Source organism: Nonomuraea sp. NPDC051941, assembly GCF_044593615.1.
The window spans coordinates 1-56,613 of record NZ_JBIUCF010000052.1; the positions used below are offsets into that span (position 1 = coordinate 1).

The window sequence follows — 56,613 nt, forward strand, 5'->3', positions numbered from 1 at the left end:
AACGGCCTCGCAGGTCCAAGCGAGTACGACGTCAGCGGGCGACGCACCCCAAGTTTCACTTATCCGAGGGCGCCACGAAGTGGCATGGGGTCTTTAGACGACACTGCCGCCCGGAAGTCATCGGTGCCCGGTCTGCTGGCTGGTTGCGCGGTCAGGTACCGGGGTGTCTTGGAGCAGTGCGCGCGTCCGCACGGGTCAGGGGCCCGCACGGGTTGCAGACTTGGTTGCAGTTCACTGCGTTGAAGGCGGAAGGCTGGGATTTCCCGAACAACCAGCCGGAGGCGGTCGCTGGCGTGGCGCCTCTGAAGCCCGGTTGCCTGCGGCATCGGGGGCACCGGGGTCTCTTGCCCGGTCGGGCTGACGTCCGGCGAGGCATGATCAGCCTGACCTGCCTCGACTGGCAGGCCATTGAGGGCGCTGCCCGACACCGACGGTGAGCGGGTACCCCCTGGTGGGTGAGGTGACGAGGCTTGATCTCAGGCTCGTCCGGGCGGTGGGCCGGGGGTGATGTCCTTCGGGGGTGTGTGGAGCTTGCCGGTGACTTGGCCGCCGCGTACGACATGAGCCCGGCGTGAACGCGCCTCAGCTCTGCATGGAGCGACTGGGAATCCTCACTACCCGACGTACGGATAGGGTTCCCGCAGCTGCCTTTTGAGGATCTCGGTCCCCGACTCCTTGGGGTCAAGGGCTTCGACGTACTCGATCTGGGGCAGCAGCATCTCGGCGTCCGCGGGGATCATGTTGTACCAGAAGCCCATCTGCTGGTTGAACTCGCGCAGGTACTGGCGGGCGCGCTCGTCGTCCTCGTTGTCCTCGCCGCCGGCCCACTCCCACAGGTCGTCAACCTCGAAATCGCCGACGGCACTGGCGCAGTTCTCCTTGTACCGCCAGTAGAGTTCGCCGAACGAGAGGAGCACGTCGCCCGTCCGGCCCGCGTCGTAGGCGAGCGTCTTCGCGGTGCCGTGCAGCTTCCTGAGTGCCTGCTGGCACAGCTCCGCCGCCTGGCTGCCCCATACCTTGGCCAGCGCCTCCGAGTGCCCCTCGATGGCGGCCGCGAAATCGGCCATCCAATCGGCGGAGTTCTGACACACCACGCCGAGGTCCAGGAGAATCCGCGGACGACTCCGCTCGAAGAATTTCCTGACGCCGGCCGCGTTGTTGGTCGAGACGTCCTCCTCGCGCCACCGCTCGATATCGGAGGGAGACCGGGAACGGCCCGGATCCTGCTGCCCGTTGACGATGTTCCGCAGCTTGCCCATTTGGCGGTTGAAGAGCCCCTCAGCCGCGTCGTAGTTCAGGGCGGCGGCGTACACGAGCTGGCCGAAGCCGGCGTAGGACCGGAAGAATGTCTCCAACTGATCTCGGAGGTTTTCAAACTTCCGATCGAGCGCCTCCTGCATCCTGTCTGCGGATGCCCATGCGCCATCCAGATCGATTTTCGCGACGGAATGGCCGCTGTAGGCACCCCAGACGACCTCCGAGACGTAGTGCCCGAAGGCCGCGCCCGGCGTGGACTCCCCGGACAACGGCGAATACATTTCGTCGCTGATGGGTGGCGTCGAGCTGAGGTCGTCCGTGACGATTCGCGCCGAGCGCTTCTTGAGCTCCGCTCTGTTGACCTCTATCCCGCTCGCAGGCGACGGCCATGACCGGTCCAGCTCAAGTCCGCTGTGCCACTGCCTCCAGGGTTCGGAGCTGAGTGGTTCCTGCATGTACGTGTCCTTCCGGCGCTACGGGCGGACCACGACGGCCGAAGGAAACGCCGCCGTTCTCGCCGCCTACATACATGTTATGCATGCCTGTGATCTGCCCGTCAAGATCGTGTAACCCCCGATTCCCCGGCTCTTCACCGTGGATCGCTCCAGATTGTGAGCCGCCACCCGCGCCGGGAGCGGGCTGACCTCCGGTGAGGCGTAGGCCTGCGGAGATGGCTGGATCCTGGGCCCACCAGCCGGCGTTCGTGGAGTTCGCCTCGGGGTCTCACATGACGGCCGGCGCACGCCTGGCTCGACCTGTTGTTCAGCGTGATCATCAGTTGGTGATCAGGTCGAAGGATTCCCAGGGGCCGATGGCGTCGCGGTTGGCGATGAGCGCTGAGGCTCCGGCGTTGTCGGCGCACACGTATTTGCCGTTGGCCTGGGCTTTGAGGCTGATCGTGCCGTCGGGGTTGTTGATCTGCTGGAAGGTCTCCCAGGGGCCGATGGCGTCCCGGTTGGCGATGAGCGGTTGCGCCCCGGCGCTTTCGGCGGTGACGTATTTGCCGTTGGCCCGTGCCTTGAGGGCGATGTTGCCGTTGCCGAGGTCGGTGCGGTCGAACTGTTCCCAGCCGCCGACGGTCGTGCGGTTGGCGATCAAGGGCTGGGCTCCGGCGTTCTGCGCGGTCACGTACATGTTGTTGGCGCGCGAGCGCAGGCTGATCGTGCCGGACGGCGTTGACCCGGTCGGGAGGCCCAGGGTGGAGGCGGTGCCGCTCAGGGACTTCACGCCCTGGTTGGCGGCGCCGGTGATCCGGGTGGTGGCGTACGAGCTGAGCGGCTTGGCAGTGCGCTCCACCACGTAGACGGACCCGGCGGCGGTGGCGAAGCCGATCTCCGCGCTCGAGCTCGTCGTGATGGTCGCGTTGTCGGAGGTACGGCGGACGCGGACCTGCTGGGTGCCCCACGGGTTGACCACGGTGGCCTGCTTGCCGTGCACGCTCTTCATGCCGACGTACTTGATCTCGCCGGCCTCCCGCTCGGAGCTGACCAGGAAACCGTCCTTGGCCAGCAGGGTGAACTTGCCGCCGAACGAGGAGTCGGCCGGAACGGCGGGGAACACCCGGATCTTGCCGTTGTAGCTCTGCATGAGTGACTCGTTGAGGGCCGTGAGGTGCACGCCGAGGTACTCGAAGACGCCGTTGGTGTTGTTCGTCATGCCGTTCGGGTAGTTCTGGTACTTCTGCAGCATGGTCTTCATGCCGTTGTACGCCTGGTCGCCGAGGCCCAGCCGGGCGGCCTGCACGGCGTCGTTGGACCACACGTTGCCGTAGGGGAAGGGCCGCTGGTTCCAGGTGTTGACCGCGGTCTGGTGGTCGGGGAAGCCGATCCCCGTCATGTCGTACGGCCAGATCAGCTCGGCGGAGACGTTCTCGTTGTTCCTGGTCTGCGAGATCGGCGGCTGGTGTGGTTGGTAGGCGCCGTTCGAGACCACGTAGGGCACCAGGTGGTCCAGCACGTTCTGCCACGTGGACCGCAGCCCCGCGTCCACCCCGAGCTGCTCGCTGACCTGGATCGTCAGGGGGAAGATGCTGCGCACGGCGGCCAGGTCGGTGATCGCGTTGCGGACGTTCCAGTACGTCTCGTGCGAGTTGGAGTTGGCCATGTAGTACGTGTTCGTGGCCGTGTCGTGGGAGAGCATGGCCGAGTAGAACTTCGCCGTCTCGCGCATGAACGGGTAGGCCACGTCGCGCAGGTAGTTCGCGTCGTTGGTGTACCGGTACCGCAGGTACATGCTGTAGGCGGCCTCGTAGCCGGTCGACAGGATGTTCTTGGTGTAGTCGCTGTTGATCGTGCCGCGCGCGTTGCCGTCCCAGCCCATGGTCTCCGGCACCCACAGGCCGTCCACGTTGTACCGCGTCTGGGTGTACGACTTCAGGGCGTTGTAGTTCCTGGCGTACAGGTTGTTGTGCCTGTCGATGAGGTCGGGATGGTTGGAGGCGAGGAAGGACAGGTAGACGTCGCGTTGGTTCCAGTACCAGTACGCGTTGCTCCACTTCGTGTTGTCCTGGGTCGCCCTGAAGACGCCGTTGATGAAGTGGGACGGGTAGTTGCCGTAGCCGCCCGCGGCGATCATGTACGTGGACAGGTAATAGACGTTCTCCATGTAGTCCGCGTCGCCGGACAGACCGGAGTACTGGACGAACGACTTGGCCCAGAAGGAGTGCCACCAGTTGCGGTAGTTGGTGATCGTGGTCGCGTACCCGGTGGACTTCACGGCGGCGAGCTGGTTGCGGGCCTGCGCCACCGAGTCGCGGTTGGGCGCGTTGAGCCGGCCGGCCGCGGTGAACCAGATGGTGTAGCTGGAGGTGGGCGTGATGGTGAGCCGTACCGTGCGGGAGTCGACGACCTGGGTGGAGTAGCTCGCGCCCTCGACCATGGCGGCCAGCGTGTAGCCGAACCCGTTGGCGTCGGTCTGCCCCCGGCTCAGGCCGGCCGCGTTCGCGTCGGCGAAGGTGGAGACGGTCTTCCAGGTGTTCAGGTCGGGTACGTCGCCGCTGTTCGGGAGGTTCGCCGTGTCCCACATGCTCAGGTTCAGGGCCACGTTGGAGACACCGGTGCGGCTGTCGTCCACGTGGATGCCCATCACCTCGGAGTTCGGCGACCCCATGACGGTGACGGTGCGGTTCGAGTCGTACCTGGTGGTGAGGGTGCCGTCGTACAGGGACAGCCGTTGCTGGAAGGTGGTGTATCCGGTGTCCATGCTCGGGCTGGTGGCCAGGTTGACCAGCCCCGCCGCGAACGCGGACTGCTGGGACAGGTCCACGCCCGAGGTCTGCATGGTCAGTCCGTTCTGACTCCAGACCATCGCTCCGGTACGGCCGTTGCCCACGGTCATGCCGTACAGCGGGTTGGTGTTGGGCCTGTTGTAGACGATGTCGTGCTTGGACAGGTAGCCCGCGTGGTCGACGTCCAGCGTTCCCGTGGACTGGTCGAACGCGGCGTCGGTCGGCGAGGCCAGCGCGGGCGTCCCGGACAGCAACGCGCCGAGGAGCGCCACCAGGGGGAGGGAGCGTAACAACCTCTTCACCATGCTCACCTTTTGGGGGGTTAGGAAGTGGCATGTCACGCGCAGTTAACATTGGGTGTTTCTTATCGTCAAGAGGCGATTAATAGATAAGAAACCTACAAAATCCATCAAGACTCATCACATATGCCCTGCTAGCAGCGCAGGTTTCGCATACGGTCTCGGGATATGTCCTGAAATATGCGACACATGGTGACGCTTATTGATCGGAGGTCTGATTCGGCGACATCGCCGACGCCCGGGGGTTGGTCGTGCTCAGCTCCTGGCCCCCGGGCCGGGCATGGCGAGGCGTCGATGTGTCACCAGTTGGCGGGCTCTGCCAAGGAGTAGGAGGAGGCGATCCTGGCGTGGTCGTGGTAGATCGACAGTACGCGCGGGCCGGCGGGCGTCCCGTTCCGCCACGCGGTGCAGTAGATGCCTGACGACCAGCGGATCGTCTGCGATGTCTTGGGCAGCACTGTGACGCCGGTCCTGCTCCACACCTTCCGCCCGTTGACCCAGACCTCGAAGGCTCCCGCGGTGCTGTGGAACTTCAGGCGGGTGACGATCCTGATCCACGTGCCACGAAGGTTTGTGATCTTGTCGAGTGTGGCCGCGAAGCCGCCCGAGCCGCCGATCCGGAGTTCGTCGTTCTGGACGAACATCAGCTCCCAGGGCCCTTCCGGGTCCTCTGGCGACCACTGCTGGAAGGTGACGTTCTGGTGGTGGAACTGCCAGTTCGGCGGGAGGTAGATGGCCTGTCCGTAGTAGCGGTCCTGGCCCACGGCCTGGGTCCGGTTCTGGACGGTCTCAGAGTGGTACCCGCCGCCCTCGTCGAGGTACGTCTGCTGCGCCTCGATGGCGGTGGTCCCCTTGTACACAGGGCTGCTGACCGTACGGATCACGCCTTGCTTCTGGGGCTCCTGTGGGTAGTTGCTCCAGCCGGTCAGCGTTCCGGTGTCCTGGAAGAACACTTCGGCGGCGGTCGCCGAGCCTGCCGGAGCCACGGCGGGGACCGCGCACAAGGCAACGATGATGACGGTGATCATTCGTCGGCGCATGTGATCCTCTTCTGTGAGGGTTGCTGAGAGGCGAGTATCACACGCGTGAATTTATTAGTAAAGGTACTTAAAATATTTGCCTTGCCTGTGGCACGTCGAGCTCCGTCGGCAGGACGTCGCAAGTGGCAGCTCGCCGGACGGTCCGACGTGCGGCCTGGCTGAGAGGAGGGGCGCGGTCCACAAGGCCGTTGGGTGCCACCGCCGACTGCCGAGTGGGAGATCCGCTTCGGTACCGGCGGGGCACAGGCGTCGCTCGCCCCGTTGGGCTGACGTCCGGCGACGCGTAGACATACGTAGGGGCCGGTCCTCGCGCGCAGAGCAAGACTGCGCGCCGCACCCTACATGGGTGTCTGGTGGAGGAGGACGACGCGCCAGCCCTCGGAGGTACGGCGGTAGACCGTCGACGCATGCCATGAGGACGTCTCATCGCCGATGGTGCTCGTCAGCCTGTAGGCCACCACGGCTCCTGCGTCGCCGAGCGGCTTGACCACGACATCATGTGCTCGGTTGTACCGTTCCGGATTGCCGCTTCCCTTGACGTACATGTCGAGAACCTGCTGCCTGGACACGATTCCGTAATGTCCCATGGCTACGAAGTCGTCGGCGCAGTGCTCCTCGAAAAATGTCTCGTCATAGGCAGCGTCAGCGTCCAGCATCCGCTGCTCGAGTTCTACCAGGGTCTTCTCGATGCCGCTCATCCAGCCAACTCCTTTTCGCGAGATGTGCGGCCCATGCTGTCAGCCGTACCTGACGTCCTCTGACAGGTACAGCCGCAGCAACCGGCTGCAGGAGCTGCGCGCGGGCTCCACCAGCGTCCTGGTCTCCCACCGGCTCGGCGCCGTCCGCCGGGCCGACCGGATCGTCGTCGTGCAGGACGGCCGGATCCGTGAGAGCGGCGACCACGCCTCCCTCGCCGTGTCGGGCGGCGCGGGTGCACCGCCGTGGGTTCACGGTTACCTCAAGGACGATGGCGTGAGCGCCGTCGTCGTCGATGAGGTGCTCCTCCACGGTGGGACCGGTGACCTCCAGGCGGTGGCGGTGCAGCCAGCCGAAGAGGTCCTGCCCGGCGCGGACCACCCCTGCCGAGGGCGGAACGACTGCTCGTACGACGGTGCGGGCAGGCAGGAAGAGCTGCTCGCCGGCGCCGTCGGTGGTCACCGCGGCGGCGAACCCGCCCGTCGGCTCCCCGCGAAGCCAGGTCAGCAGGGCCGCCGGTGGCGCCGGGCAGACGGCGGCCAGTTCGCCAGGATGGTCGAGGCGCATGCGGCGGACGCGGAGTCGGCGCGAGTCCACCGCGGCCTGCTGAGGCAGGATCGACATCGGCACGGCGAGGTGGTCCTCGGCGTGAGCCGCGGTCGCGGCCAGCGTGGTGATGTCACGCCTGATGGTCGCCACGATCTCGGTCAGCGCCTGCCGCACCTGTGCCTCGGGAGCGTCCAGCAGCTCGGCGATCTGGCGCAGCGGCAGGCCGAGGCGCTGCAGCCCGCGGATGCGTTCGAGCCGGGACAGCTCGGCCACGCCGTACCAGCGGTAGCCGGTGGTGCGGTCGACCGCGGCGGGAACCAGCAGCCCGATCTTGTCGTAGTGGCGCAGGGTCCGTTCGGATACGCCGGCCATGCGCGCCAGTTGCCCGATCCGCCACATGGCGTCCCCTCTCCTGGCATGTTGACTTTGTCCCTGCGTCAGGGTTCTACCGTCACGGTCCATGACCGATCCGAACCCTCGGCGCCGGCTCACCGGTGTGCTGCTGTTGACCTCGCTGACAGCCATGATCGCCGGTACGGCCATCGTGGTGCCATCGGGGTTGACCCTGAGTCCGTCCGACCCCGGCGCCGCGCTGGACGCGGTACGCGAGCAGGTCGGGCTGCACCTGACCGAGCTGGCCTTCGACGTGCTGGGCTGGCTGGCACTGACCGCGGCCGGGCTGGTGATGGCTGCTCGCCCGGCCGAGATGTCAAGACCGTATCTGGTGACGCTCGCCGGTGGCCTGCTGGCCGCCGCCGGGCTGGCCGGCCTGCTTCATGACGCCGGAAACCTGGCACTGACCCAGTTGGCCGCCCGCCCGACCGCCCCGGCGGCCGCCACAGTGGCCTTGGCCGTCCTGCTCACCGCCAAATGGGCGGTCAATCTGGCCGGGCTGCTGTGGGTCGCGGCCACCGTCGCCGGCGCAGTGGGCATCCCGATGCCCGCCGGGCTTCGTGTCACCGGCCTGATCGCCGCACTCAGCGGCCTGGCCGCGGTCGTGCTTCCGTGGACGACCGGGACCGACGGCCCTACGGGGGCGCTGGAACAGCTCGGGTATGCGCTCCATCTGCCCGTCATGATCTGGTACGCGGTCCTGGGCCGGCGGTATCTGCGCAGGCAGCATGCGGTTGCCTGAAGTGAAGCATTACTCCGGCGGCGCCACGGGCGGGGCCTGTCCGGTGTCGATCACGATTCGAGCCGGGCCACAGTGATCATTTCCTGGGGCGGGAAGAGGCCGAGGAAGCGCTCCGCGAGGGACTGCGGTCCGGTCAGTGCGAGGTCACCGGCGGCGAGGGCGTCGGCGACGGTCAAGGCCTGGCCGAGCAGTGCGGCCAGGGTCTCCGGAACGGTTTCGATGACCAGGTCGACCGGCTCTGGCTCCGAGTCGGCCCTGGTCAGGTCGAGGTGGTCGCCGCGGACGCGTACGAGGAAATGGTGCTCGCCGAGGCGCAGGGAGACGGTGGCGTCGAGCGGCTCGACCGCGGGGGCGAACAGTGCCTTGAGCGACAGGGCGGCGGAGTCGGCGCTGAGCGGCGCGCCGCGTCGCAGTGCGGGTGAGCGGCTGCTCCAGCGGGCGAGCCGGGTGACGATGGGCTCCAGCTCGGCGCCCCAGTCGGTCAGCTCATAGATCCAGGAGCCCGCGGGCGGTGGCAGCTTGCGGCGATGGACGACGCCCGCCTCACCGAGCTCGCGCAGGCGTTGGGTCAAGATGTCCGCGCTGATCCCCGGCAACCCCGCGCGCAGGTCCGTGAAGCGTTTGGGGCCGAGGATCAGCTCCCGCACGACCAGCAGTGCCCAGCGCTCTCCCACCAGTTCGAGAGCGTGCGTGATCGCACACCCGTCGCCGTAACTACGCTTCCCCACCACACTCCCAGCCTAGCAGCGTTGGTTTGTCATCCCATCCATGTGGTTGTTTTTTCCAACTAAAGAGCTGTAGTGTCCAACCACTCACCTGACAACGAAAGAGGTTGGCATGGACAACGCGGCCAGAAAGTTGCGCACGCTCGCTGTGTTCCTGCGGGTCTACGGCGTGCTGTCGCTCCTGATCTTCGTACCGCTCTTCATCGGGTTCATGGTCCGCACGCCCTTGCTGGCGGAGAAGGGCGGCCCGCTCAACTGGACGATCTGGAACGACGTCAGCTCCGGTCAGGAACACGCCCACGTGCCGCCGATGCTGTTCCTGGTCTACATCGTGTGGGGCGTGTTCCTGCTGCTGGCGGCCCGGAAGCCGCTCGCCTACGAGTCATTCCTGGCCTTCACGATGTGGGCCAACCTGGCCCACGCGCTGCTCATGGCCGGACAGGCCGTCATGGATTTCGAGCGCTACTGGAGCAAGTTCCTGACCGACATCCCGTTCATCCTGATCCTGGCCCTCGGCATCCTCTTCCTCCGGCCCGCGGAAAGGGCCCCGGTCCAAGGGCATGGTGCTGTGCGGTAGTCGCCTCACGAGCGGCTGCGGTCAATGCTCGCCGCAAGCCTGCCCCTCGTCGTGAGCCGAACGGATGGCGGCTGACCTCGGGTCCGCCACCGCGCGTTGCGTCGAGCGGGCCTGCCGCGTCCGGTCCAGGAGGATGAACGGTACGGCGGTCGCGGCGAGGCCGGCCCCGATCAGGCAGACCGATGTGAGAGCGGCCCCTCGAGTGAGTGAGGCGGCCGCGAGCACGGGGGTGATGCTGATGCCGAGCTGGAATGCCGACACGGTGGTGGCGCCGGCGAGGGTCGGCGCGCCGGCTGCGATGGCGAAGACGCGTCCGTAGACGGCGGGGTTCAGCACGAACGCGGCGACGCCGATCAGGAAGACCGTGGGCACCACCGCCCAGACCTGCTGGATCACGACAGCCATCACGACCGACAGGATCACGATCGCGGTTGCTCCGGTGAGGAGCGCGAGGTGGGGGCGCCGGTCGGAGACGCGGCCGCCGATGGACAGGCCGACGAAGGCGCCGACCCCGAAGAGCGCGAGGATCGCCGGGATCCAGACCTCGGGGACGGCGGTGATCTCGGCGAGCATGGCGCTCAGGTAGTTGAACGTGATCATGTACGCCGCGGTGGTCAGGATCGTGATCGCGTACATGCTCCAGAGCATCGGTTTCCGCATCGTCGCGAGCTCTCGCGAGACGCTGGGCCGGCGGGTGTCCGGGGCGGTGGCGGGGAGTCCGAGGATGCAGCCGATGATCCCGGCGGCCGTCAGGACGACGACGGCCCAGAAGCCGCCGCGCCATTGGACGAAGTGGCTGAGCAGCGTGCCTGCGGGACCACCGAGAACCATTGCCGCGCTGAGCCCGCTGACCACGACTCCGGAGGCGCGGGCGTTCCGGCCCGGTGTCACCAGGCTGATCGCAGTCACCGACGCGACGGCGAAGAAGCCCGCGTAGGCGATCCCTGAAACCACCCTCGTCAGCAGCAGGACCTGGTAGTCGCCCAGCAGCCCGACGACGACGCCGGCTGCGAAGAGGCCCTGGGTTGCCACCAACGCGCTACGGCGAGGCCAATGCAGACTCAGCATGGCGAACGGTGGCCCGCCGATCACGACACCCAGCGCGAACGCAGTGATCAGGAATCCGGCCGAAGAGAGTGTGACGTCCAGATCGGCGGCCACGGCAGGCAGTACGCCGGCCAACAGGAACTCAGCGCTTCCCATCGCGAACAGGCTGAAAGCGAGCAGGTACACGCCGGCGGGCAACCTGTCGGAGGGAGTGTTCCGGGACGTCTCCGCGGACGCGGTGATGCCGCCCATCAGATCGCACCCACGGCAGCGGACAGCTCTCGTTCCAGCAGCCAGGAGGTCATGCCGATGGCGGCGGCGGAGCCCGCGCCCGCGGCGGTGACGATCGCGTCCCATGGCGTCGAATCCGTTGTCGCGTTCATGCGAAGAGGATCGGAAGGCCGACCCGGAATCGACAAACTTCATTGCCGATTCCGGGACACATTGATTGACTGCGTCCCGTGGAACAGCAACCGAGCGTCAGCGGGGTGATCGAGCAGATCGCCCCTCGGCTGCGGCGCGCCCGCGAGAAGAAGGGCGTCAGCCTGGCCGACCTCGCGCGTGCCACCGGCATCTCGACCAGCACGTTGTCCCGGCTCGAATCAGCTCAGCGTAAACCGAGCCTCGAGCTGCTCCTTCCGATCACCGCGGCGCTGGGCATCCCCCTCGACGAGATCGTCGCCGCACCCCGGATTCTCGATCCGCGCGTGCCGCAGCAGCCCACCGGGAAAGACGGCCGGGTGCTGATCCCGTTGTCGCGGCATCAGGGCGAACCACGCGCGTACAAGATGACCATTCCGGCGCACGACGAACAGCCCCACCTGCGGACCCACGCAGGCTACGAATGGCTCTACGTGCTGCGCGGACGGCTTCGCGTGAGACTGGCTGACCACGACTTCATCATGGGAGCGGGCGAAGCGGCCGAGTTCGACTGTCAGATTCCGCACTGGTTCGGCGCTGCCGGGCGTGGCAGCGTCGAAGTGCTCAGCCTCTTCGGAAAGCAGGGCGAACGCATCCACCTCCGCACCACACAGCGCTGACGCGGGAGCGCGGGGTTTCACGCCTGCGCCGTGAGCAGGGCGTCGGCGAGGCCGGTGCGGGCGTAGAGGACCGAACGGCCCGCTCGGTGGGTGCTGGTCAGGCCGGCGGCCCGCAGGGCGGTGAGGTGCTGGGAGACACCCGCCGCGGAAAGGCCCGACCGTTGGGCGAGTTCGGTGGTCGAGGCGGGGGTGTCCAGTTCGGCCAGGATCAACGCCCGGGACCGGCCGATCACGGCGGCGAGGGCTTCCATGTGCGTATGTGTCCGGCGCTCCCACAACAGGCCGATCCCGCGCGCCGGGTAGGCCAGCTGCGGTGGTTCGGGCGCGACGGAGCGGGTCAGCACCCGCGGCCAGGCGAAGACCGACGGCACCAGGAGCAGCCCGGCTCCGGTCTCGATCCTGGTGATGGCGCAGTGCCGCTCTACCAGGTGGAGGCTGCCGCCGGCCCAACGCACCGTGTGGTGCAGCTCGTCCAGCGCCTGGGCCGTACCCTGCTCGGCCACCTGGCGCCCCCGGTGGAAGATGTCCGCCTCCAGGACCGAGCGGATCCTGGCCCAGTAGGGCGCTATCGCCAGCCCCCAGTAGACCTCGATCTCCGCCACGATCCGGGGCAGGCAGCTCTGCGGGCTGCGGTGGAGGCTCCGCAGCCGGGAGGGCAGAGCGCCGTCGCGCTCTGCGGCCAGGCGATCGACGTCCTGCCGTACCTGCTCGGGGTCGGTGGCCTCGATGGCGGCCAACTCGTCGGCAAGGCCGGGAGAGGAGGTCGTCGGCGCCGGGTTGAGGAAGTCGGGGAGGTGGCCGCTGGGCGGGATCATGTCGGCCAGCCAGCCGCGATCGAGGCCCGCGGCCGCGAGCCGGGGGCGTACCTGGTCGGCCCAGTTGCGGTGCGGGCACGGCACGACCGCGGCGGCCAGCGCTCTGACGCTGGTGACGACTTCCCACATGGGCGAGACGGCGAACCGGGTCTCGGCCAGATCGTTCACCGAGAAGGCCAGCCGCGCCTTCATTCCGCCTCCATGATTCGGTCTCAGCTTAATCAGTGGATCCTCGACCCTCTGCCCAGCAGTATCCCGGAAGCAGGACAACGCGAAAGGCAGTCATGTACATCTCCTCCTCCGTCGATGCCGCGACTCAGCGGAAGGCGCGGCTGTTCCGCGCCCTGAGCGCCGAGCCCGTGCTGGTGCTGCCCAACGCCTGGGACGCCGCCAGCGCGGCCGTCATCGCCGCGGCCGGCGCCACGGCGATCGCCACGACCAGCGGTGGCGTCTCGTGGTCGCTGGGCCGCGGGGACGGGCAGCGGCTCGGCCGGGGCGAGATGGTGGAGGCCGCGCGGCGCATCGTGGACTCCGTCGACGTGCCGGTGACGGTCGACGTGGAGGGAGGGTACGGGCCGGATTCGGCGGATGTCGCCGCGACCGTGCGGGCGGTGGCCGAGGCCGGGGCGGTGGGCGTCAATCTGGAGGACTCCACGGCCGTCGGCGGTCCTCTGTTCGACGTGGCCGAGCAGAGCGCCAGGCTGCGCGCCGCCAGGGAGGCCGCGGCCGCCTCGGCCCTGCCGGAACTGTTCGTCAACGCCCGTACCGACGTCTTCCTGTTCGGGATCGGTGCACCGGACGGGCGGCTGGGCGAGGTGCTGGAGCGGACGGAGGCCTACGCGGAGGCGGGAGCCGACGGCATCTTCGTTCCTGGCCTGCTCGACCTGGACACGTTGAACACCCTCTGCGCGGCATCGCCGCTGCCGGTCAACGCGATGGCCGTCGCGGGTGGACCGAGTGTCACCGAGCTCGCGCAGGCCGGGGTGCGCAGGGTCAGCCTGGGCACCGGGTTGGCCCAGGCCGCGTACGCCGCGACCCGGCGAGCCGCCGCGGAGCTGCTCGGCACGGGAGGTCTCACGGCGCTGGACGGCTCGCTGGACTTCAGCGAACTCGACGTCCTGTTCGGCCGTTGATCGAAGCTAGGACAGGAGGGAGTCGTAGGCGACCGAGTGCCGCTGCCCCGACATGAAGGACAGGAACTGCCTGACGAAGGCGCCGCGCGAGTAGGCGTCGGCTCCGCCGGTCAGATCGCGGTGGAAGGCCGTGCGGAACAAGCTCTGGAACTCCTGCGCGTCGATCGCCTGGTCGTCGTCGCCGTCGGTGACGTCGAACAGCACGTCGGCGACCTTGATCAGCCCTGAGCCGGGCAGCGAGACGGCCGAGGCGGCGTATTCCTGTCGTGTGACGCGCCCGTCGCCGTCGGTGTCGAGATTGGTCTGCAACTCCCGCCACCAGGTGGCGTAGGCGTTGTAGAGCCGCTCCTCGTCCTGTTCGTCCAGGTCGAGCCGAGTGGCGAGCTCTCTTGCCATGGCCGCCAGGTCGGGCCAGGTGAGGTAGCCGTCGCCCGTCTGGTCCAGGACCTCGGTGAAGAACCGGTCGGCCGTGCGGGTGGTCGGGTTGACGTCGTCGGGAGCCGGGGTGATGAGTCTGACCATGGCCGCGGCCTGGCCGGCCTTGCGGCGTACGGTCTGCCATGGCCCGGAACCAGCGGCGTGGCCGGGATCCAGCAGGCTCACGAGCGAGTTGACGTCCACCCAGCCGTCCGGGAGCACGCGGGTGGCGATTCCGGCGGTGAGGTACGCCCCGTGCATGAGCGTCCGCGCCCCCGGGAGGTCGGGCAGGGCGACCCGCCGGCAGAAAGACTCCGGCAGCGACGCGATGGTGATCGCGGCGGCTACCGGGCCCGCCACGGTCCGGCCCGCGGCCCACACCGCGGGATGGTTGCGCAGCAGGGGCGGTGCGGGCACGTTGGCGAAGAGCCGGTAGACGATGACGCGCACGGCCTCGGTGCTCTCCAGGCGGTGGTCGATCATGTCGTCGAAGTAGGACCAGAACTCCCGCACCGTCGCGGGGAGCCGGTCGCTGTCGCCCTCGATCAGGGCCAGGAACGTACGGAACTCGGCATAGAGCCGTTCGAGCGCGGGTCCGTCGAGCGACTCGCCGCTCAGCCGGTACATCGTCACCGTCGATTCGAAGAGGGTCGCCACCACCCAGGCGCGGGCTTCGGCGTCCTTTCCGTCGTAGGGGCGGCCTTGCGCATCGGTGCCCGACATGCGGGCGTGCAGGCGGTTGAGGCGGGTCGCCTCCCGGGTGCGAACGTGCTCGTCGGGGTCGAGCACGCGCTGCATGCTCACCAAGGTGTTGCGCAGCCGCCGCCACGGATGCGCCACGAACGTCGAGTTTTCGATCAACGCGGCGCCGATCTGCGGGTGCGCGGCCTCCAGAACCGTGGCGCGGGTCACCGCGAGGCCCCACCGCGCGTCGTTGACGAGGCGGCGCAGCATCGAGTCCGGCCCGAAGGCGTCAGCGGTGCTCTGGCTCATCGAGATTCCTCTCCCGTGGCGGCGGTCGACTGACGGACATCGCCGAACCGGCGCTGGCGCGATCGGTAGGCGTCAAGGCATTCCCAGAGGTGGGTCGCGCGGAAGTCCGGCCACAGCACCTGCGGGAAGACCCACTCGGCGTAGGCCACTTGCCAGAGCATGAAGTTGGAGATGCGTTGCTCTCCGGAGGTGCGGATGACCAGGTCCACATCCGGCGTGTCGGAGTAGGGGAGATGCCGGGCGAAGGTGGCCTCGGTGACCTGCTCGGCCGGCACGTCGGCGCGGATCAGCGAGCGGGCGGCCTCCACGATGTCGCGGCGCCCCCCGTGATCGAAGGCGACCGTCAGCGTCATCTGCCTGTTGTCGCTGGTGAGCGTCATCAGGTCGGTGATGTCCCGGACCAGGGCCGGTGGGATGCGCGGATCGGACATGCCCAGGAACCTGCACCGGACGCCCCGCGCGTGCAACGCCGGCGCGTGCTTGCGGATGGCGCGGCGCACGAGCCTCATCAGGATGTCGACCTCGCCCGCCGGCCTCCGCCAGTTTTCGGTGGAGAAGGCGTACAGGCTCAACCACCTGATGCCGGCCGAACGTGCCTCCTCGATGATGTCCATGACGGCGGCCTCCGCCGCCTCGTGGCCCGCAGTGCGCGGCAGCGATCGCTGCGCGGCCCACCGCCCGTTTCCGTCCATCACGCAAGCCACGTGACGCGGCAATCCGCTGACAACTCCCATATCTGAACGTGACTATACCATTACTCATAGTGATAGCGACGGGCAGGCGGGTTTCATGCGGAGATCATGCGCCCCGTGATCGATCGTGGTCAGTGACGTCAGTCGCGCTACGGAGGTTACGCATGAAGCACATCCGACACGCAACCGTCCGCCTCGTGGGCCGGGTCCGCATGGGAGGCATGTACACCTACTGGAACTTCTGGAACTAAGAGGGCCGACGAGTGACGCACGCACCTGGTTCGGAGCGGCCCCCCGGGCCCCGAGGGCACTGGTTGTTCGGCAACACCGAGGAGTACGACCGGGACAGGAACGGTTTCCTGGAACGGTGTCACCGTGAATACGGGGACGTCTTCTCGTTCGACGCCCGCACCATCGTGGTGTCCTCACCGGATCAGGTGCATGCGTTGCTCACCAGGACCAACCGAGACTTCCTGGCCGAGAATTCGCCGCTGGCGGGAAACACGGACACCGAGCGGATGGCGGCCGACGCCGAGCTGTGGACGACGACCCGCCGCGCCGGCTGGCAGGGGCTGCACCGGAGGGTCGCGCAGGCGCACGCCGAACGCTTGCGAGAGATCTTCCTCAAGACCGTCGGTGACGGGGACATCGACGTGCTCGCCACGATGGCCGACTTCTTCGGCCGGGCGACCGCCGACTTCTGCCTGAGCGCGGACGCGGAAGGCGTGCCGGAGACGCTGGCCGAGAGCGTCGCGGCCATCGACCCCCTGTCGCGCGACTCGCTGCAGCTCCCGCCGTGGTGGCCGTCGCGCAAGGTGCGGCGCTTCGCCCGCTCCCGCAAGCGGCTCCTGGCGCTCATGACCGACATCGTGCGCCGCCGCCGGTCGGCCGGGGACTCCGCCGCCCAGGATCTCCTCGCCGTGCTGCTCGCCCCGGGCGATCAGCAGCTGTCCGACCTGCAGATCGAGCGGTTCCTGCGCGGGATCATGCTGGCCGCCCTGGGCGTCCCGGCCGCCGCGCTCACCTGGATCGTGTACGAGCTCAGCACGCGGCCGGACGTGCTGGCCCGGCTGGAGGCCGAGGCCGCGTCGGCCGGCGAGGTCCCGGTCATGGGGGACCTGCCGTACACCGAGGCGTTCGTCAAGGAGGTGCTCAGGCTGTGGCCGCCGACCTGGCTGATCGGCAGGACCGTACGTCACGACACCGAGCTCGACGGGTGGCGTCTCAAGACGGGGGATCAGGTGCTGTTCAGCCTGTATCGGCTGCATCGAGATCCGCGCTGGTGGTCCGACCCCGACCAGCTGGTGCCGGAACGGTGGCTGGAGCCTCGTGCCGCGCCCGTCAGGCACACCTACCTGCCGTTCGGCGCCGGGCCGAGGGTGTGCGTGGGGACCCAGCTCGGCATGATGCAGCTGACGTTGGCGACGGCCTGGCTGGTCAGCGGCATGAACCTGGCGCGGACGCAGGAGACGGCGATGGTGCCCGACTTCAGCGGTCTGCTGGTGCCGCGTGACCTGAGGGTCCGGCTGGAGCGGAAGGCGGTGCGGCAAGGCGCCTGATCTTCTCCTGGACGTTCCCGGCTTCGACCGCGCGGTGCTGCTTGTGGTAGAGATCGAGCGCTCGCTGCCAGGCGTCGCGGGCGGCGGCGGGCCGGCCCGTTTCGTGGTGGACGTCGCCGATGCGGACGAGGGTGTCGGCGCGCTGGTAGGCGTTGCCGAGTTCCTCGCGTAGTTCGAGGCATCGGCCGTAGTAATCGAGCGCCTGGTCATGTTGTCCCGCCCAGTGGGCGATGTAGCCGAGGCTGTCGAGGGTGGCGGATTCGCCGTTCAGGTCCTCGTGCTTCTGGAACAGCTCCAGAGCCTGCTCGCAGTACGACCGCGCCTGCGGGTAGTGGCCGAGCTTGGCGTGGCACCAGCCGGCGGCGCTGAGCGCGTTGGCCTCCCAGAGGGGGTCTCGGAGTTCGCGCTGGAGGCGCAGGGCGTTCTCGATGGCCGGGAGCGCGCGCTCCGGTGCGCCCCGCTCCAGCCAGGCGAACCCGAGGGTGTGGCTGGTGTGCGCCTGCCCGGCGAGGTCCTCCTCCTGCTCGAACAGCTCGAACGCGAGCAGCAGGTGCTCCAGGCCGTCGTCGGCCCGGGAGTCCTGAGCGTAGGCGTACCCGAGATACCAATGGGAGAAGGCCCGGGGGCCCGGCTGGCCCAGCCGCTCGGCGGCGGCCAGGGCCGTCTCCCAGGACCGGGTGCGCAGCTCGTGCTGGCACCGCTTGTGGTACGTGTCCATCGCCCACGCCAGCCGCCAGACGGCCGCGTCCAGGCCCAGCCTCTCGGCGTGCCGCTGAACGGCGATGAGGCTGGACTGCTCGTCCTCGAACCACGCCCAGGCCGACGCGGCGTCCTCGAACTCCTCCCGCGCGGCCTCGCCGGAGATCCGCGCGGCGAAGGGACGATTGGGGTTCAGCAGCCGGTCGCCGGCGCACGCGGTGACCACGTAGGCGTCGACCAGGCGGGTCAGCGCCTCCGCCCGCTCGTGATCGGGCAGATCGGACTGCGCGCGTTCGGCGGAGTAGAGGCGGACCAGGTCATGCGTGCGATACCGCCCGGGACGGTGCTGCTGGATCAGGTTGGCGGCTTCGAGGCGCCGCAGCGACACCCTGGTCCGGGAGGCGGGCAGGCCGGCGAGCGCGGCGGCCGACCGCAGGCTGATGTCCGGCCACGGCGCCAGACCCAGCAGCGCGAACAGCCGGGCGGTGCCGGGGTGGAGGGCCTCGTACGAGGACTTGAACGCGGCCCGCAGGTCCGCGTTCAGATCACCGGTCTGCAGGGCGTCGAGGCGGGTGGCGGGGCTGCTCAGCTCCTCGGCGAGGACCGACAGGGGGAAGCCGGGGTGCATGGCCGCGCGCGCGGAGAGCACGCTGATCGCGAGAGGGAGGCCGCCGCTGTGCTCCACGAGGGCGGCCGCGCTGTCGGGATCCGCGCCGATCCTCGATTCGCCCAGGTGGTGGCCGAGCAGGCGGCGCGTCTCGGCGGGCGTGAGGGCGTCCAGCCCGATCAGGCTCGCGCCGCGGGTGGCGTTCAGGCCCGGGAGGCGGTTGCGGCTGGTGATCACGACGACGCAGCCGGGGCTGCCGGGCAGCAGCGGCTCGACCTGTGCCACGTCGCGGGCGTTGTCGAGGACGACGAGCAGGCGGCGGTCGGCGACCAGCGACCGGTAGAACCCGGCCTGGGCCTCCTCGCCGGCCGGGATGGCCGCCGCCGGGACACCGAGAGAGCCGAGGAAATGGCGCAGCGCCACATGGGCCGGCAGGGGGTCGCTGCCGGGGTCGAACCCGTGGAGGTTGACGTAGAGCTGGCCGTCGGGGAAGAGGTCGCTGTTGTCGTGCGCCCAGTGCAGGGCCAGCGAGGTCTTCCCCATCCCCCCGGTGGCGCTGATGGCGGCGATGGCCACGCTGTTCCTGGTCCGGTCGCGGGCGAGGCGGTCCAGCTCGGCGCGTTCGCGTTCGCGGCCGACGAAGTGCGGTGGCGGAGCGGGCAACTGCCGGGGGATCGGCGAGAGCACCGGACGTGGCCGGGGTTCCGGCGTGCTGTCGGAGGTGAGGATCCGCTGGTGAAGCTGTTGCAGCTCGCGTTCGGGCTCCAGCCCCAGCTCCTCGCTGATCCGTTCGCGCAGTCTCCGGTAGACCGCCAGGGCGTCGGCGCGCCGGCCGCTGCGGTGCAGCGCGAGCATGAGCTGACCGTGCGCCGACTCGCGCAGGGGATGGTCCGCGACGACCGCGGTGAGCTCGGTGACGGCTTCGGCGTGCCTGCCCGTCGCGAGCATGGCCGAGCCCCGCTCCTCCACCGCTTCCAGCCGCAGCCCCTCGAGCCTGGCCACTTCCGCCGGGACGAAGGAGCCGTCGATCCCCACCAGCGGCGCCCCGTGCCAGAGGCCCAGCGCCTCGTCGTAGCGGGTCACCGCGGTCTCCGGGTCGCCTGCGGTCGCCGCCTTGCGGGCCCGCGCCACACCGTCGAGGAACCTGGCCAGATCGAGCTGGTCGGGTGCCAGCCGCACGACGTACCCGGGCCGCTGCGTACGGATCAGCTCGTCCCCCGCGGCGGCGCACGTCTTCCTGAGGTCGGAGATCAGCATCCTGACGCGGGAGGAAGGGGAATTCGGCAGCGGCTCGCCCCACAGCGACTCCGCCAGCCGCTGGACGGACACCACGCGGTTGGCGCTCAGCAGCAGGATCGTCAGCAACGCCCCCTGCTTGCCGGTCAGGACGACGTGTCCGGTATCGGTCTGGAGCTCCACCGGGCCGAGAAGGCGGAACCTGGCCCGCGTCAGACCTTCAGAACTCACCGGCGACCTCCAGCGGAACCAGCTCCCCGACGTGAGGATAGTCGAGGCTTGATCACCATCCCTGACGCCGGCAGGCAACAGCGTCTCTAGATCAATTGAAGAGTCGGTCGCTACTCTGCTGATCCATGACCTCTGCCCCGAATATCGTCTTATCGGGTCGATATCGGTTGCTCAGGCGGCTCGGCAGTGGCGGCATGGGTACTGTCTGGCTGGCCCGGGACGAGTTCCTCGACCGTGACGTGGCGGTCAAGGAGGTCACCTTGCTCGCCGAACAGGCGGAGACCCGCGAGCGGGTGCTGCGCGAGGCGCGGGTGGCCGCGAGGGTGCGGCATCCGGGCGTCGTCGCCCTCCATGATGTGATCTCGCAGGACGGCAAACCGTGGCTGGTCATGGAGGCGCTGGACGGCAGGTCGCTGCAGGAGGCGGTCGAGGAGGAGGGCCCGCTGCCCGCCGGGCGGGTCGCGGCGATCGGCGGCGAGGTGCTGGCGGCGCTGGCGTTCGTGCACGAGGCCGGGGTGCTGCATCGGGACGTGAAGCCCGCCAACGTCTTCCTGCACCAGGACGGCCACACCGTTCTCACGGACTTCGGCATCGCCACGGTCGAGGGGCAGGTGGCGATCACCACGGAGGGGGTGGTCGTCGGGTCGCCCGGCTACATCGCGCCGGAACTCCTGCGCGGCGAGCCCGCCGGGCCGGCGTCGGACCTGTGGTCGCTGGGCGCCACGCTCTACACGGCGGTCGAGGGCGTGCCGCCGTACTCGGGTGACTCGCCGATGGCGGTGCTCGCCGCGGTGCTGACCGGGCGGCCGCGCCCGCCCGTGCTGGCGGGCTCGCTGGTGCCTGTGCTGATGGGCCTGCTGGACGCGTCCCTGGAGGCCAGGCCCGATGCCGCCACGGCCGGTGCGATGCTGGCGGAAGCCGCCGCCGTCGAAGCGCACGAACGCCCCGGCGACGCCGTACGCGGTGAGGCGGGCGTCGTGACGGCCGAGCGGCGACAGGCGGGCCGTCGCCGCGTCAAGGCGGGCACCCTGCTCGCGGGGACCGTGATCGCCAGCGTGCTCGCGGCCGCCGCCGGTTTCCTGCTCGGCGCTCCCGGTACGGCGGCCCTGCCCGTGGCCGCCGCGAAGCCGGTCACCGACCCGATCGACGAGCCGGGCAGGTTCGGTGTCCCCGTCAAACTGTGCGAGCTCCTCACGCCCGAGCAGGTTCGGCGACTACTCCCGAAGGCGGCCGATACCGGCGGAAGCTGGAAAGGCTCCAGCTGCAGTTGGACGGTCAAGGGGCCCGGGCACCGGTTCAAGAAGGGTGACGAGGTTCCCGCGGGCTCCGACACCGTCCGGCGTTTCACGGAGGACACCGTCCTGCCCGAAGGGTCAGGGGTGTCGGTGGGGATCGTCGGCGACGAGCCGTGGGGCAGGACCCCGCGGAAGGGCCATCACACCTTCGTCGGCCACCGATCCCAGTACTCCGACACGAGCACGTGGGCGGCCATGCAGTGGGCGGAGATCGGCCTGAAACGGACCACTGTGCGGACGTCGGCCGGGGTCCCGGTCGCCGGAGTGGGCGAGGAAGCGGTGCTCGTGCACACCAACGACCGATGGATGGGCGGCCGGATCGCATCCGAGGTGACCTTCAGGGTCTCCAACGTGGTCCTCAGGGTGACGTACGCCAACATCAACGAGGCCGACGACGCCGAACTGATCGAGCGGCGCGCGCGGACCGCGGCCCAGTGGGTCGCGACCGCGCTGAACCACGGGGGATGAGCCGATGACAGGAAAAGGTGGCGTCGCCGTCTCCAGGCCGATGGCGGTCCTGGTCGTGGTGATGCTGATCGGTCTGGCCGCCGCCGTCGGCGTGCTCTACAGCCGGCTGCCCGCCGCCGCGGCTCCCGGCCGCCCGGCTCTGCCCCCTCCCGAGGCGCCGCTCACGGCCGAGCCGGTCTCCGGGCGGTTCGCCGAGGTGCCGTACGCCTGCGGGCTGCTCACGAAGGCCCAGTTCGGCGCGCTGGTCCGCGACCCGTTCAGCCGGCGCGACGGGCGCGGCGGGTGCGAGTGGGACTCGGTCGACACCGCGAAGAAACCCCGGCACGGCCTGGTGATCAGGTTGCGGCTCCTGCCGAGCCAGGCCCGGGCCAGGGAGTACGTCGAGGCGCTGCGGGCGGACGCCACCTCCCCGTCACCCGTGACGGGGCTGGGCGACCAGGCGTACGCGGCGCGCGGCGACATGAGCGCGCTGCCGGGGTTCGCCCGGAGCACGGTCGTCCGGCTCGACAACCTGATCGCCGAGATCGACTACCGGGCCTACGGCGCCACCCCGACCGTGGCGGGCGGCTGGAACGGGGCTCCAGGCAGGCCGCCACGTGGACGGTCCGGGCACTGGAGCGGGTGGGGTGAGCCCGGTGACGGAGGAGCAGGTACTGGCCGGACGCTACCGCCTGACGGACCGGCTGGGTGACACGGGCATCTGGCGGGCCCGTGACGAGCTGCTGCGCAGGGAGGTCGCCGTCACGCCGGCGCGGGGGACGTCCGAGGAGGACGTGGCGGCGGAGTTCGCCGCAGCGGGTCAGGCGGTGCAGAGCCGCGCGGTGGCCCTCACGGCCGTCCACGATCTCGTGGTCGAAGGGGGCACGCCGTGGCTGGTGATGCGGCTCGACCTGCGCCGCAGGCGGCGCCGGAAGCTCGTCGTGGCCGCCGCCTGCGCGAGCGCCGTCGCCGTGACCGCCGCGACGCTCGCCGTCGTCAACTCGCGGCCTCGGCATGTCATGGCGCCGGTCCAGGCCTGTGGCCTGCTCACGGTCAAGGACATTCAGACACTGGTCGCGCAGCCCAGGACGACGCCCTTCACGTCCAACCCGCCCGACCCGGCGGTTAGCCAGTGCCGGATCATGACGGGCGACGCGGCGCTCAAAGCCGGCCAGAACCCCCTCGTATACGTGTGGGCCAAGTGGCATGGGAGCGACGAGGACCAGGCCGTACGGGAGTTCGCCCGCCGTCGGCAGAAGCTGGAGAGCCTGCGTGAGCGGTTCCTGCCCGTCGACCCCGCGGGCCGGCTTGTCACGCCCGTCTCCGGCCTCGGCGACGAGGCGGTCCTGTTCGCAGGCCTGGGCAAGGGGCTGGGTGGGCGCTACCTGCTCTACTCCAACGTCGTCTATCGCCTCGACACCGTCGTGGTCTCGGTCGACTACACGCTGCAGGACGTCACGCAGCAGGCGGAGGTCCTCGGCCCGCTGAACGAGCGCCTGATCGAGCTGGCACGCCGCAGTGTGGAGGGCCTGGAGTGATGAACGGCAGGTACAGCTTGCGCGTCCTGCTCGGGGCGGACGGGATGGGCGGCCCCGCCTGGCTGGCCCACGACGACCTGCTCGCTCGTGACGTGCTGGCGCAAGAACTGCCCGCGCCCGCCGGGACCGATCCGGCCGAGTGGCGCGAGCACGTGATCGAGCGGCTCAGCGCCGTGGACGCCATCGGGAACGCCCCGGTCGCCGTGGTCCACGACCTGGTCACGGCCGGCGACCGGCTGTGGACCGTCACCGGCCTGGAGGACGGTGCCAGCCTGGCCCAGGTCCTCGCCGACCAGGGGCGGCTGCCCGTCGAGCGGATGGCCGCGCTCGGACTGGACCTGCTGGCGGCCCTGGTCGCGGCCCATCGCCGGGGTGTCCTGCACGGCGCCGTCAGCCCGGCCGCCGTGGTGATCGCCGGTGACGGCCGGGCCAGGCTCGCCGGGTTCGGTGCGGGCGTGGGGTCGTCCGCGGGGGTCCCGGGTTTCACCGCGCCCGAGTGCCTGGCGGGCGAGCCGGGACCGGCCTCGGACCTGTGGTCGCTGGGGGCGACCCTGTACGCCGCGGTCGAAGGCGCGCCTCCGTACCGGGGGACGACCGCGCTGGCCACCACGGGCACTGTCCTGACCGAGCGGCCTGCCTCGCCGGTGCACGCGGGCCCGCTCACCCCGCTGCTGGAGGCGCTGCTCGCGAAGGACCCCCTGGACCGGCCCCGCCCGCGCGAGCTGGGCAGGCGGTTGCGGCGGATCGCCGCGGGCCGCCCGGACCGCAGACTGTTGATCGTTCCCCGGAGCGTTGTCGCCGCCGTGGCCGCCTGCTCCGTCGTGCTGGCCGGTGGCGCCGGAGTACTCGGCGCCCGGGTGAAGGCGGGATTCGACGTGAACAGAGCCGCCGCCGCCCGGGGCTACATCGTGACGTCGCCGGTCGCCTGCGGGCTGCTCACCGACGCCCAGTTCGCCGAGCTCGTCCCTGCCCCGTTCATCACCGATGAGCAGCTGGACGGCCCGAACTCCGCCGAGTGCCACTGGAGCACCACCTTCGGAGCGGGCGTTCCCACGGCGCTGCGGCGCGGTGTCGACATCGAGCTCAAGCACTTTCCGGTCGCCGAGCTCGCCCGCAGTCGTGACCACTTCAGGAGGTTGAGAGAGGCCACACCCTCCGGGTATCGCGCGCTGCCCGGTCTCGGTGACGAGGCGTTCTCCTACCAGGGGCCGCGCGCCTTCCGGCTCTCCCACGAGGTCGTGGTACGGGTGAGCAACGTGGTGGTCAAGATCGCCTACTCCGGCGACATCAAGGAGGACCCCGAGGGCCGGCTGGCGGCCGGGGCGCTGCGTGCCGCCCGATGGGTCACGTACGAGCTCAGCAGGCGGGCATGACCGAGCACCTGCTGGCAGGGCGGTATCGGCTGGCCAGGCTGCTCGGGGCAGGCGGCATGGGCGCCGTGTGGCAGGCCCGTGATGAGCTGCTCGACCGCGAGGTGGCGATCAAACAGCTGCGCCCGAAGGAGGAGGTGTCCGCGGACCGGCTGGCGGAGCTGCGCGAACGCGCCCTGCGCGAGGCACGTGTCGCCGCGCGGCTCCGGCACCCGGCGATCGTCACCGTCCACGACGTGGTGGAGGAGGACGGCCTGCCGTGGATCGTCATGGACCTGGTCGCGGGGCGCACCCTGGAGGAGGTGGTGCGCGCCGAGGACAGGCTGCCGCCCAAGCGGGTCGCCGCGATCGGGGTACGGATGCTCGACGCCCTCACCCACGCGCACCGGCGAGGCATCCTGCACCGCGACGTCAAACCGGCCAACGTCATGATCGGACCGGACGGGCAGGCGCTGCTCACCGACTTCGGCATCGCGGCGTACGCCGGCGACCCTGGGCTGACCGCGCCCGGCGACCTGGTCGGCTCCCCGGGATACATGGCGCCGGAACGGCTCAGAGGGGCGGAGGACGGCCCTCCGGCGGACCTGTGGTCGCTGGGCGCCACCTTGTACGCGGCTGCGGAGGGCCGGCCGCCCTTCCACCGGGACACCCCGATGGCGGTGCTCGGCGCGGTGCTCACCCAACCGCCGGCCGAACCGTCCTTCCCGGGGCCGCTCGGCCCTTTGCTGCTCGCGCTCCTGGCCAAGGACCCCGCCGTCCGCCCGGACGCCGATCGGCTCCGTCGGGACCTCGGCCGGATCGCCGACGGCCTGCCGCTCGCTCCTGAACCACCCGAGCCGGCTGAACCGCCTGTTTTCGCGAGCGGGCGGCACAGGCGGGTCGCCGTGGTGGCCGGTGCGCTGGTGCTGGCCGGTACGGCCGTGGTGGCCGCCATGGCGTTGCGCGGCCAGCCCGTCCGAACGCCGTCACCCTCGCCCTCTGCGACCCGAGCCCCCTGCGACCTGCTGACTCTCGCGCAGGTGGCGCCCCTCCTGCCGGCCCCGGGGAAGCCCACCGCCGTGTCAGGCGGCTGCACGTGGTCGGCGGACGACGACTTTCTCTCCCTGACGGTCGAGACGTTCGCGCCGAGACAGGGCAGGCCCGGGCCGGAGGTGGCGCGGGAGATCTACGCCGCCAGGCGACTGGCCGAAACGTCCGCGGCGGGCGGCGGCGTTCTGGAGGACCCCGACCCGGAGGACCTGCCGCCGAGGGACGTGGTCGGTCTCGGCGACGAGGCCTTCGCCGTCGAAGGGGTCAATCTGAACGACGCGTTCAGCACCCTCGTGTTCAGGGTCGGCGACCGGCTGGTCAAGCTGTACTACTCGAAGAAATTTCCCAAGGGCGACAAACCCGCCGTGACGAGTGCGCAGCAGGAGGGCGTCCTGACGATGGCCCGCCTGGCCGCCGAGGCGACGAGAACCGGCGGCGCCTCGCCGGATTGAGCCGGTACGGGAACGACCGGCGCCCCCGTACCGGTCACTGCGCGGCGGGCTCCGGGGTGTCCTCGGGGTCGGGCGCCGGCTCCTGCTCGGGCTCGTCGCCCACCTCGGTGCCGTCCGGCAGGACCTTGACCTCCCCCGAGCTGTGCAGGTTCCAGGTGAAATCGGACTTGCCGTCGCCGTCGATGTTGTACGTGACCTTGCCGTCGCCGATCCAGCCGTCCTGGGCGCTGCTGGTCACGTAGCTCGTCGTGCAGGTGTCCGAGCCATCGAATTCGTTGTTGATCTCATCGGTGAGATCGCACGACTGGCTGGCGATCACCCGGTCGTCGCGCTCGAGGCGCGCCTGCACCACGAACTTGTCGAACCGCTTTCCGTACCAAACCCCGCGTGCGCGGGGGACGAGACGAGGACCGCCCCGCCGGCCAGGGTCGCGGCGGTCACCGCCACCGCCGCGATCCCGGATCGAAGGCATGCTCAATCTCCTGACACTCGTTTTCGCGTGCCTGATCAGGCTGCCGGACGGGTGCGTTGGTGTCGTTGGCCCCGAGTCCACACTTCTGCGCGGAGCATCCACACCGGATTCGCATTTCTCAATTGGCGCGGTGCGGTCGCCGCCGGACCTGCCGTGTTTACTTCGCTGTCATCCGGATCTTTCATTATGAAATGAGTACGGCGCAGGCCGGTGTCGGCCGCTGAATCACCGTCCAACCATGGAACCGCAGGTGGACAGGGGGATTCGGGGCGGCAGAAGCGGAGGTATGCATGGACGTGCGGCTGGACCATCTCGTCTGCTGGGTCTCCGACCAGCTCGATTCCCTGCATTTCTACGAGCAGGTTATCGGCCTGCCAGGGGTGCGGGCCGAGGCGTTTCGCGAGGGAAAGACGGCGTTTCCGAGTGTACGGATCTCGGCCGAGACCATCCTCGACCTGATGGCGTATGACGCCTCCATGGGAGTGGACGAGGGCACCGGGGTCAAGGGCAGCGCCGGGCATCCGATCAATCACTTCTGCCTGGCCGTCGGAAAGGAGGATTTCGACGAGCTGCAGGTCAGGCTGAAGCGGCACGGGGTCGAGATCACGGGCTCCGGCGTCAACTCCTTCGGCGCGCAGGGTATCGCCCCCGAGACGATGTTCTTCCCCGACCCCGACGGCAACGTGCTGGAGGTGCGCTACTACGAGTGACGGCGCAGCTTGGCCCGGGCGGCGCGGCGTACGAGGGGGCCCATGTCCTCCAGGGCCGTCACCAGGCCCGCCAGGCTCTCCAGGGCGTCGAACGCCTGGTTCGCGCCGTCCGGGTCCACTCCCTCGTAGAGCTCCAGGCCCACGAACGCCGCCGCCGTGGCCTTGGCCAGGCCCGCCACGTCCACGAACTCCGCCAGCGGCGACTTGGCCAGCACCCTCCCCAGGGCCTGCTCGACCTCCTCGATCCACAGGTTGAGGCCGGTGGTGGTGGCCGGTGCGAGTTTGGGATCGGTCTGGCCGCCCGCGAGGACCTGCGCGAGGGCGGCGACGGTGCCTTCCGCCCGTTCCTCCGCGTGCAGCGCGCGGCCGAGGTCGAGGAGCTCGCGGAGGGTGGTGACGGCGGCGAAGCGGGCGCGGTAGAGGGCGATGCGCTGCTGGGAGCCGTGCTCGACGGCGGCCGCGAGGAGCTGGTCGACACTGCCGAAGTGGTAGAAGACGAGGGCCTGGTTGACGCCCGCCGCCGCTGCGATCGTACGGGCGGAGACGCCGGCGATGCCGTGCTCCTTGAGCGTCTCCAGCGCGGCATCGAGCAGTTTGGTACGTGTGTCGGCCATCGCTCTCACGTTAGTGGGCTCCGGCGCCGCGGTCGGAACTGTCGGTCGGGTTTGGTAGACAGGCGGGCATGGGTGTGAGCGTCGATGAGTTCCTCCAGCTGCTGGACGAGCTGCCCGGGGTCCGCATGAGCCACGGCGGCGAGTGGATCGGCCTCAAGGTCCGCGACAAGGGCTTCGGCTATCTGTGGGAGGCGACCGAGACCGTCGGGCTCAAGGCCACGATCGAGGAGCAGATCGCGCTGGTGGCCGAGCGGCCCGAGGTGTTCGAGGTGCAGTTCACGGCCGGGCGGTTCGGCTGGGTGGTGGTGCACCTCGACAAGATCGACTCTGACGAGCTGTTCGAGCTGGTGGCCGAGGCCTGGTGCCTGACCGCGCCGAAGGCGATGGTGGCCGAGTTCGAGGCCGCGCATCAAATCGGGCAGGGCGCGTTATAGGTGCATTACGGGTAATGTCGGGCATTGTGGGCGCTGTACACGTTCGGTTGCGGGAGTGGCGCGCGGACGACGCGCCGGTCGTGCTGAGGGCCTTCCGGGCGCCGGACCTGCGGACGCAGGCGTCCTGGCCCGTCGTCACGCTCAAGGACGCCGCCGGGTGGATCACCGCCTGGCAGGGGGTGGGCCACGCGTTCGCCGTCACGGTCGGGGGCCCCGAGGGTGAGCAGGTGGTCGGAAACGTCGCGCTGTCCCGCCTCGACGAGCACGACAACGGCTGGGTGTCCTACTGGGTCCTGCCCGAGGCCAGGGGGCGCGGCATCGCCGCGGCGGCCACCGGGGAGCTGGCCCGGTGGGCGTTCGGCGAGCTGGGGCTCTACCGGCTGGAGCTGGGGCATCGCGTCAACAACCCGGCGTCGTGCCGGGTCGCCACGAAGGCCGGGTTCCGGCCGGAGGGCATCGAACGCGGCAAGCTCCGTCACGACGGCGTCCGCCACGACGTCGAACGCCACGCCCGCCTGGCGACCGACCCCCCGATCGCCACCTCCCCGGCCCCATGACCGACCCGCCGATCGCCGTCTTCCTTGCTGCTCTGTGACCGTCACGCACAGCTGACCCGTTGGCCACGTACCGCCCCGCTGATCTACCCTTTCTTGGTGGACAGCGAGAGCCTGGCCGCAGCCGGTCTCCTGGAAGCCCTGAGCCGGGCGTCAGGGATGCTCGCGGAATTACGTCACCCGTTCGCCAGAAGCGAGCCCTTCTCCTATTTCCTCCCGCCCGCGGGCGCCCGCGTCGGCACCGGCCTCACGCTGCCCGACGGCCGCGAGGTCCGTTTCGAGGTCTCCATCGCCGTCTCCGCCGGCGCCTTCCACCTCGAGGGGTCGATCACCGCGGAGGACGAGACGCTGTTCGAGCTCCCGCGCAAGAGCGTGCCGGACATCCACGACGCCCTGGCCGTGCTGGACGACTACGCGGGGGAGGTGGTGGCCCCGGCGGGGCGGCTGATCGACCAGCAACTGGACGAAATTGTCTAATTGTCAGACAATGGCGAGCATGAGAAACGGACCACTCGCCGTTGTCGCTGCCTCCGTGCTCTGGGGCACGGCCGGGACGGCAGGACTGCTCGTCTCCGCCGACTCCGTCGCGCTGGCCGCCGCGCGGCTGGTCATCGGGGGGACGGCGCTCGCGCTCGTGGCCGGGGCCGGTGTCAGGAAGGCGATCAGGCCGGGCCTGCTGCTGGCCGCCGTCGCGGTGGCCGCGTACCAGCTCTGCTTCTTCGCCGCCGTCGGCCGCACGGGGGTCGCCATCGGCACCGTGGTGGCGATCGGCAGCGGGCCCGTCTTCACGGGGTTGCTGTCCTGGCTCCTCCACGGTCACCGGCCGAGCGGGCGGTGGGCCGCGGCGACCGCGGCGGCCATCTGCGGGTGCGCCGCGCTCATCGTCGGAGGCGGGGCCGAGGCCGGCGGGCAGACGGTCTCGGGGTTGCTGTTCGCGCTGCTCGGCGGCGTTCTCTACGCCTTCTACGCGGTCATGGCGGCGCGGGCGATCGGCCGCGGGGCCGAGTCCAACGCGGTCATGGGGGTCATGTTCGGCGGCGCGGCGCTGATCATGCTGCCCGTCCTGCTGGCGAACGGCGTCGCCTGGATGGGCGAGCCGCGCGGGCTGCTCGCCGTCGTCTACCTGGGCCTCGGCACCACAGCCCTGTCCTATTTCCTGTACGGCAGGGGCCTGCGGACCACGCCGGTGGCCACGGCCGCCACGCTGGCCCTGGCGGAGCCGGCCGTCGCGGCGCTGCTCGGCCTGGTGGTGCTCGGCGAGCGGCTGGCCCCGATCTCGATCGCGGGCCTGGTGCTCCTCGCGCTGAGCCTGGTGGCCGTGGCGATCCCGGAGAAAGTACGCGACCAAGAGCTTGTGCCGGAAAGGGAGCTAGAGTCGCAGCCGTGACGTTGCCGCTCAGACCCGTCTCCACCGTCGGCGCGCTCGCCGACGCCCTGCGCAGCAGGGTGCTGTCCGGCGAGATCCCGCCCGGCACCCCGCTGCCCGAGCAGGAGATCGCCGCCTCGTACGGCGTCGCCAGGCCGACCGTGCGGGAAGCGCTGGCGAGCCTCGTCCACGAGGGGCTGCTGAGACGCGAGCGCAACCGCAGCGCTTATGTCCCCGAGGTGACGCTTTCGGACCTCGACGATCTCATGTACGTACGCAGGCCGCTCGAAGACCTCATGGCGCAGGCCGTGGCCGGTCAGCGGGTCCCCGGGGCGGAGGCCGCACTGCACCGGATGGCGGCCCTGCCCGCCGACGCGCCCTGGTCGGAGTGCGTGGCCGAGCACATGGCGATGCACCAGGCGCTGATCGAGGCGGTGGGGAGCCCCCGGCTCGAACGGCTCTATGCGGTCCTGGCCGCGGAGACGCGCCTCGGGACGGTGCGGCTCCGGGAGGTCTACACGGACCGGGACGTCCTGGTGCGCGAGCATCGCGAACTGCTCGACGCCATCGCCGACGGCCCGGAGGACGCGGCCAGGGCGGCGGTGGCCGCGCATCTCAGCCACTCCTGGGGCGGCCACTGAGGGAGTCAACCGCACCATTGTGCGCGAACCCTTGCGGGACAGCCCCTGAACTCGCAAGAATCGCGCCCATGCACGGCAATCCGATGCCGGACTCCTACGTATATGTCACGGAAGAGGGCGTCACCCGTCACTACGCGGACGGTAGCGTCGAGGCTCTCGCCTGGGAGGACGTGGTGGAGGTCCGTGTCGTCACCGAAGTCGGGGAGGACGTCCTCTACATCCTGCTCGACCGCGACGGCGACGGTTGTGTCGTGCCGCGTTCGGCCACGGACGCCACCTTCCTGGCGCGGCTGCGCTATCTGCCGGACTTCGACCTCGATCGGCTGGCCCTGGCCGCCGACTCCGCGCATGACGGGGTTGTGGTCGTCTGGCGCAGTCCTGACCCGCCGTCCGCATTGCCGGATCTGGAGTACGACTAGCGGCTTGATTCGGCGGCAACCTGCCGAAATTCCACCGTAAACCGTACATTTTGCCAGCTAGACCGCTGCACTTATGGATCGTTCCGTCAAGCCCTTCAGCTGCTGAGCCCTCGTCCGATTGTGGACATTGGACGTTATTCCCCGTACCGGAATCGATCTTTACTCTTTAGTGGGGGCCGCCGCCCTTGATTGTGCGTGGGACATGTCAACCCATGTGGTTCAAGGAACGTCCTGTTATCGCGGTGCACAAGAGTTCTCAGGGTGGTGCTATGAGGGTGGGGACTGGGGAGTCCGTTGTCGTGCTCCTCGGGGCCGTGCCACGCCGCGCGTCGAGCATCTGGACGCGCGCGTACCTACGGCTCCTGTTAGGCGGTGATACGACATGCGCGCTGCTGGCATGCGTATGCGTGCTGAGCATCCGGCTCATCGCCGGGGTGTTCATACCGTGGGTCGAGTTCATGCTCGGACTCGGCCTGATCGCCGCCTGGCCCGTCGCGCTCATGATGGGCGGCGCGTACCGGCAGCGTGCCAACGGCGAGGGAACGGACGAGTTCAAGGCCGTCTTCAACGGCGGTGTCGGCCTGATGGCGACCGTCGCCATCCTGGCCTACGCGACGCAGACCGCGGTCGCCCGCAGTTTCGTGATGGCGATGCTGCCGCTGGCGCTGCTGTCCACGCTGTACTTCCGCTACCGGATGCGTAAGCGTCTCCACCGAAGGAGAGCGGTGGGCGACTACATGCGTCAGGTGATCGCGGTCGGGCACCGGGAGTCGATTCTCGACCTGGTGATGCAGTTCAGGCGGCAGCCGCACCACGGAATGCAGGTGGTGGGAGCCTGCCTTCCGGACAGCGCGATGGACATCGACCTCGACGGCATCCCCGTGCTCGGCTCCTTCGGCGACGTGGCCACGGTGGTCGAGCGCGTGCAGGCCGACGCCGTGGCCGTGCTGGCCTGCCCGGAGCTGGACGGGGCCGCGCTGCGCCGGCTGGCCTGGAGCCTGGAGACCGCGCGCACCGACCTCTTCGTGGCCCCCGCGCTCATGGACGTGGCCGGGCCGCGCATCAGCATCAGGCCGGTCGCGGGGATGCCGCTCCTGCACCTGGAGCACCCCGAGTTCGACGGCACCAAGCAGGTCGCGAAGACCGTCTTCGACCGCCTGGTCGCGGCGACCGCCCTGCTGCTCCTGGCGCTGCCGCTGCTGGCCATCGCGCTGGTGATCCGCCTCACCAGCCAGGGGCCGGCGCTGTTCCACCAGGTTAGGGTCGGCAAAGGCGGCAAAGAGTTCCATGTAGTGAAATTTCGTACGATGGTGGTTGATGCGGAGCGGCTCAAGAGCGCACTTCTGGAAGCGAACGAGTTCGACGGCGTGCTCTTCAAGATTAGGAACGATCCAAGAATCACGCGGGTAGGCGCTTTCCTGCGGAAATACTCGCTCGACGAGCTGCCCCAGCTGCTGAACGTGCTCCGAGGAGAGATGTCCCTGGTCGGCCCCCGCCCGCCGCTGCCGGAGGAGGTGGGCCAGTATGGCGCCGACGTCCGTCGCCGGCTGGTGGTCAAGCCGGGCATGACCGGGCTCTGGCAGGTCAGCGGCCGCTCCAACCTGAGCTGGGAGGAGTCCGTACGCCTCGACCTGCGGTACGTGGAGAACTGGTCGCTCATCCTCGACCTGCAGATCCTCTGGAAGACCTGGTCCGTCGTCACCCGTGGAGAAGGGGCTTACTAGCGGTGAAAGCACTCGTGCTCGCCGGGGGGTCGGGCACACGGCTCCGGCCCATCACGCACACCTCGGCCAAGCAGCTGGTGCCGGTCGCGAACAAGCCGGTCCTCTTCTACGGGCTGGAGGCGATCGCGGCGGCGGGCATCAGGGAGCTCGGCCTGGTGGTCGGCGACACCCACGCGGAGATCGAGTCCGCCGTGGGGGACGGCTCGGCCTTCGGGCTGCAGGTCACGTACCTGCGGCAGGAGGCCCCGCTCGGGCTCGCGCACGGCGTGCTGATCGCCAGGGAGTTCCTGGGCGACGAGGACTTCGTCATGTACCTGGGTGACAACTTCGTCGTGGGCGGCATCAACGACCTGGTGGACAGGTTCGCCCGCGAGCGGCCCGCCGCCCAGATCATGCTCACCAGGGTCGGTGACCCGCGCCAGTTCGGGGTGGCCGAGCTCGACGCCTCCGGCCGGGTGGTCGGCCTGGAGGAGAAGCCCGCCCGCCCCAAGAGCGACCTGGCGCTGGTCGGCGTCTACCTGTTCAGCCCGGCCGTCCACGAGGCGGTGGCCGAGCTCAAGCCGTCGTGGCGGGGCGAGCTGGAGATCACCGACGCGATCCAGTGGCTGATCGAGGCGGGCCTGCGCGTCGAGTCCTCGGTGATCTCCGGCTACTGGAAGGACACCGGCAACGTCACCGACATGCTGGAGGTCAACCGGCTGGTCCTGGAGTCGGTCGAGCCGAGCGTACGCGGGCAGGTGGACGGCGCCAGCGAGCTGGTGGGCCGGGTGGTCGTCGCGGAGGGGGCCGTGGTCGAGCGGTCCAGGATCGTCGGCCCGGTGATCATCGGCCACGGCGCGCGGATCCGTGACAGCTACGTCGGCCCCTTCACCTCCATAGGCGCCGACTGCGCCGTCACCGGCAGCGAGATCGAGTATTCGATCGTGCTGCCCAGAGCCTCCATCGCCGGGGTCGGCCGCATCGAGTCGTCGCTGATCGGCCACGACGTCGAGGTCACCCCCGCGCCCAACACGCCCAGAGCCCACCGTCTCGTGCTGGGCGATCACAGCAAGGTACAGATCAGTTCATGACCCGGATCCTGGTGACGGGCGGTGCGGGCTTCATCGGCTCGCACTTCGTCCGCAATCTGCACGATGTGTACGTCACGGTGCTGGACAAGCTCACGTATGCCGGCAACCGGGCCAACCTTGAGGGAGTGCGGCACGAGTTCGTGCACGGGGACATCTGCGACGCCGAGCTGCTCAGGAGCGTCGTCCCCGGCCACGACCTCGTGGTGAACTTCGCGGCCGAGTCGCACGTGGACCGGTCGATCGAGGGCGCGGCCGAGTTCATGCGCACCAACGCGCTGGGCACCCAGACCCTCCTCCAGGCGTGCCTGGAGGCCGGGGTGCCGAAGGTGGTCCAGGTGTCGACCGACGAGGTGTACGGGTCGATCGACATCGGCTCGTGGGACGAGGACGCGCCGCTGCGCCCGCGCTCGCCGTACGCGGCGTCGAAGGCCGCCGGCGACCTGATCGCCCGGGCCTACGCGATCACCTACGGCCTGAACGTCTCGATCACCAGGTGCGGCAACAACTACGGGCCGGGACAGTACCCGGAGAAGCTCATCCCGCTGTTCCTGACGAACCTGATGCGCGGCCGGAAGGTCCCCCTGTACGGCGACGGCGGCAACGTCCGCGACTGGATCCACGTCGCGGACCACTGCGCCGGCATCCGGCTGGTGGCCGAGAAGGGGGAGCCGGGCGAGGTCTACAACATCGCGGGCACGGCCGAGCTGACGAACAAGGAGCTGACCGGCCGCCTGCTCCAGGCCTGCGGCAGGGGCTGGGACGCGGTCGAGTACGTCGAGGACCGCAAGGGCCACGACCGCAGGTACTCGATGGACGACGCGAAGCTGCGGGCGCTCGGCTACCGGCCGGAGATCCCGTTCGAGCAGGGGCTGAAGGACACCGTCCGCTGGTACGCCGAGCACCGGGACCGGTGGACCTCGTGATCGATCGGTTGCGCCGGGAGGCGGCATGAGGTGGCTCATCACGGGCGCCGGCGGCATGCTCGCCGCCGACGTCCTGGACAGGGCGGCATTGACGGGGGAGCCGGTGCTCGCGCTCGGGCGGGCCGAGCTGGATCTGCGCGACAGGCGCGCGGTGCGTGACTTCGTGTCCGCCTACCGGCCGAGAGTCGTGATCAACTGCGCCGGCTGGACCGCGGTGGACGACGCAGAGGCGAGCGAGGCGGAGGCGCTGGCGGTCAACGGGCATGCCGTGCGCTGGCTGGCCGAGGCCTGCGACCTGGCGGGTGCGCGGCTGGTGCACGTCTCCACCGACTACGTCTTCGACGGGGACGGCGTGGTGCCGTACGCGGAGGACGCGCCGACGGGGCCGATCAACGCGTACGGGCGGACCAAGCTCGCCGGGGAGTACGCGGCGCTGGAGCACGGGCACTACGTGGTGCGCAGCGCCTGGCTCTACGGCGCGGGCGGCGCGAACTTCGTGTCGACCATGATCCGGCTGGCGGCCGAGCGGCCCACGGTCGACGTGGTCGACGACCAGTACGGCCAGCCGACCTGGGCGGCCGACCTGGCGGACTATCTCGTCCGGCTGGCCCGGTCGGACCTGCCGCCGGGCGTCTACCACGGCACCAGCGCGGGCGAGACCACCTGGTGCGGGTTCGCCAAGGAGATCTTCAGCCTGCTCGGCGCCGATCCGGACCGCGTGCGCCCCGTGACCAGCGAGGCCTTCCCCCGCCCGGCCAAGCGGCCGGCCTACAGCGTGCTCGCGCACACCCGGGGGGAGCCGATCCGGCACTGGCAGGCGGCGCTGCACGCGGCCTGGCCGGTGCTGATGCGTGGACGCCGGTGCAGCGTCGTCTGAGGGACTCGATGCTGTGGCTCATGGTCGTGGGCCTCGCCGGGTGGGCGGGCCTGCGCCTGTGCGGATGGGAGCCGAAGTTCGTCTGGTCCCAGCTCGTGTCGTTCACGCCGTACGCGGCCGTGCTCGCGCTGGTGCCGCTGGGGTTCGCGGTCTTCTTACGCTCCGGGGCGCTGCTGGCGGCCGCGCTCGTCGTGACCGTCGCCTTCGCGGTCATCGTGCTGCCGCGCGCGATCCCGGAGGGCAACCCGCCCGCCGGCGGCCCGGTGCTGCGGGTGATGGCCGTCAACCTGCTGCACTCTTCCGTGCTGCCGCCCGACCTGGTCGACGCCGTCGAGCGCGAGCGGCCGGACGTGCTGCACCTGCTGGAGTTCACCGACCTGATGCGGCAACGGGTGGAGGAGCTCGGGCTGGGGCGGCTGCTGCCGTACAAGATCGTCCTGCCGGGGGAGGACTCCCAGGGAGCGGCGATCTACTCGCGTTACCCGCTGCGGCCGGGGGACGCGCCGATCGCGGCCCCCGCCTTCGTGGAGAGCCCGCGCCACCTTCCCGCCGTCGTCACCCTGCCGGGCGGGCGGGAGGTGGACCTCGTCGCGGTCCACGCGTGCGCGCCCTCCGAGGGCTGGCGTACGGCGTGCTGGGCGTCGAGCATCCGGGCGTTGCCACCCGCCGGAGGACGCCTGCGGGTGCTGGCCGGAGATTTCAACTCCACCCTGGACCACACGGTGCTGCGCGACCTGATCGCCACCGGCTACCGGGACGCCGCCGACGTCACCGGCAAGGGGCTGGCCATGACCTGGCCCTACTATCAGCAGCCGCGGTTGTTCCCGAAGGTGGCCATCGATCATGTGCTGGCCGACCCCCGGATCGCGATCCGGAGCTTTCAGACCCTGCGGATGCCCCGGACGGACCATCGCGCGACGCTCACCGAGCTGGTCCTCCCGTGATGTCACGTTTCCGGAGCCGGAACCGATATGTCATGGACACCCAGGGGGATGGATGACGAGGTTGCCGGAGCAGGCCTCCAGGAAGACGATACTCGGCACCACACTGGACGCCCTCACCATGCGTCAGGTGATCGCGCGGTGCGTGGCGGCGGTCTCGGAGAACAGGAGACTCACCATCGGCGTGGTGAACGCCGCCAAGGTGGTCAACATGCGTACGGACGCCGCGTTACGGCAGTCCGTGGTCGACAGCGATCTCGTCCTGGCCGACGGGCAGGCGGTGGTCTGGGCGGCGCGGATGCTCGGTCACCGGCTTCCCGAGCGGGTGGCGGGCATCGACCTGTTCACGGAGCTGATGGCCGAGGGGCACCGGCGCGGCTACCGCGCCTATTTCCTCGGCGCGACCGACGAGGTGCTGGCCCGGGTGCTGGCAGAGGTACGGCTGCGCTACCCCGGGCTGGGCATCGCCGGGTCGCGCAACGGATATTTCTCGGTGGAGGACTCGGCCGAGGTCGCCGCCGAGATCGCCGAATCCCAGGCCGACCTGCTGTTCCTCGGCATCACCTCGCCGAAGAAGGAGATCTTCATCCGCGAGTGGGGCGAGAGCACCCGGGCGCGGATCATCCACGGCGTGGGCGGCTCGTTCGACGTGCTGGCCGGGCACACCCGCAGGGCGCCGGTGCGCTGGCAGCGCCTGGGCCTGGAATGGCTCTACCGCATGCTGCAGGAGCCGTTGCGGCTCGGTCCGCGCTACGTGCGGACCAACGGCAGATTCCTGCTCCTGGTGCTCCGGGAGCGGGCCGGTGTCAAACGCAGGATCGAGGAGACGACGTGACGGATCACCGGATCGCTCTGCTGAGCTCCGGACATCGGGACTTCGTGACGGGAATGGTGGACCTGTCTGTACGCGGGCTGCCGCCGGGCTACGCCGACGGCGAGTTCGTGTTCACCCGCCGCGGCCGCCAGAACGACGAAGGGACGTGGACGGCGGCGCCGGAAGGGCGCAGCATCCGTTACTCGGCGATCGTCGCGCTCGGCGTGGGGACCCTGACGGAGCAGCGGCAGCGGGCGGCCCTGGCCGGTGACAGCCTCCTCGACCTGGTGGGCAACCTGATCAAACGGCTGCCGGAGGTGACGGGGGTCGGCGACGCCGCGCTGATCTGCTGGGCGGCCGCGGAGGCCGGGCACACCGATCTGGATCTGGCGCTGAGCCGGCTCGCGGAGCTGGACGCGGGCGGCCCGATCTACACCGTCGAGGCGGCGTGGGCGCTGGCCGCCCTGGTCGCGGCCGGCGTGACCGACGGCCGGGCCGAGCGCGCCCGTGAGCGGCTGCTGGCCGGGCTGGCGGGCAACCGGCTCTACCCGCACGCGCTCGGCAAGGGGGCGCTGGTCCCCCGGTACCGCGCTCACGTCGGCTGCTTCGCCGACCAGGTCTACCCGCTGCAGGCGCTGGCCCGGCTGCACGCCGCCACCGGCGACGCCGAGGCGTTGCGCGCGGCCGAGCAGGTGGCCGAGGGCATCTGCCACGCGCAGGGCCCGCAGGGGGAGTGGTGGTGGCACTACGACGCCCGTACCGGGTCGGTGGTCGAGGGCTATCCGGTCTACAGCGTCCATCAGCTGTCGATGGGGCCGATGGCACTGCTCGACCTGGCCGACGCGGGGGGCACCGCCTACGTGGCGGAGATCTCCAAGGGCCTCGACTGGATGATCGAGCGGCCGTCCTTCGTGCTCGAGGAGCTCGCTCTGACGTGGCGTAAGGAGGCCAGGGCGGATCCCCGCAAACTGGTGCGCGGGGTGCGGGCCGTGGCGACGGGGGTGCATCAGGGGATGCGCCTCGGCGTGCTGGACCGGATCTATCCGCCGGTCGCCGTCGATCGGGAGTGCCGGCCGTACGAGCTGGGGTGGTTGCTTTATGCGTGGCTGTCCACTTGTGGACAGCCCTCGTGACTTCTGCCTGATTCGGTGCGATAGATCGAGTTCAGGGCTCGGGGGAGTTTCGGCTCAAGGGGGTTCTCGTGTTGAGGCGGCTTCGCCATGCGCTCCTTTCCGTCCTGCTACTCACCACCGGCCTGACGCTCATCGCGCCGTCCGCGGCGCAGGCTCTGCCGGGCAGCTTCCAGAGACAGGTCGTCTTCAGCGGACTGACCAACCCGACCAACATCGAGTTCGCCTCGGACGGCCGGGTGTTCGTCGCCGAGAAGAGCGGCCTGATCAAGGTCTTCGACTCGATCATCGACACCACGCCGGCGATCTACGCCGACCTGCGCACGCAGGTGCACAACTTCTGGGACCGCGGGCTGCTCGGCATGGCCCTGCACCCGAACTTCCCGGCCGACCCGCGTATCTACGTCCTGTACGCCTACGACGCGGTGCCCGGCGGCACCGCGCCGCGTTGGGGCACGGCGGGCGTGAGCGCCGACCCCTGCCCGACCCCGCCCGGCGCCACCGGCGACGGCTGCCTCATCACCGGGCGCTTATCCTCGCTGGCGCCCTCGGGAGGCTCGGTCGCCGAGACCCCGCTGATCACCGACTGGTGCCAGCAGCACCCCAGCCACTCCGTCGGCGACCTCAAGTTCAGCCCCGACGGCATGCTCTACGCCAGTGGCGGCGACGGTGCCAGCTTCAACTTCGCCGACTACGGCCAGGACAACCTGACCAGCTCCGACGTCACCCCGGACAACCCGTGCGGCGACCCGCCGTCGCCGGTCGGCACGGCGCTCACCCCACCGGCCGCCGAGGGCGGCGCGCTGCGTTCGCAGGACCCGCGCACCGGCGGCGACCCCGCGGCACTCAACGGCACCGTCATCAGGATCGACCCGAACACCGGCGCGGCCGCTCCCGGCAACCCGAACGCCGGCAGCAGCGACCCCAACGTGGCCAGGATCATCGCCTACGGCCAGCGCAACCCGTTCCGTTTCACCATCCGGCCGGGCACCGGCGAGGTCTGGGCCGGTGAAGTCGGCTGGAACACGTGGGAGGAGATCAACCGGATCGCCGACCCCACCGGCCCAGTGAAGAACTTCGGCTGGCCCTGCTACGAGGGCGCCGCCAGGCAGGGCGGCTACGACAACCTCAACCTGACGCTCTGCGAGAACCTCTATGCGGAAGGCGCCGCGGCGCACGCTCAGCCGTACTTCTCCTGGAACCACGGCTCCAAGCCCGCGCCGAACGACCCGTGCCCGTCCGGCGGCTCCTCCTCCAGCGGCGTGGCCTTCTACAACGGCGGCCCCTACCCCGACGCCTACGACGGCGCGATGTTCTTCTCCGACTACAGCCGATCGTGCGTCTGGGTCATGACGAAGGGGGCCAACGGCCTGCCCGACCCGGCCACCATCACCACGTTCGACTCGGGCATGCCCGCCGTGGAGCTGCAGACCGGCCCCGGCGGCGACCTCTTCGCGGTCGACTTCACCAACGGGCAGATCATCCGCTACCTCTACAACAACACCCCGCCGACCGCGGTCATCGGCGCGAGCGCCACGTCGGGCAACGCGCCGCTCGCGGTGAACTTCACCTCCGCCGGATCCGCGGACGCCGACGGCGACCCGCTCACCTTCCGGTGGGACCTGGACGGCGACGGCGACTTCGACGACTCCACCTCGGCCGCCCCGTCCTTCACCTACACCCAGCCGGGCTCCTACGTGGTGAAGCTGCGCGCCGACGACGGGCGCGGCGGCCTGGGAGACGCCACCGTCACGGTCAACGTGGGCAACACGGCGCCGACCGCGACCATCAACTCCCCGTCGGCCGCCCTCACCTGGGCGGTCGGGGACACGATCACGTTCTCCGGCACCGGCACGGACGCCCAGGACGGCACGATCCCGGGGTCGCGGATGTCCTGGAAGCTGATCATGCATCACTGCCCCGGCACCTGCCATGAGCACGAGATCACCACGTTCACCGGCGCGAGCGGGTCCTTCGCCGCTCCGGACCACGAATACCCCGCTCATCTGGAGCTCAGGCTGACCGTGACGGACGCGCACGGCCTCACCGACACCAAGAGCGTGACACTCCAGCCGAAGACGGTGAACCTGACCTTCCAGACCGCGCCCACCGGGCTGCAGCTCGGCTTCAACAGCGAGCAGACCGTCGCCCCCTTCACCCGGACGGTGATCGTGGGCTCCCACAACTCGGTCTCCGCGCCCTCGCCGCAGAGCGCCGACGGCTTCAGCCACACGTTCAGCTCCTGGTCCGACGGCGGCGCGGTCAGCCACAACCTCACCGCGCCCGCCACCGCGGCGACCTACACCGCGACCTACCAGCGGTCACAGACGCCGGACGGACTGGTGGCCGCCTACGCCATGGACGAGGGCGGCGGCACGGCCGTCGCCGACGCCTCCGGCAAGGGCAACAACGGCACGGCCGCGAACACCGCGTGGAACGTGACCGGCAAGTACGGCCAGGCGCTGTCGTTCAACGGCACGTCGAGCTGGGTGACGGTGGCCGACTCCGCCTCGTTGCGGCTGACCGGTGGCATGACCCTGGAGGCGTGGGTACGGCCCACGAGCGTCTCGGGGTGGCGGACGGTGCTGATGAAGGAGTTCGGCACCGACCTGGCCTACGCGATCATGGGCAGCGGGGGCAGTGGGCCGGCGGCGTTCATCTACACCTCATCAGGGGCCAACGCGCCGGCGGCGAGCAATCTGCCGTTGAACACCTGGAGTCATGTGGCGGCGACGTATGACGGGTCGACGTTGCGGATGTTCGTGAACGGCACGCAGGTCGCCACGAACCCGACGGGCGGCAACCTGCGTACCGGGACGAGTCCGTTGCGGATCGGTGGCAACAGCGGTTCGGGTGAGTACTTCAGCGGCCTCATCGACGAGGTCCGCGTCTACAACAAGGCACTCACCGCGGCCCAGATCACCACCGACATGAACACCCCCGTCGGCCAGCCGGGACCGCCCGACACCCAGGCGCCCACCGCACCGGCCTCCCTGGCGGCGACCGGCGGTCCGGGCAGCGCCCAGCTGACCTGGACGGCCTCGACCGACAACGTGGGGGTGACCGGGTACACCGTCCACAGGTCCGCCACCGCCGGGTTCACCCCGTCCGGCGCCAACCAGGTGGGCTCGACCGCGAGCACCGCGTTCACCGACGCGGGTGTCGCGGCGGGCACGTACTACTACCGCGTCGTGGCCTTCGACGGGTCCAGCAACACCAGCCCGTCGTCCAACGAGGCGTCGGCCGTCGTGACCCAGCCGCCCACGGTCAGCGGGCTGGTGGCCGCCTACGGGATGAACGCCGGCAACGGCACCGCCGTCGCCGACGCCTCCGGAAACGGCAACAACGGCACGGCCACCGCGGCCACCTGGTCGGCCGGCAAGTACGGCCAGGCGCTGTCGTTCAACGGCACGTCGAGCTGGGTGACGGTGGCCGATTCCACGTCGTTGCGGCTGACCGGCGGGATGACCCTGGAGGCATGGGTGCGGCCGGACAACGTCTCGGGGTGGCGGACGGTGCTGATGAAGGAGTTCGGCAGCGATCTGGCCTACGCGATCATGGGCAGCGGGGGCAGCGGCCCCGGGGCGTTCATCTATACGTCGTCGGGGGCCAATGCTCCTGCGGCGAGCAACCTGCCGTTGAACACCTGGAGCCATGTGGCGGCGACCTATGACGGGTCGACGTTGCGGATGTTCGTGAACGGCACGCAGGTCGCCACCAATCCGACCGGTGGCAACCTGCGTACCGGGACGAGTCCGTTGCGGATCGGCGGCAACAGCGGCTCCGGTGAGTACTTCAGCGGCCTCATCGACGAGGTCCGCGTCTACAACAAGGCACTCACCGCGGCACAGATCACCACCGACATGAACACACCGGTCGGTTAGTCCCGGCTGCTCTCGTCACGCAGCCAGGTGGTGTAGTCGCCCGCGCGGATCGCGCGGGCGGCTCTCCGCCTGGCCAGCACCGCCACCATGACGAACACGACCGCCGCGCCCACCAGGCGCGGGTCGCCGGCCACGATGGCCAGCAGATCCCGCATGCCCGTGCGCTCCCCGGCCGTGGCCGAGGCCTGCTCCAGCTCGCTCACGCTGGTCGTGGCCCGCACCCGTCGGCGCATCAGGTCGGCGACGGTACGCGGAGTCTGGATCACCGCACGCGCGCCGGCCACGATCACGCGCTCGTCCGGCGTGAACGCCAGCGAGGCGGCCAGATCGTCGGCCATCGCCGGCGGCAGGGCGCGGATCCGCGCGTTGCCCTCGTCGTTCACCGCGATGACGCCCCGGCCGAACAGCCCGGCGCGCACGTGCGGCAGCCGCGTCCAGATCGCGTAGTAGGCCCGGATCGGCCACGGGCGATCGGCCAGCGCCAGCTCCCGTTCGGGCGCGGCGGCGAGCGGCCCGTCCGGCGCGGCCAGCACATCGGCCAGCGCGCGGACGGAGGCGGTGCTCAGCTCGATGTCGGCGTCCACGTACAGCCGGGGATATCCGCGTGCCGCCTCGTCGCCCAGCCGCAGCGCCTCGCGCTTGGAGGGGACCGGCGTCGTCACGACGCGGACGTCGTACGGCTGCGCCGCGGCCACCGTGCCGTCGGTGCAGCCGTTGGCCACCACCACGACGTCGAACTCGCCGGGCGCGGCCTCCCGGAGCAGGCCGTCCAGCAAGCGGCCGATCACCTTGGCCTCGTTGTGGGCCGGTATCACGACACTTACCACGATGGGAGTATCCCCGCTTCCTGAGCCTGCTTGAGCGTGGGCGCCGCGCCGTCCTTGGCCGAGAGGATCGGCTCCCCGTCGAGCGGCCATTCGATGCCGAGATCCGGGTCCAGCGGGTGGACGCCGTGCTCACGCGCCGGGTCGTACGTGGTGGAGCAGAGGTAGAGGACGGTGGCCGACTCGCTGAGCGCCATGAAGGCGTGCCCCAGGCCCTCGGAGAGGTAGATCCCGCAGCGCGACACGTCGTTCAGCCGCACCGCCTCCCACCGGCCGAAGGTGGGCGAGCCGACGCGCACGTCCACGACGACGTCGAGCACCTCGCCCGAGACGCACATGACGTATTTGGCCTGGCCCGGGGGGACGTCGGCGAAGTGGACGCCGCGCAGCACGCCGCGTCTGGAGACCGAACAGTTCACCTGCGCGAGGTCCATCGATTGCCCCAGCGCCTCCCGCAGGTCGGCGGCGCGGAAACTTTCCAGGAAGTCGCCCCGCGGATCGCTGTGGATGCGGGGGGTGTAGACAAATGCTCCACTGATGCTCAGGTGCTTCATGAAGATACTTGTAACACTCCTTGGCGCCCACCCGAAGTACGGCTGTGGGTTTGCCATAGGGGGAAATCTTGTCATTTTCGGGTGGGGCCCATTGTTGAGGACATCGTGCCGGCTGTGTGGTTCGGCCGACCTGGTCGGTGTGGTGGATCTCGGGGCGACTCCGCCCTGTGAGCTCTTCCTCACTGCGGAACAGCTCGACGAGCCCGAGCTCACTTATCCACTTCACCTGCGGGTCTGCACCAGTTGCTGGCTGGCGCAGATACCGCCGCTGATCACACCGGAAGAAACTTTCACCGAATACGCCTACTTCGCGTCTTATTCCGCCTCATGGGTGGAACACGCACGGCAGTTCGTCGACTCCGCTGTGGAACGTTTGAAGCCGTCGTTCGTGGCCGAGGTGGCCAGCAACGACGGCTACCTGTTGCAGCACGTCGTCGAGCGCGGCATCGGGTGCCTGGGCATCGAGCCGTCGGCCAACGTGGGACAGGCGGCCAAGGACAAGGGCGTGCCGACGCTCACCGCGTTCCTCACGCCGGAGACGGGCGCCGCGGTGCGGGCCGAGCACGGGCCGGCCGACCTGGTCGTGGCCAACAACGTCTACGCGCACATCCCCGACGTGGTCGGCTTCACCGAGGGCCTGCGGGCTCTGGTGGCCGACGACGGGTGGGTGTCGATCGAGGTCCAGCACCTGCTCACGCTCATGGAGCTGAACCAGTACGACACGATCTACCACGAGCACTTCCAGTACTACACGGTCGCCTCCGCGCAGCGGGCGCTGGCCTCCGGCGGGCTGACGCTGGTGGACGTCGAACTGCTGCCCACCCACGGCGGATCCATCCGGCTGTGGGCCCGGCCGTCGGGGAGCCCGTCCGATCGGGTGCTCGACGTGCTCGCGCGGGAGAAGGCGGCCGGACTTCACGATCTGTCCGGCTACGCCGGGTTCGCCGACCGGGTCGCACGCGTCCGCCGCGACCTGCTCCGCTTCCTGATCGACGCCGCGGAGGAAGGCAAGACGGTCGTCGGCTACGGCGCGCCGGGAAAGGGCAACACGCTCCTCAACCACTGCGGCATCCGTCAGGACCTGCTGGCCTACACGGTTGACCGCAACCCCTACAAGCACGGCAGATTCACTCCGGGGACCCGGATCCCCATCGCCGCTCCGGAGCGCATCGCTCAAGATCGCCCGGACTATGTGCTGGTCCTGCCGTGGAACCTGCGCGAAGAGCTCACCGCTCAGCTCTCCTATGTGCACGAATGGGGAGGCCGTCTGGTCTTCCCGATCCCACACCTGGAGGTCGTGTGAAGGTTGTCCTGTTCTGTGGAGGCTTCGGCACGCGCATGCGTACGGGTGTGCCGGGCGAGGTGCCCAAGCCGATGGCGCTCGTCGGCCCGCGGCCGCTGCTCTGGCACGTCATGCGTTACTACGCGCACTTCGGGCACAAGGAGTTCATCCTGTGCCTGGGCTACGGTGCCCACCACATCAAGGACTTCTTCCTCGGCTACCAGGAAGCCACGTCCAACGACTTCGTCCTACGCGGCGGCAAGGTCGAGCTGCTGTCGAGCGACATCTCCGACTGGTCCGTCTCATTCGTGCAGACCGGGACCAACTCCCCGATCGGCGAACGGCTGCGCCGCGTCCGTCACCACCTGGACGGCGACGAGATGTTCCTCGCGAACTACGCGGACGTGCTCACCGACGCGCCGCTGCCCGACATCATCGACCGCTTCACCGAGTCCGGCGCGGCCGCCTCGATGATGGTCGTGCCGCCGTCCCAGACCTTCCACTGCGTGGACGTGGGCGAGAACGGCCTGATCGGCGGCATCTCGCCGGTCAGCGAGATGCCGGTGTGGGTCAACGGCGGCTATTTCGTGCTGACCCAGGAGGTCTTCGAGCACATCCCGGAGAACGGTGACCTGGTCGCCGACGGCTGCGTGGAGCTGGCCAAGCGCGGACGCCTGCTGGCCTACCCGCACCGCGGCTACTGGCGGCCGACCGACACCGTGAACCAGCGCATGGAGCTGGACGAGGCCTACTCCCGGGGCGAGCGCCCGTGGGCCCTTTGGGAACGGTCCCGGTGATCGGTCTGCGCGCGGGGCGGCTCGACGGCATCGTGGCGCTCGCCGCGCACTGTGACGACCTGGCGATCGGGGCGGGCGGCAGCCTGCTGACGGTCTGCGCCGCCCGCCCCGGCATCCGCGTGGACGCGCTGGTGCTGTCCGGCGGCGGCACCGAGCGCGAGGACGAGGAGCGCGCGGCGCTGGCGGACTTCTGCCCGGGCGCCGAGCTACGCGTCACCGTGCTGAAGCTGCCCGACGGCTACCTGCCGGCCAGGTGGGAGGAGGCCAAGGCCGCGGTGGAGGAGCTGCGCGCCCGTACCGACCCCGGCCTGATCTTCGCACCCTGGCGGGGCGACGCCCACCAGGACCACCGCGGGCTGGCCAAGCTGGTGCCCACGGCCTTCCGCGACCACCTGACGCTCGGCTACGAGATCGTCAAATGGGACGGCGACCTCGCCGCGCCCGCCGTTTTCCAGCCGCTGACGGAGGAGGTGGCGGAGCTGAAGGTCGATCTGCTCCAGCGCCACTACGCCTCCCAGCGACATCGGCCCTGGTACGACCGCGAGGCGTTCCTGGGCCTGGCCCGCATCCGCGGCATCGAGTGCCACGCGCGCTATGCCGAGGCGTTCCACGTTTCCAAGCTCACCGTCGATCTGGAGAACTGATGCGGGTACTTCTCACCGGTCACCAGGGCTACCTGGGCACCGTGATGGCCCCCATGCTGGCCGAGGCCGGGCACGAGGTGGTCGGCCTGGACTCCGGCCTGTTCGCCGACTGCCTGCTCGGCCCCGCGCCCGAGAAGGTCGAGGCGCACGCGGTGGACCTGCGTGACGCGGGTCCCGAACACGTGGCGGGATTCGACGCGGTGATCCATCTGGCCGCGCTGTCCAACGACCCGCTCGGCGCGCTCGCGCCCGACCTGACCTACGACATCAACCACCACGCCTCGGTCCGGCTGGCCAGGCTGGCCAAGGAGGCGGGCGTGCGCCGCTTCCTGTACGCCTCCACCTGCTCGGTCTACGGCGCGTCCGGCGGCGAGGAACTGCTGGACGAGAACGCGCCGCTGCGGCCGGTGACGCCGTACGCCGAGTCCAAGGTGCGGGTCGAGGACGACCTGGTCACGCTGGCCGACGACGACTTCACGCCGGTGTTCCTGCGCAACGCCACCGCCTTCGGGTTCTCCCCGAGGCTGCGCGCCGACATCGTGCTGAACAACCTGGTGGGCCACGCGCACCTGACCGGCGAGGTCCGGGTGCTGTCCGACGGCACGCCCTGGCGCCCGCTGGTCCACGCCAGGGACATCGCCGAGGCCTTCGCGGCGGCTCTCGTCGCGCCCCGCGAAGCCGTGCACACGACGGCCTTCAACGTCGGCACCGAGGTCAACAACGTGACCGTCGCCGAGATCGCGGCCGAGGTCGTCGCCGCGGTGCCCGGATCGACGCTGAGCATCACCGGCGAGACGGGATCCGATCCGCGCTCCTACCGCGTCGACTTCTCCCGGATCAGGTCCGAGCTGGGCTACGAGGCGCGCTGGACGGTCAAGGCGGGCGCGGTGGAGCTGATCGACGCCTACCGCGAGCACGGTCTGACGAAGCAGGACTTCGAGCGCCGCTTCACCCGGCTGGCCCGGCTCGCCGACCGGCGCGAGGCCGGCACCGTCGACGACACCCTGCGCCCATGACCGGCGCGGAAATGCACGACCTGGTACGGCGGCTCTACCCGCTGTGCCGGAGCATCACCGGCGACGGGCTGCGGCAGACCCTGGAGATCATCGGCGAGTCGATCCCGCTGGAGATCACCCAGGTGCCGACCGGGACCAAGGTCCTCGACTGGACGATCCCCCGGGAGTGGAACATCCGCGACGCCTCCATCAAGGACGCCGCGGGGAACAAGGTGGTCGACTTCCAGGACTCCAACCTGCACGTCGTGGGATACAGCGTGCCGGTCGAGGCCACGATGTCCCTGGAGGAGCTGCGCGGGCACCTGCACACCCTGCCCGAGCAGCCGGACCTGATCCCGTACCGGACCAGCTACTACGCCGAGACCTGGGGCTTCTGCCTGAGCCAGAACACCCTGGACGGGATGGCCGACGGCCCGTACGAGGTCAGGATCGACTCCACGCTGGCCGACGGGTACCTGACCTACGGCGAGTACGTGGTCCCCGGCAGCAGCTCGCAGGAGGTGCTGATCTCCTGCCACGTCTGCCATCCCTCGCTGGCCAACGACAACCTGGCCGGCGTGGCGGTGGCCGTCGCCCTGGCGCAGCGGCTGTCCGACCCCTGGTACACCTACCGGTTCATCTTCGCGCCCGGCACCATCGGCGCGATCACGTGGCTCGCCCTGAACCGGGAGCGCACCGACCGGATCAGGCACGGCGTGACCCTGGCCTGCGCGGGGGACAGCGGCACGATCACCTACAAGCGCAGCAGGCGCGGCGACGCCGAGATCGACCAGGTCTTCGCGCACGTGCTGAAGGACCGGCCGCACACCGTCCTGGACTTCTCCCCGTACGGCTACGACGAGCGGCAGTACTGCTCGCCGGGGTTCAACCTCGCCGTCGGCTCGTTGACCAGGACGCCGTACGGCGGATATCCGGAATATCACACCTCGGCCGACAATCCTGACTTCGTGCGTCCCGAGGCGATGGAGGACACCCTTGAGACGCTGTGGACGGCCGTGCGGGTTCTGGAGGGCAACCGCCGGTACCAGAACCTCAGCCCGTACGGCGAGCCCCAGCTGGGAGCCAGGGGCCTGTACGGATCACTCGGCGGGCGCAGTGACACGAAACAAGCGCAGATGGCGATGTTGTGGGTGTTGAGCCTTTCCGACGGGCTGAACAGTCTCCTGGACATCGCGGAACGGTCGAACCTGCCGTTCCAGGCAATAGCGGACGCGGCACATGCCCTGCAGAACGCGGGCCTGGTGAAGGAGTGGATGGGTTGAACCTGGCGCTGAAAGTCGGCGACGTGGTCGAGGTCCTCAGTGCGGAAGAGATCCTCGCCACGCTCGATGACAAGGGGGAGCTGGACAGCCTCCCTTTCATGCCGGAGATGCTGCGGTTCTGCGGGCAGCGGCTCACCGTTCACAAGGTGGCCAACAAGCTCTGCGACACGATGACCAGAACCGGGATGCGGCGCATGGAGGACGCCGTCCATCTGACGGGCTCCCGCTGCGACGGGTCGGCCCATGGCGGCTGCCAGACGGCCTGCCTGCTCTACTGGAAGACCGCCTGGCTCAAGCGGGTGGACGGGCCGCCCACCTCGGAGCCGGCCGTCCGCCCCGAGCGGCCGCTGCTGCCGATCCTCGAGGTCAACACCCGGAGGGAGCCGGGGCCGGAGGGCGAGGAGCGCTTCCGCTGCCAGGCCACCGAGCTGCTGCGCGCCGCCCCTGAACGGCTCCCGTTCCGGGACATGAGCCAGTACGTCACCGACATCCAGGTGGGCAACGCCGGGGTCGGACCGACCCTGCGCACGCTCTTCTTCGGGATGTTCAACCGCTACCAGCGCCTGTCCAGGAAGTTCCCGAAGTGGTTGCGCATCAAGGGCGGCCTGGCCTGGGGCTTCGTACGGCCGGGCCCGCACGCCGGCCCCACGCCGACGGGAACGACCGACCTCCAGCCGGGTGAGCTGGTGCGGATCAAATCCAGGGACGAGATCATCGCCACGCTGAACGCCAAGGGGTTCAACCGCGGGCTGGGCTTCGAGGAGGACATGGCGCGTTCGTGCGGCCGCGTCGCCCGCGTGAGCGCCCGCGTCGAGCGCTGCATCGACGAGAAGACGGGCGAGATGCTGGAGATGAAGAACCCCTGCATCGCGCTCGAAGGAATCATCTGCGACGGCGTCTACAAGTCCAACTGCCCCCGCGCGTTCGTCCCGTTCTGGCGGGAGATCTGGCTGGAGCGGATCAGCGAGCCTAGCTAGGGAAGGCCGGCATGGCAGACCAATCGGGCCCGGACATCAGCGACATCGGGCGCAAGGCGGGCCGAGGGGCCGTGTGGAGCTTTCTCGGCACACTGGTCACCCGCGCGGGCTCGTTCATCCTCGGCCTGATTCTGGCCAGACTCCTCGCGCCGGCGGACTTCGGCGTCTACGCCGTCGCGCTCGCGGCCACCCAGTTCGTCATGGTGGTCAAGGACGTCGGCGTGATGTCGGCCGTCGTGCAGTGGCGCGGGCGGCTGGAGGACATCGCGCCCACGGCGACGACCCTGACCATGATCTCCGCACTGGGTCTGTACGGGATCTTCTGGGTCGGCGCGCCGTACTTCTCGGCGTTGGCGGGCAGCGCGGAGGCCACGTCCGTGGTGCGCATCCTCACCGCGGTCATCCTCGTCGAGGCGGTCACCGCGGTGCGCAGCGCGGCCCTGTTGCGCTGGTTCCGCACGGGCAAGAACGCCAAGGCGGTCCTCGCCGGCTTCCTGGTCAACGCGCCCGTGGCGATCATCCTGGCGGTCAACGGGGCGGGCGCGTACAGCTTCGCCTGGGGGCAGCTCGCGGGTGCCGTGGTCACCGGCGTCTTCATGCTGCTCTACGCGCGCCTGCCCTACCGGTTCGGGTTCGACCGGCAGATCGCGGCCAAGCTGCTGCGGTTCGGCATCCCCTCGGCGGCGGGGATCGCGCTGGAGATCATGCTGCTCAACGTGGGCTACATCATCGTCGGCAACATCATGGGCGACGCGTGGCTGGGCTTCTACCTGATGGCCTTCAACGTGTCGAGCTGGGTGCCCGGCATCATCGGCAGCGCCATCCGCATGGTGTCGATCGCCGGCTTCTCCCGGCTGGCCGAGCGCGACGAGGAGTCCCTGTCGCTCGGCGTGCAGCGAACCGTGCCGCTGCTCATCGCCATGGTGCTGCCGCTGGCCGTCTTCATGGCGCTGCTCGCGCACCCGTTGATCATCTTCATCTACGGCCCGAAGTGGGAGCTGGCCGCCGGCGTGCTGCGGTTCCTGGCGGTCCTGATGGTGGTGCGCATGCTCACCTCCTTCGCGCTCGACATCCTGAACGGGCAGGGCGCCACCCGCTCGACGGTCTGGATGAACCTCGGGCACGCGGCGGCGATGATCCCGGCGGTCATCGTCGGCACGCATCTCGACGGCATCCGCGGCGCCGCGATCGGGCAGGCGGCCGCCGCCGTGCTCGTGGCCCTTCCGCTCGCCGTGCTCGCCGTGCAGCGGGCCGGGGTACGGCTCGCCCCGGCCCTGCCGGGACTCGCCCGCCCGGCGGCGGGAGCGCTGGTGTGCGCGGCCGTCATGCTGGGCCTCGCGATGCTGACCCAGGGGAGCCCCCTGGTCCAGCTCATCGTGGCGGGCGGCGGCGGCCTGCTGGCCTACATGCTGGTCGTGGTGACCCGCGACCAGTTCCACATTGTGAGCGATCGCCTGGTGCGGCTGCTTCCCGCCCGCGCGCGATGACCTCGAGGAGAAGCGATGCTGGTGTCCATCGGAATCCCGGTCCGCAACGGTGCGGACCGCCTGGAGGCGGCCGTGCGCTCGGCGCTCGCCCAGGACCACGCCGAGATCGAGGTGGTGATCTCGGACAACGCCTCCACCGACGGCACGGAGGAGCTCTGCCGCGAGCTGGCGAGGCAGGACAGCCGCATCGCCTACTACCGGCAGCCGCGTGACCTGCACGTGGTCGGGAACTTCGTGGAGGTGCTGCGGCGGGCGCGGGGGGAGTTCTTCCGCTGGATGGGCGACGACGACCTGCTCGAACCGGGCTACGTCTCCCGGAGCCTGGAGCCGTTCCTGGCCGATGAGCGGCTCATCCTGGTCACCTCGGACGTCAGCTACACCGGGGCGGACGGGACGGTCCACCAGCCCCGCTACCGCGGCACCCGGATGCTCTCCGACGACCCCATCGACCGACTGGACGAGCTGTGGGACGTCGTCACCACCCAGCACCACGGACTCGACCCCCTCTACGGCCTGATGCGGCGGGAGCAGGTGGCCGCCGTGCCCCGGCCGCTGATGATCCGCGAGGACGAGGTCTACGCCACCATGCTCGCGCTGACCGCGCCCTGGGGTCACGTGCCGGAGACGCTCGCCCACCGCAACCTGCGCGAGCGGCGCCTGCCCGGGATCGCCGCGGCGCTCGGGGTGCCGGCCTGGACCGCGCATTTCGCCACAACGCTGCAGTTCCGGGCGATGTACCGAGCCGTGCGGCTCATGGAGCTGTCCACGGAGCAACGCAACCGCGCCCACGCCGTGCTGCTGCGTACCTACTATCGCCGGCAGCACCAGATGCTGACGCACCGCAGCCGCAAACTCGCCGGGTTGGCCGCCCGACTCGTCTCCTCGAAAGGGTGATCTGCTCGTGTTGATTCGCATCGTGCGGCTGCTCATGCAGCCGGGCCGGATCCTGCTGGCCGCCATGCGGCGCCTGCCGTTCGGCTCGTACGAGCTGCGCTGCTCGCTCGACCTCTACCCGAGGCCGCACTACGCCTACGGCGTGCAGCAGGCGGCCGAGCTGGCCAGGCGCCTCGGCGTCGGCCGGATCAGCGTGGTCGAGTTCGGCGTCGCGGGCGGCGCGGGCATGGTGGAGCTCAACCGCATGGCGGCGCTCGCGTCGGCCGCGTCGGGCGTGAAGATCGACGTGTACGGCTTCGACACCGGCGCCGGGCTGCCCAAGCCCACCGACTTCCGGGACCTGCCCTACATCTGGCGCGAAGGCGACTTCGTCATGGACGTCGACGCCCTGCGGGCCCGGCTGGGGGAGGCCACCCTGATCCTGGGCAACATCGAGGACACGGTCGGCGAGTTCCTGGACGGCGAGCGTCCGGCGCCGATCGGGTTCGTCTCCATCGACGTGGACTTCTACTCCTCGACCGCGGCGGCGCTGCGGCTGTTCGGGGGCGATCACAAGTACTTCCTGCCCCGCGTGTTCTGCTACCTCGACGACACCGTCGGCGACGACGACCAGATCATCCACAACGAGTATGTCGGCGAGCTCAGCGCGATCCGGGAGTTCAACGAGGACAACGAGCTGATGAAGCTGGCGCCGATCAACGGGCTGCGGCACAAGCGCCCGGTTCCGGCCCCCTGGAACGACAACATCCAGGCGCTGCACCGCTTCGACCACCCGGACTATTCGGTCTACGTGGGCAGGCCGGACACGCAGACGCAGTTGCCTCTGTAACCCCTCCAACCCCCTGTAACGAAGATGCGGGCTAAGGCGAGAGAAGGGAAAAGAACCACGCGAGGGGGAAAATCTCGCTATGTCCGTTTTATTGGCAAATAGCCGAATCAACGATGATGTCCGGCGCAAAATGCTCTTCCAGGGAGACCTCTTCCTCTACTCGGCGACGCCTGCCTCGACCAAGCTGATCGAGTTCGCCCGCGAGTTGATCGAGGAGGCGTTCGAGGGCCGCGACCCCCAGACCGCCCAGTACGAGATGCCGGTCGAGGAGTTCGCGGCACTGCTCGCGGACCTCAAGCCGCGCTTCATCCACCACCCCACCAGCAAGAAGCTCCTCGTCACCCTGCTCGACGAGCTGGGCATGGCGCTGGACAAGACCTACTTCGACGTGCCGAGGCTGCGCACCTCCACCGCCGATCACTACCTCGACTCCGGCATCTCCTACGCCTACCACGCTCATCGCGACTGCTGGTACGCCGCGCCGTTCTGCCAGGTCAACTGGTGGATCCCGATCTACGAGGTGGTCCCGGAGAACGTCTTCGCGCTGCACCCGCAGTACTTCGACCGCCCCGTGCGCAACGGCAGCGGCCGCTACGACTACGCGGAGTGGACCGCCGTCAGCCGGCCCACGGCCGCCCAGCACATCCACAGCGACACGCGGGAGCAGCCCAAGCCGGAGGAGGCGCTCGACCTCGAAACCGAGCTCCGGCTGGTGCCGGAGCCGGGCGGCATGCTGCTCTTCTCCGGGGCGCACCTGCACTCGACCGTCACCAACACCTCCGGCAGGACCCGGTTCAGCATCGACTTCCGCACCGTCCACATCGACGACGTCCGCTCCCGCGCGGCGGCGCCCAACGTGGACGCCACCTGCCGCGGCACCACCCTGCGCGACTTCTACCGGGCCGACGACCTGACGCGCATCCCGGAGGAGCTCGCGGCGGAGTACGAGGCCGAGGCGCTGGCCAAGCTCACCTGACGAACCGCGCGCGTACGGCGTCGCGCAGGCCCCTCCAGCTCCGGTGCCGTTGGAAGGGCAACTCGAAGACCGAGGCGAACAACCACGCCGTCCCCACGCTCACCGGCACTGCCAGGGCGAGCGTGAGGAGAAAGGTCGGCATGCCCGGCGGCACGTGCGGGGCGACGACCAGCCGGTTGATCATGACGACGAGCGGTGAGTGGATCAGGTAGAGGCTGTAGGAGAAGGAGCCCAGCCGCCGGAGCGGACGCGTGTCGAGCAGCCGTACGAGCCAGACCGGCTTGCCCGTCGCCACACCCGTCAGCAACAACCCGGCGGCCGGGCCGACCGCCAGATCCACCCAGAAGAAGTTCGCTACCACCCAGACCGGCCCGGCGACCACGATCAGCAGGAGCACCGGGACCGCGGCGGCCGCCGCGAACCAGTGCCAGGGCAGGCGCTCCGTACGCTCCTGCGCGCGCACGACGCCGGCGCAGACCGCGCCCACGGCGAACAGCACGGCGAACTGCGGCGTCAGCCGCATCAGCAGGTCCACGGCCGGCACGGAGGGCGCCAGCGCCCCCACCGCCACGACGATCAGGGTCACCGCGCCGAGCATCACCGCCGCACCCATTTTGCGCAGGACCAGCAGCATCAGCGGGAACACCAGGTAGAGCTGCGCCTCGACGGCGATCGACCACAGGGCCCCGTTGGGGCTGGGGGAGCCGAAGACGTCCTGCAGGAGGAGCCCGTAGATGAGGGCCGACTGCCCGGTGGGCGTCTGCTGCCCGGGCTGCGGGATGACCGTCCACGCGATCACCAGGCTGAACGCCAGCGCCGCCCAGTAGGGCGGCAGGATGCGCCAGGCGCGGCGGTTGAGGAACGTGGGGATGCCGCCGAGCTGCCAGCCGGACCGGGCGGGCGAGATCGCCAGCGAGAAGCCGGACAGGACGATGAACACCACGACCGCGAAATGGCCGTAGAGCAGCCACCCCGTCCACCAGGGCGCGTCGTTGACCGGGAACCCGGGGAAGGACAGGAGCCAGCAATGGTGAAGGACGACGAACAACGCCGCCAGCCCCCGTAAGCCGTCGAGCCCGGTCAGCCTGCGCCGCGTCGCCGGACGCTCTACCGTCATCCCCACCGAAGCCCCCGTCGCCGTAGTCGGTAGGTCTATCGCTGCGACTACGCGCGGTGTAACCGTTCTACGGAGATGTAACGTCTGGCCGCGAATGGGCGATGGTCCGCTATAGAGCAAGCATTGCTGATGCGGGGGAACGTACCAAAATGGAGTTCTGGAAGACGATCCTTGGTCTTCTCCGCCGAGTTCTCATTGGCCCGCCACTGATCTGTCTCTCGATCCTGGTGGGCGTTGTGGTGTACACGGTCGTTCCGGCGCACTACACGACCGATGTCTCCCTCGTGCTGGCCACGCCGGTGAACGGGGGCACCGTCCCCTCCGACAAGACCAAGCAGGGGCTCACCAACCCGTTCCTCTCCTTCAACGACGCGCTGAAGACCGGGGCGAGCATCGTCATCCTGTCGATGAACACGCAGGACGTCTGGACGCAGCTCGGCGCGCCCAAGGACGGCCCGACGGAGATCACGATCGACGACGGGCGCTCCAACCCCAACGTCCTGGACATCAACGGGCCCTACATCTACATCAGGGTCGACAGCGAGTCTCCTCGGCAGGCCACGGCCGTGCTGATGGCGGCGCGCGAGCGCGTGGCGACCGAGTTGTTCAAATGGCAGAAGGCGCTCGGCGCTCCGGCGAACACCTTCATCACCTCCACCGACATCGTGCCGCCGTCCACCCCCGAGGCCGACCACAGCGTGAACTGGCAGGGGGCGATCGGCGGCGCCGTGCTCTGCCTGCTCCTGGGCCTCGGCATCGCCTACGGCGTGGTGACCAGGCGCGCGCCCAAGCAGCCGGAGCAGCCGGAGCCCCCGCTACCCCCGGCGGTACCCCTGGCGGCACCCTTGGCGGTCCCGGTGGCGGTTCCGGTGGTCACTCCCGTGACGGCGCCGGAGCCGGTGGCGGCGCAGACGGACGAGCCCGTCGAACTGGCGGAGCTCGACGAGGACAGCTCCAGCACCATGGAGTTCCCCATCTACCGGGGGGAGCCTCTCTCGCCCGTGCCCTGGCCCGGCAAGGCGACCCAGGACAACGGCGAGGGATGAGGCCCGCGCATGGACTTCTGGGCGACGGTGACCGTTCTGTTCAAGCGGTGGTACGTGACGATTCCGGCCTTCCTCCTCACGGTCGTGGGAGCCGTCGGCATCTTCGCCGTGGCGCCCAAAACCTTCATCTCCAGCTCGGCGCTCGTCCTCACCCTGCCGGTCACCGGCGGCAGCGTGCCGGCCGACCCCAGGTTCCCCAACCCCCGCACCAACCCCCTGGTCTCCTTCGAC

Annotated in this window: 54 protein-coding genes and 1 pseudogene (1 of these 55 only partly in view); 38 read left to right on the forward strand and 17 right to left on the reverse strand. The window is 69.7% G+C overall.

The features are described from left to right. Positions 1–614 precede the first annotated feature (614 nt). From ACIHFD_RS54235 to ACIHFD_RS54255, 5 genes are all read right to left on the reverse strand, one after another. Entirely contained in the window at positions 615–1,712 is a 1,098-nt protein-coding gene (locus tag ACIHFD_RS54235) for a hypothetical protein (RefSeq protein ID WP_397373587.1), read from the reverse strand. 319 nt (positions 1,713–2,031) lie between these two features. Continuing rightward, positions 2,032–4,788 (reverse strand): glycosyl hydrolase family 95 catalytic domain-containing protein, encoded by a 2,757-nt coding sequence (locus ACIHFD_RS54240; protein ID WP_397373588.1) that lies wholly within the window; start codon positions 4,786–4,788, stop codon positions 2,032–2,034. A 293-nt stretch (positions 4,789–5,081) separates the two neighbouring features. Further along, the gene (locus tag ACIHFD_RS54245; RefSeq protein ID WP_397373589.1) at positions 5,082–5,822 is read right to left on the reverse strand and encodes a polysaccharide lyase; all 741 of its coding nucleotides are present in this window, start codon (positions 5,820–5,822) and stop codon (positions 5,082–5,084) included. A 338-nt stretch (positions 5,823–6,160) separates the two neighbouring features. Beyond that, positions 6,161–6,520, reverse strand: coding sequence for a DUF4440 domain-containing protein (locus ACIHFD_RS54250; protein ID WP_397373590.1), 360 nt, complete (start codon positions 6,518–6,520; stop codon positions 6,161–6,163). Further along, positions 6,465–7,466 carry a helix-turn-helix domain-containing protein gene (locus tag ACIHFD_RS54255; protein WP_397373591.1) on the reverse strand — a complete coding sequence of 334 codons (1,002 nt, stop codon included), beginning with the start codon at positions 7,464–7,466 and terminating at the stop codon, positions 6,465–6,467. Before ACIHFD_RS54255 ends, ACIHFD_RS54250 begins: the two co-directional genes overlap by 56 nt. 61 nt (positions 7,467–7,527) lie before the next feature. On the opposite strand from ACIHFD_RS54255, the gene ACIHFD_RS54260 reads away from it, so the two are divergent. Next, positions 7,528–8,202, forward strand: coding sequence for a hypothetical protein (locus ACIHFD_RS54260; RefSeq protein ID WP_397373592.1), 675 nt, complete (start codon positions 7,528–7,530; stop codon positions 8,200–8,202). A 50-nt stretch (positions 8,203–8,252) separates the two neighbouring features. Here ACIHFD_RS54260 and ACIHFD_RS54265 read toward each other — a convergent pair whose 3' ends face one another. Next, entirely contained in the window at positions 8,253–8,930 is a 678-nt protein-coding gene (locus ACIHFD_RS54265) for a winged helix-turn-helix transcriptional regulator (RefSeq protein WP_397373593.1), read from the reverse strand. A 109-nt stretch (positions 8,931–9,039) separates the two neighbouring features. On the opposite strand from ACIHFD_RS54265, the gene ACIHFD_RS54270 reads away from it, so the two are divergent. Next, positions 9,040–9,504 carry a DUF6632 domain-containing protein gene (locus ACIHFD_RS54270; protein WP_397373594.1) on the forward strand — a complete coding sequence of 155 codons (465 nt, stop codon included), beginning with the start codon at positions 9,040–9,042 and terminating at the stop codon, positions 9,502–9,504. A gap of 21 nt (positions 9,505–9,525) precedes the next feature. On the opposite strand, the gene ACIHFD_RS54275 is transcribed toward ACIHFD_RS54270, so the two are convergent. After that, positions 9,526–10,803 (reverse strand): MFS transporter, encoded by a 1,278-nt coding sequence (locus ACIHFD_RS54275; protein WP_397373595.1) that lies wholly within the window; start codon positions 10,801–10,803, stop codon positions 9,526–9,528. Next, a complete protein-coding gene (locus ACIHFD_RS54280) occupies positions 10,803–10,934 on the reverse strand; it encodes a hypothetical protein (protein ID WP_397373596.1) in 132 nt (43 codons plus the stop codon). Before ACIHFD_RS54280 ends, ACIHFD_RS54275 begins: the two co-directional genes overlap by 1 nt. 105 nt (positions 10,935–11,039) lie before the next feature. Between ACIHFD_RS54280 and ACIHFD_RS54285 the strand changes: the two genes are divergently transcribed. Further along, positions 11,040–11,591 carry an XRE family transcriptional regulator gene (locus ACIHFD_RS54285; RefSeq protein WP_363981120.1) on the forward strand — a complete coding sequence of 184 codons (552 nt, stop codon included), beginning with the start codon at positions 11,040–11,042 and terminating at the stop codon, positions 11,589–11,591. Between the two features lie 17 nt (positions 11,592–11,608). Here ACIHFD_RS54285 and ACIHFD_RS54290 read toward each other — a convergent pair whose 3' ends face one another. After that, complete coding sequence (locus tag ACIHFD_RS54290) at positions 11,609–12,598, reverse strand: DUF5937 family protein (RefSeq protein WP_397373597.1); 990 nt, start codon at positions 12,596–12,598, stop codon at positions 11,609–11,611. 92 nt (positions 12,599–12,690) lie between these two features. On the opposite strand from ACIHFD_RS54290, the gene ACIHFD_RS54295 reads away from it, so the two are divergent. Then, positions 12,691–13,539 carry an isocitrate lyase/phosphoenolpyruvate mutase family protein gene (locus ACIHFD_RS54295; protein WP_397373598.1) on the forward strand — a complete coding sequence of 283 codons (849 nt, stop codon included), beginning with the start codon at positions 12,691–12,693 and terminating at the stop codon, positions 13,537–13,539. A gap of 6 nt (positions 13,540–13,545) precedes the next feature. On the opposite strand, the gene ACIHFD_RS54300 is transcribed toward ACIHFD_RS54295, so the two are convergent. Both ACIHFD_RS54300 and uppS read right to left on the reverse strand, forming a co-directional pair. Beyond that, positions 13,546–14,949 (reverse strand): oxygenase MpaB family protein, encoded by a 1,404-nt coding sequence (locus tag ACIHFD_RS54300; protein ID WP_397373599.1) that lies wholly within the window; start codon positions 14,947–14,949, stop codon positions 13,546–13,548. After that, a complete protein-coding gene (gene uppS / locus ACIHFD_RS54305) occupies positions 14,946–15,683 on the reverse strand; it encodes a polyprenyl diphosphate synthase (RefSeq protein ID WP_397373600.1) in 738 nt (245 codons plus the stop codon). Before uppS ends, ACIHFD_RS54300 begins: the two co-directional genes overlap by 4 nt. Positions 15,684–15,904: 221 nt before the next feature. On the opposite strand from uppS, the gene ACIHFD_RS54310 reads away from it, so the two are divergent. Then, positions 15,905–17,200: a cytochrome P450 gene (locus tag ACIHFD_RS54310; RefSeq protein ID WP_397373601.1), complete on the forward strand. Its 1,296-nt coding sequence runs from the start codon at positions 15,905–15,907 to the stop codon at positions 17,198–17,200. Here ACIHFD_RS54310 and ACIHFD_RS54315 read toward each other — a convergent pair. Continuing rightward, positions 17,130–19,973 carry a BTAD domain-containing putative transcriptional regulator gene (locus ACIHFD_RS54315; RefSeq protein ID WP_397373602.1) on the reverse strand — a complete coding sequence of 948 codons (2,844 nt, stop codon included), beginning with the start codon at positions 19,971–19,973 and terminating at the stop codon, positions 17,130–17,132. The two genes, ACIHFD_RS54310 and ACIHFD_RS54315, sit on opposite strands and share 71 nt — an antisense overlap. A 125-nt stretch (positions 19,974–20,098) precedes the next feature. Between ACIHFD_RS54315 and ACIHFD_RS54320 the strand changes: the two genes are divergently transcribed. From ACIHFD_RS54320 to ACIHFD_RS54340, 5 genes are read left to right on the forward strand one after another with little or no spacing between them, the layout of a single operon-like run. Next, on the forward strand, positions 20,099–21,736 hold the full coding sequence (locus tag ACIHFD_RS54320; protein WP_397373603.1) for a serine/threonine-protein kinase: 1,638 nt from the start codon (positions 20,099–20,101) through the stop codon (positions 21,734–21,736). 4 nt (positions 21,737–21,740) lie between these two features. Then, entirely contained in the window at positions 21,741–22,427 is a 687-nt protein-coding gene (locus tag ACIHFD_RS54325; protein WP_397373604.1) for a hypothetical protein, read from the forward strand. Beyond that, positions 22,372–23,253 carry a hypothetical protein gene (locus ACIHFD_RS54330; protein ID WP_397373605.1) on the forward strand — a complete coding sequence of 294 codons (882 nt, stop codon included), beginning with the start codon at positions 22,372–22,374 and terminating at the stop codon, positions 23,251–23,253. Before ACIHFD_RS54325 ends, ACIHFD_RS54330 begins: the two co-directional genes overlap by 56 nt. Continuing rightward, the gene (locus tag ACIHFD_RS54335; protein WP_397373606.1) at positions 23,253–24,626 is read left to right on the forward strand and encodes a hypothetical protein; all 1,374 of its coding nucleotides are present in this window, start codon (positions 23,253–23,255) and stop codon (positions 24,624–24,626) included. Before ACIHFD_RS54330 ends, ACIHFD_RS54335 begins: the two co-directional genes overlap by 1 nt. Further along, complete coding sequence (locus ACIHFD_RS54340) at positions 24,623–26,104, forward strand: serine/threonine-protein kinase (RefSeq protein ID WP_397373608.1); 1,482 nt, start codon at positions 24,623–24,625, stop codon at positions 26,102–26,104. Before ACIHFD_RS54335 ends, ACIHFD_RS54340 begins: the two co-directional genes overlap by 4 nt. A gap of 34 nt (positions 26,105–26,138) precedes the next feature. Here the strand turns inward: ACIHFD_RS54340 and ACIHFD_RS54345 are convergent, their stop codons facing one another. After that, a complete protein-coding gene (locus tag ACIHFD_RS54345) occupies positions 26,139–26,576 on the reverse strand; it encodes a hypothetical protein (RefSeq protein WP_397373609.1) in 438 nt (145 codons plus the stop codon). 290 nt (positions 26,577–26,866) lie between these two features. Between ACIHFD_RS54345 and ACIHFD_RS54350 the strand changes: the two genes are divergently transcribed. Further along, on the forward strand, positions 26,867–27,286 hold the full coding sequence (locus ACIHFD_RS54350; protein WP_350733487.1) for a VOC family protein: 420 nt from the start codon (positions 26,867–26,869) through the stop codon (positions 27,284–27,286). On the opposite strand, the gene ACIHFD_RS54355 is transcribed toward ACIHFD_RS54350, so the two are convergent. Continuing rightward, on the reverse strand, positions 27,277–27,900 hold the full coding sequence (locus tag ACIHFD_RS54355; RefSeq protein WP_363981150.1) for a TetR family transcriptional regulator: 624 nt from the start codon (positions 27,898–27,900) through the stop codon (positions 27,277–27,279). The genes ACIHFD_RS54350 and ACIHFD_RS54355 overlap by 10 nt on opposite strands. Positions 27,901–27,968: 68 nt before the next feature. On the opposite strand from ACIHFD_RS54355, the gene ACIHFD_RS54360 reads away from it, so the two are divergent. The 14 genes from ACIHFD_RS54360 (at position 27,969) to ACIHFD_RS54425 (ending at position 42,677) form a co-directional block, all read left to right on the forward strand. After that, positions 27,969–28,334, forward strand: coding sequence for an MmcQ/YjbR family DNA-binding protein (locus ACIHFD_RS54360; protein ID WP_350733490.1), 366 nt, complete (start codon positions 27,969–27,971; stop codon positions 28,332–28,334). 26 nt (positions 28,335–28,360) lie between these two features. Further along, positions 28,361–28,891, forward strand: coding sequence for a GNAT family N-acetyltransferase (locus tag ACIHFD_RS54365; protein WP_397373610.1), 531 nt, complete (start codon positions 28,361–28,363; stop codon positions 28,889–28,891). 96 nt (positions 28,892–28,987) lie between these two features. Beyond that, positions 28,988–29,365 (forward strand): hypothetical protein, encoded by a 378-nt coding sequence (locus tag ACIHFD_RS54370; protein ID WP_397373611.1) that lies wholly within the window; start codon positions 28,988–28,990, stop codon positions 29,363–29,365. 19 nt (positions 29,366–29,384) lie between these two features. Further along, complete coding sequence (locus tag ACIHFD_RS54375) at positions 29,385–30,275, forward strand: DMT family transporter (RefSeq protein ID WP_397373612.1); 891 nt, start codon at positions 29,385–29,387, stop codon at positions 30,273–30,275. Continuing rightward, positions 30,272–30,895, forward strand: coding sequence for a GntR family transcriptional regulator (locus tag ACIHFD_RS54380; RefSeq protein ID WP_350733497.1), 624 nt, complete (start codon positions 30,272–30,274; stop codon positions 30,893–30,895). Before ACIHFD_RS54375 ends, ACIHFD_RS54380 begins: the two co-directional genes overlap by 4 nt. Before the next feature lie 68 nt (positions 30,896–30,963). Beyond that, the gene (locus ACIHFD_RS54385; protein WP_397373613.1) at positions 30,964–31,314 is read left to right on the forward strand and encodes a hypothetical protein; all 351 of its coding nucleotides are present in this window, start codon (positions 30,964–30,966) and stop codon (positions 31,312–31,314) included. Positions 31,315–31,583: 269 nt separating this feature from the next. Next, on the forward strand, positions 31,584–33,038 hold the full coding sequence (locus ACIHFD_RS54390; RefSeq protein WP_397373614.1) for a sugar transferase: 1,455 nt from the start codon (positions 31,584–31,586) through the stop codon (positions 33,036–33,038). Positions 33,039–33,040: 2 nt separating this feature from the next. After that, entirely contained in the window at positions 33,041–34,108 is a 1,068-nt protein-coding gene (locus tag ACIHFD_RS54395) for a glucose-1-phosphate thymidylyltransferase (protein ID WP_397373615.1), read from the forward strand. Then, positions 34,105–35,031: a dTDP-glucose 4,6-dehydratase gene (gene rfbB, locus ACIHFD_RS54400; protein WP_350733504.1), complete on the forward strand. Its 927-nt coding sequence runs from the start codon at positions 34,105–34,107 to the stop codon at positions 35,029–35,031. Before ACIHFD_RS54395 ends, rfbB begins: the two co-directional genes overlap by 4 nt. Before the next feature lie 25 nt (positions 35,032–35,056). Continuing rightward, positions 35,057–35,908 (forward strand): dTDP-4-dehydrorhamnose reductase, encoded by an 852-nt coding sequence (rfbD, locus tag ACIHFD_RS54405; RefSeq protein ID WP_397373616.1) that lies wholly within the window; start codon positions 35,057–35,059, stop codon positions 35,906–35,908. Further along, a complete protein-coding gene (locus ACIHFD_RS54410) occupies positions 35,893–36,852 on the forward strand; it encodes an endonuclease/exonuclease/phosphatase family protein (protein ID WP_397373617.1) in 960 nt (319 codons plus the stop codon). Before rfbD ends, ACIHFD_RS54410 begins: the two co-directional genes overlap by 16 nt. A 52-nt stretch (positions 36,853–36,904) precedes the next feature. Then, positions 36,905–37,684 carry a WecB/TagA/CpsF family glycosyltransferase gene (locus tag ACIHFD_RS54415; protein WP_397373618.1) on the forward strand — a complete coding sequence of 260 codons (780 nt, stop codon included), beginning with the start codon at positions 36,905–36,907 and terminating at the stop codon, positions 37,682–37,684. Continuing rightward, a complete protein-coding gene (locus ACIHFD_RS54420; RefSeq protein ID WP_397373619.1) occupies positions 37,681–38,796 on the forward strand; it encodes a hypothetical protein in 1,116 nt (371 codons plus the stop codon). Before ACIHFD_RS54415 ends, ACIHFD_RS54420 begins: the two co-directional genes overlap by 4 nt. A gap of 68 nt (positions 38,797–38,864) precedes the next feature. Continuing rightward, positions 38,865–42,677, forward strand: coding sequence for a LamG-like jellyroll fold domain-containing protein (locus tag ACIHFD_RS54425; protein ID WP_397373620.1), 3,813 nt, complete (start codon positions 38,865–38,867; stop codon positions 42,675–42,677). Here ACIHFD_RS54425 and ACIHFD_RS54430 read toward each other — a convergent pair. Continuing rightward, positions 42,674–43,504, reverse strand: a complete 831-nt coding sequence (locus ACIHFD_RS54430) for a glycosyltransferase (protein WP_350733515.1) — start codon at positions 43,502–43,504, stop codon at positions 42,674–42,676. The genes ACIHFD_RS54425 and ACIHFD_RS54430 overlap by 4 nt on opposite strands. Further along, positions 43,498–44,055, reverse strand: a complete 558-nt coding sequence (rfbC, locus tag ACIHFD_RS54435; protein WP_350733516.1) for a dTDP-4-dehydrorhamnose 3,5-epimerase — start codon at positions 44,053–44,055, stop codon at positions 43,498–43,500. The genes ACIHFD_RS54430 and rfbC overlap by 7 nt, the downstream gene beginning before the upstream one ends. On the opposite strand from rfbC, the pseudogene ACIHFD_RS54440 reads away from it, so the two are divergent. From ACIHFD_RS54440 to ACIHFD_RS54490, 11 genes and pseudogenes are all read left to right on the forward strand, one after another. Next, positions 44,054–44,335: pseudogene (locus ACIHFD_RS54440) on the forward strand (class I SAM-dependent methyltransferase); the annotation flags it as partial. The gene rfbC and the pseudogene ACIHFD_RS54440 sit on opposite strands and share 2 nt — an antisense overlap. Positions 44,336–44,419: 84 nt before the next feature. After that, positions 44,420–45,358, forward strand: coding sequence for a class I SAM-dependent methyltransferase (locus ACIHFD_RS54445; protein ID WP_397373658.1), 939 nt, complete (start codon positions 44,420–44,422; stop codon positions 45,356–45,358). Next, complete coding sequence (locus ACIHFD_RS54450; RefSeq protein WP_397373621.1) at positions 45,355–46,134, forward strand: sugar phosphate nucleotidyltransferase; 780 nt, start codon at positions 45,355–45,357, stop codon at positions 46,132–46,134. The genes ACIHFD_RS54445 and ACIHFD_RS54450 overlap by 4 nt, the downstream gene beginning before the upstream one ends. Next, positions 46,131–46,778: a PIG-L deacetylase family protein gene (locus ACIHFD_RS54455; RefSeq protein ID WP_350733522.1), complete on the forward strand. Its 648-nt coding sequence runs from the start codon at positions 46,131–46,133 to the stop codon at positions 46,776–46,778. The genes ACIHFD_RS54450 and ACIHFD_RS54455 overlap by 4 nt, the downstream gene beginning before the upstream one ends. Beyond that, the gene (locus ACIHFD_RS54460; RefSeq protein WP_397373622.1) at positions 46,778–47,794 is read left to right on the forward strand and encodes an NAD-dependent epimerase/dehydratase family protein; all 1,017 of its coding nucleotides are present in this window, start codon (positions 46,778–46,780) and stop codon (positions 47,792–47,794) included. Before ACIHFD_RS54455 ends, ACIHFD_RS54460 begins: the two co-directional genes overlap by 1 nt. Then, a complete protein-coding gene (locus ACIHFD_RS54465) occupies positions 47,791–49,056 on the forward strand; it encodes a DUF4910 domain-containing protein (protein ID WP_397373623.1) in 1,266 nt (421 codons plus the stop codon). The genes ACIHFD_RS54460 and ACIHFD_RS54465 overlap by 4 nt, the downstream gene beginning before the upstream one ends. Then, complete coding sequence (locus ACIHFD_RS54470) at positions 49,044–50,033, forward strand: hypothetical protein (protein WP_397373624.1); 990 nt, start codon at positions 49,044–49,046, stop codon at positions 50,031–50,033. The genes ACIHFD_RS54465 and ACIHFD_RS54470 overlap by 13 nt, the downstream gene beginning before the upstream one ends. Before the next feature lie 11 nt (positions 50,034–50,044). Continuing rightward, entirely contained in the window at positions 50,045–51,520 is a 1,476-nt protein-coding gene (locus ACIHFD_RS54475; protein WP_397373625.1) for an oligosaccharide flippase family protein, read from the forward strand. Positions 51,521–51,535: 15 nt separating this feature from the next. After that, the gene (locus tag ACIHFD_RS54480; RefSeq protein WP_363981208.1) at positions 51,536–52,414 is read left to right on the forward strand and encodes a glycosyltransferase family 2 protein; all 879 of its coding nucleotides are present in this window, start codon (positions 51,536–51,538) and stop codon (positions 52,412–52,414) included. 7 nt (positions 52,415–52,421) lie between these two features. Beyond that, a complete protein-coding gene (locus ACIHFD_RS54485; protein ID WP_350733533.1) occupies positions 52,422–53,243 on the forward strand; it encodes a hypothetical protein in 822 nt (273 codons plus the stop codon). Between the two features lie 130 nt (positions 53,244–53,373). Beyond that, positions 53,374–54,219, forward strand: coding sequence for a hypothetical protein (locus tag ACIHFD_RS54490; RefSeq protein ID WP_387581457.1), 846 nt, complete (start codon positions 53,374–53,376; stop codon positions 54,217–54,219). Here ACIHFD_RS54490 and ACIHFD_RS54495 read toward each other — a convergent pair. Continuing rightward, positions 54,212–55,336 carry an acyltransferase gene (locus ACIHFD_RS54495; RefSeq protein ID WP_364264206.1) on the reverse strand — a complete coding sequence of 375 codons (1,125 nt, stop codon included), beginning with the start codon at positions 55,334–55,336 and terminating at the stop codon, positions 54,212–54,214. The two genes, ACIHFD_RS54490 and ACIHFD_RS54495, sit on opposite strands and share 8 nt — an antisense overlap. Positions 55,337–55,572: 236 nt before the next feature. On the opposite strand from ACIHFD_RS54495, the gene ACIHFD_RS54500 reads away from it, so the two are divergent. Continuing rightward, positions 55,573–56,382 (forward strand): hypothetical protein, encoded by an 810-nt coding sequence (locus ACIHFD_RS54500; protein ID WP_397373626.1) that lies wholly within the window; start codon positions 55,573–55,575, stop codon positions 56,380–56,382. 9 nt (positions 56,383–56,391) lie between these two features. After that, on the forward strand, positions 56,392–56,613 hold the start of the coding sequence (locus ACIHFD_RS54505) for a hypothetical protein (RefSeq protein WP_350733538.1). Its footprint extends 513 nt past the window's final position; 222 of the gene's 735 nt are visible here — the first part of the coding sequence; its start codon is at positions 56,392–56,394; its stop codon lies beyond the right edge, outside the window.

Coding starts and splice junctions, on each gene's coding strand:
- ACIHFD_RS54235 (WP_397373587.1), bottom strand. CDS start 1,712: ATGCAGGAACCACTCAGCTCCGAACCCTGGAGGCAGTGGCACAGCGGA.
- ACIHFD_RS54240 (WP_397373588.1), bottom strand. CDS start 4,788: ATGGTGAAGAGGTTGTTACGCTCCCTCCCCCTGGTGGCGCTCCTCGGC.
- ACIHFD_RS54245 (WP_397373589.1), bottom strand. CDS start 5,822: ATGCGCCGACGAATGATCACCGTCATCATCGTTGCCTTGTGCGCGGTC.
- ACIHFD_RS54250 (WP_397373590.1), bottom strand. CDS start 6,520: ATGAGCGGCATCGAGAAGACCCTGGTAGAACTCGAGCAGCGGATGCTG.
- ACIHFD_RS54255 (WP_397373591.1), bottom strand. CDS start 7,466: ATGTGGCGGATCGGGCAACTGGCGCGCATGGCCGGCGTATCCGAACGG.
- ACIHFD_RS54260 (WP_397373592.1), top strand. CDS start 7,528: ATGACCGATCCGAACCCTCGGCGCCGGCTCACCGGTGTGCTGCTGTTG.
- ACIHFD_RS54270 (WP_397373594.1), top strand. CDS start 9,040: ATGGACAACGCGGCCAGAAAGTTGCGCACGCTCGCTGTGTTCCTGCGG.
- ACIHFD_RS54275 (WP_397373595.1), bottom strand. CDS start 10,803: ATGGGCGGCATCACCGCGTCCGCGGAGACGTCCCGGAACACTCCCTCC.
- ACIHFD_RS54280 (WP_397373596.1), bottom strand. CDS start 10,934: ATGAACGCGACAACGGATTCGACGCCATGGGACGCGATCGTCACCGCC.
- ACIHFD_RS54290 (WP_397373597.1), bottom strand. CDS start 12,598: ATGAAGGCGCGGCTGGCCTTCTCGGTGAACGATCTGGCCGAGACCCGG.
- ACIHFD_RS54295 (WP_397373598.1), top strand. CDS start 12,691: ATGTACATCTCCTCCTCCGTCGATGCCGCGACTCAGCGGAAGGCGCGG.
- ACIHFD_RS54300 (WP_397373599.1), bottom strand. CDS start 14,949: ATGAGCCAGAGCACCGCTGACGCCTTCGGGCCGGACTCGATGCTGCGC.
- uppS (WP_397373600.1), bottom strand. CDS start 15,683: ATGGGAGTTGTCAGCGGATTGCCGCGTCACGTGGCTTGCGTGATGGAC.
- ACIHFD_RS54320 (WP_397373603.1), top strand. CDS start 20,099: ATGACCTCTGCCCCGAATATCGTCTTATCGGGTCGATATCGGTTGCTC.
- ACIHFD_RS54325 (WP_397373604.1), top strand. CDS start 21,741: ATGACAGGAAAAGGTGGCGTCGCCGTCTCCAGGCCGATGGCGGTCCTG.
- ACIHFD_RS54335 (WP_397373606.1), top strand. CDS start 23,253: ATGAACGGCAGGTACAGCTTGCGCGTCCTGCTCGGGGCGGACGGGATG.
- ACIHFD_RS54340 (WP_397373608.1), top strand. CDS start 24,623: ATGACCGAGCACCTGCTGGCAGGGCGGTATCGGCTGGCCAGGCTGCTC.
- ACIHFD_RS54345 (WP_397373609.1), bottom strand. CDS start 26,576: ATGCCTTCGATCCGGGATCGCGGCGGTGGCGGTGACCGCCGCGACCCT.
- ACIHFD_RS54350 (WP_350733487.1), top strand. CDS start 26,867: ATGGACGTGCGGCTGGACCATCTCGTCTGCTGGGTCTCCGACCAGCTC.
- ACIHFD_RS54355 (WP_363981150.1), bottom strand. CDS start 27,900: ATGGCCGACACACGTACCAAACTGCTCGATGCCGCGCTGGAGACGCTC.
- ACIHFD_RS54360 (WP_350733490.1), top strand. CDS start 27,969: ATGGGTGTGAGCGTCGATGAGTTCCTCCAGCTGCTGGACGAGCTGCCC.
- ACIHFD_RS54375 (WP_397373612.1), top strand. CDS start 29,385: ATGAGAAACGGACCACTCGCCGTTGTCGCTGCCTCCGTGCTCTGGGGC.
- ACIHFD_RS54385 (WP_397373613.1), top strand. CDS start 30,964: ATGCACGGCAATCCGATGCCGGACTCCTACGTATATGTCACGGAAGAG.
- ACIHFD_RS54390 (WP_397373614.1), top strand. CDS start 31,584: ATGAGGGTGGGGACTGGGGAGTCCGTTGTCGTGCTCCTCGGGGCCGTG.
- rfbB (WP_350733504.1), top strand. CDS start 34,105: ATGACCCGGATCCTGGTGACGGGCGGTGCGGGCTTCATCGGCTCGCAC.
- rfbD (WP_397373616.1), top strand. CDS start 35,057: ATGAGGTGGCTCATCACGGGCGCCGGCGGCATGCTCGCCGCCGACGTC.
- ACIHFD_RS54415 (WP_397373618.1), top strand. CDS start 36,905: ATGACGAGGTTGCCGGAGCAGGCCTCCAGGAAGACGATACTCGGCACC.
- rfbC (WP_350733516.1), bottom strand. CDS start 44,055: ATGAAGCACCTGAGCATCAGTGGAGCATTTGTCTACACCCCCCGCATC.
- ACIHFD_RS54460 (WP_397373622.1), top strand. CDS start 46,778: ATGCGGGTACTTCTCACCGGTCACCAGGGCTACCTGGGCACCGTGATG.
- ACIHFD_RS54465 (WP_397373623.1), top strand. CDS start 47,791: ATGACCGGCGCGGAAATGCACGACCTGGTACGGCGGCTCTACCCGCTG.
- ACIHFD_RS54475 (WP_397373625.1), top strand. CDS start 50,045: ATGGCAGACCAATCGGGCCCGGACATCAGCGACATCGGGCGCAAGGCG.
- ACIHFD_RS54480 (WP_363981208.1), top strand. CDS start 51,536: ATGCTGGTGTCCATCGGAATCCCGGTCCGCAACGGTGCGGACCGCCTG.
- ACIHFD_RS54490 (WP_387581457.1), top strand. CDS start 53,374: ATGCTCTTCCAGGGAGACCTCTTCCTCTACTCGGCGACGCCTGCCTCG.
- ACIHFD_RS54495 (WP_364264206.1), bottom strand. CDS start 55,336: ATGACGGTAGAGCGTCCGGCGACGCGGCGCAGGCTGACCGGGCTCGAC.